The 55,741-nt window shown below is 65.0% G+C and carries 51 protein-coding genes, 2 pseudogenes and 1 riboswitch (2 of these 54 only partly in view); of the genes and pseudogenes, 18 read left to right on the top strand and 35 right to left on the bottom strand.

Translation table 11 applies throughout. The features are described 5' to 3' along the window. Positions 1-47: riboswitch (FMN riboswitch) on the bottom strand (it extends 108 nt beyond the left edge of the window). Between the two features lie 327 nt (positions 48-374). Further along, positions 375-881: pseudogene (locus KYT87_RS00275) on the bottom strand (SET domain-containing protein); the annotation flags it as partial. 116 nt (positions 882-997) lie between these two features. On the opposite strand from KYT87_RS00275, the gene KYT87_RS00280 reads away from it, so the two are divergent. Beyond that, on the top strand, positions 998-1,918 hold the full coding sequence (locus KYT87_RS00280; protein WP_104144636.1) for a bestrophin family protein: 921 nt from the start codon (positions 998-1,000) through the stop codon (positions 1,916-1,918). An 8-nt stretch (positions 1,919-1,926) separates the two neighbouring features. Here the strand turns inward: KYT87_RS00280 and KYT87_RS00285 are convergent, their stop codons facing one another. After that, the gene (locus tag KYT87_RS00285; RefSeq protein WP_046803995.1) at positions 1,927-2,397 is read right to left on the bottom strand and encodes an Lrp/AsnC family transcriptional regulator; all 471 of its coding nucleotides are present in this window, start codon (positions 2,395-2,397) and stop codon (positions 1,927-1,929) included. 93 nt (positions 2,398-2,490) lie between these two features. Between KYT87_RS00285 and ilvB the strand changes: the two genes are divergently transcribed. Beyond that, positions 2,491-4,317, top strand: coding sequence for a biosynthetic-type acetolactate synthase large subunit (gene ilvB / locus KYT87_RS00290; RefSeq protein ID WP_219992566.1), 1,827 nt, complete (start codon positions 2,491-2,493; stop codon positions 4,315-4,317). A 4-nt stretch (positions 4,318-4,321) separates the two neighbouring features. Here ilvB and KYT87_RS00295 read toward each other — a convergent pair whose 3' ends face one another. From KYT87_RS00295 to KYT87_RS00315, 5 genes are all read right to left on the bottom strand, one after another. Next, entirely contained in the window at positions 4,322-5,101 is a 780-nt protein-coding gene (locus KYT87_RS00295) for an SDR family oxidoreductase (protein ID WP_219991492.1), read from the bottom strand. Between the two features lie 25 nt (positions 5,102-5,126). Next, a complete protein-coding gene (locus KYT87_RS00300) occupies positions 5,127-5,981 on the bottom strand; it encodes an ABC transporter permease (protein ID WP_120153330.1) in 855 nt (284 codons plus the stop codon). A gap of 13 nt (positions 5,982-5,994) precedes the next feature. After that, a complete protein-coding gene (locus tag KYT87_RS00305) occupies positions 5,995-6,765 on the bottom strand; it encodes an ABC transporter ATP-binding protein (RefSeq protein ID WP_219991493.1) in 771 nt (256 codons plus the stop codon). Beyond that, on the bottom strand, positions 6,765-7,823 hold the full coding sequence (locus tag KYT87_RS00310; RefSeq protein ID WP_046803990.1) for an ABC transporter substrate-binding protein: 1,059 nt from the start codon (positions 7,821-7,823) through the stop codon (positions 6,765-6,767). The genes KYT87_RS00305 and KYT87_RS00310 overlap by 1 nt, the downstream gene beginning before the upstream one ends. Before the next feature lie 194 nt (positions 7,824-8,017). Continuing rightward, positions 8,018-10,666 (bottom strand): DNA topoisomerase III, encoded by a 2,649-nt coding sequence (locus KYT87_RS00315; protein ID WP_046803989.1) that lies wholly within the window; start codon positions 10,664-10,666, stop codon positions 8,018-8,020. Positions 10,667-10,728: 62 nt separating this feature from the next. On the opposite strand from KYT87_RS00315, the gene KYT87_RS00320 reads away from it, so the two are divergent. After that, positions 10,729-13,356 (top strand): GDYXXLXY domain-containing protein, encoded by a 2,628-nt coding sequence (locus tag KYT87_RS00320; RefSeq protein ID WP_219991494.1) that lies wholly within the window; start codon positions 10,729-10,731, stop codon positions 13,354-13,356. Positions 13,357-13,363: 7 nt separating this feature from the next. Here the strand turns inward: KYT87_RS00320 and gluQRS are convergent, their stop codons facing one another. The 4 genes from gluQRS to KYT87_RS00340 form a co-directional block, all read right to left on the bottom strand. Continuing rightward, positions 13,364-14,257 carry a tRNA glutamyl-Q(34) synthetase GluQRS gene (gluQRS, locus tag KYT87_RS00325; protein ID WP_046803987.1) on the bottom strand — a complete coding sequence of 298 codons (894 nt, stop codon included), beginning with the start codon at positions 14,255-14,257 and terminating at the stop codon, positions 13,364-13,366. A gap of 41 nt (positions 14,258-14,298) precedes the next feature. Then, positions 14,299-14,757, bottom strand: coding sequence for a DUF494 family protein (locus KYT87_RS00330; RefSeq protein WP_006216709.1), 459 nt, complete (start codon positions 14,755-14,757; stop codon positions 14,299-14,301). A 262-nt stretch (positions 14,758-15,019) separates the two neighbouring features. Continuing rightward, on the bottom strand, positions 15,020-17,044 hold the full coding sequence (locus tag KYT87_RS00335) for a TRAP transporter permease (protein WP_219991495.1): 2,025 nt from the start codon (positions 17,042-17,044) through the stop codon (positions 15,020-15,022). A gap of 121 nt (positions 17,045-17,165) precedes the next feature. After that, on the bottom strand, positions 17,166-18,128 hold the full coding sequence (locus KYT87_RS00340) for a TAXI family TRAP transporter solute-binding subunit (protein WP_046803985.1): 963 nt from the start codon (positions 18,126-18,128) through the stop codon (positions 17,166-17,168). A gap of 288 nt (positions 18,129-18,416) precedes the next feature. Here KYT87_RS00340 and KYT87_RS00345 point away from each other — a divergent pair, with 288 nt between their 5' ends. Continuing rightward, positions 18,417-19,556, top strand: a complete 1,140-nt coding sequence (locus KYT87_RS00345; protein WP_104144645.1) for a DSD1 family PLP-dependent enzyme — start codon at positions 18,417-18,419, stop codon at positions 19,554-19,556. Positions 19,557-19,568: 12 nt separating this feature from the next. Here the strand turns inward: KYT87_RS00345 and KYT87_RS00350 are convergent, their stop codons facing one another. From KYT87_RS00350 to KYT87_RS00380, 7 genes are all read right to left on the bottom strand, one after another. Continuing rightward, positions 19,569-20,306, bottom strand: coding sequence for an amino acid ABC transporter ATP-binding protein (locus tag KYT87_RS00350; RefSeq protein WP_046803983.1), 738 nt, complete (start codon positions 20,304-20,306; stop codon positions 19,569-19,571). Further along, entirely contained in the window at positions 20,287-20,943 is a 657-nt protein-coding gene (locus KYT87_RS00355; RefSeq protein ID WP_046803982.1) for an amino acid ABC transporter permease, read from the bottom strand. The genes KYT87_RS00350 and KYT87_RS00355 overlap by 20 nt, the downstream gene beginning before the upstream one ends. After that, positions 20,940-21,608, bottom strand: a complete 669-nt coding sequence (locus KYT87_RS00360) for an amino acid ABC transporter permease (protein ID WP_046803981.1) — start codon at positions 21,606-21,608, stop codon at positions 20,940-20,942. Before KYT87_RS00360 ends, KYT87_RS00355 begins: the two co-directional genes overlap by 4 nt. Positions 21,609-21,626: 18 nt before the next feature. After that, entirely contained in the window at positions 21,627-22,409 is a 783-nt protein-coding gene (locus KYT87_RS00365) for a transporter substrate-binding domain-containing protein (protein ID WP_219991496.1), read from the bottom strand. Between the two features lie 222 nt (positions 22,410-22,631). Continuing rightward, positions 22,632-23,534, bottom strand: a complete 903-nt coding sequence (locus KYT87_RS00370; RefSeq protein WP_219991497.1) for a LysR family transcriptional regulator — start codon at positions 23,532-23,534, stop codon at positions 22,632-22,634. A 21-nt stretch (positions 23,535-23,555) separates the two neighbouring features. Then, on the bottom strand, positions 23,556-24,329 hold the full coding sequence (locus tag KYT87_RS00375; RefSeq protein WP_219991498.1) for an SDR family oxidoreductase: 774 nt from the start codon (positions 24,327-24,329) through the stop codon (positions 23,556-23,558). A gap of 183 nt (positions 24,330-24,512) precedes the next feature. Next, positions 24,513-25,478, bottom strand: a complete 966-nt coding sequence (locus KYT87_RS00380; RefSeq protein WP_219991499.1) for a tripartite tricarboxylate transporter substrate binding protein — start codon at positions 25,476-25,478, stop codon at positions 24,513-24,515. Between the two features lie 215 nt (positions 25,479-25,693). On the opposite strand from KYT87_RS00380, the gene KYT87_RS00385 reads away from it, so the two are divergent. From KYT87_RS00385 to KYT87_RS00395, 3 genes are all read left to right on the top strand, one after another. Next, complete coding sequence (locus tag KYT87_RS00385) at positions 25,694-26,887, top strand: acetylornithine transaminase (RefSeq protein ID WP_104144650.1); 1,194 nt, start codon at positions 25,694-25,696, stop codon at positions 26,885-26,887. Between the two features lie 224 nt (positions 26,888-27,111). After that, positions 27,112-27,573 carry a mobile mystery protein A gene (locus KYT87_RS00390; protein WP_082134412.1) on the top strand — a complete coding sequence of 154 codons (462 nt, stop codon included), beginning with the start codon at positions 27,112-27,114 and terminating at the stop codon, positions 27,571-27,573. Next, the gene (locus KYT87_RS00395; protein ID WP_219991500.1) at positions 27,564-28,154 is read left to right on the top strand and encodes a mobile mystery protein B; all 591 of its coding nucleotides are present in this window, start codon (positions 27,564-27,566) and stop codon (positions 28,152-28,154) included. Before KYT87_RS00390 ends, KYT87_RS00395 begins: the two co-directional genes overlap by 10 nt. A 61-nt stretch (positions 28,155-28,215) precedes the next feature. Here KYT87_RS00395 and KYT87_RS00400 read toward each other — a convergent pair whose 3' ends face one another. Beyond that, positions 28,216-29,187 (bottom strand): AraC family transcriptional regulator, encoded by a 972-nt coding sequence (locus KYT87_RS00400; protein ID WP_219991501.1) that lies wholly within the window; start codon positions 29,185-29,187, stop codon positions 28,216-28,218. Between the two features lie 93 nt (positions 29,188-29,280). Between KYT87_RS00400 and KYT87_RS00405 the strand changes: the two genes are divergently transcribed. The 3 genes and pseudogenes from KYT87_RS00405 to KYT87_RS00410 all read left to right on the top strand — a co-directional run bounded on the left by KYT87_RS00405 (position 29,281) and on the right by KYT87_RS00410 (position 30,983). After that, complete coding sequence (locus KYT87_RS00405) at positions 29,281-30,111, top strand: oxidoreductase (protein WP_046803973.1); 831 nt, start codon at positions 29,281-29,283, stop codon at positions 30,109-30,111. Between the two features lie 50 nt (positions 30,112-30,161). Further along, positions 30,162-30,264, top strand: a pseudogene (locus KYT87_RS29985) (cupin); the annotation flags it as partial. A 101-nt stretch (positions 30,265-30,365) separates the two neighbouring features. Further along, positions 30,366-30,983: a class I SAM-dependent methyltransferase gene (locus KYT87_RS00410; protein WP_219991502.1), complete on the top strand. Its 618-nt coding sequence runs from the start codon at positions 30,366-30,368 to the stop codon at positions 30,981-30,983. A gap of 27 nt (positions 30,984-31,010) precedes the next feature. Here KYT87_RS00410 and KYT87_RS00415 read toward each other — a convergent pair whose 3' ends face one another. Beyond that, the gene (locus KYT87_RS00415; protein WP_219992567.1) at positions 31,011-31,955 is read right to left on the bottom strand and encodes a LysR family transcriptional regulator; all 945 of its coding nucleotides are present in this window, start codon (positions 31,953-31,955) and stop codon (positions 31,011-31,013) included. Between the two features lie 154 nt (positions 31,956-32,109). On the opposite strand from KYT87_RS00415, the gene KYT87_RS00420 reads away from it, so the two are divergent. From KYT87_RS00420 to KYT87_RS00435, 4 genes are all read left to right on the top strand, one after another. Beyond that, complete coding sequence (locus KYT87_RS00420; RefSeq protein WP_219991503.1) at positions 32,110-33,546, top strand: NAD-dependent succinate-semialdehyde dehydrogenase; 1,437 nt, start codon at positions 32,110-32,112, stop codon at positions 33,544-33,546. A gap of 13 nt (positions 33,547-33,559) precedes the next feature. After that, positions 33,560-33,910 carry a carboxymuconolactone decarboxylase family protein gene (locus KYT87_RS00425; protein ID WP_219991504.1) on the top strand — a complete coding sequence of 117 codons (351 nt, stop codon included), beginning with the start codon at positions 33,560-33,562 and terminating at the stop codon, positions 33,908-33,910. Further along, positions 33,907-34,896 (top strand): NAD(P)H-quinone oxidoreductase, encoded by a 990-nt coding sequence (locus KYT87_RS00430; RefSeq protein WP_219991505.1) that lies wholly within the window; start codon positions 33,907-33,909, stop codon positions 34,894-34,896. The genes KYT87_RS00425 and KYT87_RS00430 overlap by 4 nt, the downstream gene beginning before the upstream one ends. A gap of 155 nt (positions 34,897-35,051) precedes the next feature. Then, positions 35,052-35,582, top strand: coding sequence for a hypothetical protein (locus KYT87_RS00435; protein WP_219991506.1), 531 nt, complete (start codon positions 35,052-35,054; stop codon positions 35,580-35,582). Between the two features lie 9 nt (positions 35,583-35,591). Here the strand turns inward: KYT87_RS00435 and KYT87_RS00440 are convergent, their stop codons facing one another. From KYT87_RS00440 to KYT87_RS00465, 6 genes are all read right to left on the bottom strand, one after another. Continuing rightward, positions 35,592-36,248, bottom strand: coding sequence for a hypothetical protein (locus KYT87_RS00440; RefSeq protein ID WP_104144660.1), 657 nt, complete (start codon positions 36,246-36,248; stop codon positions 35,592-35,594). A 6-nt stretch (positions 36,249-36,254) separates the two neighbouring features. Next, positions 36,255-36,707 carry a hypothetical protein gene (locus KYT87_RS00445; RefSeq protein ID WP_219991507.1) on the bottom strand — a complete coding sequence of 151 codons (453 nt, stop codon included), beginning with the start codon at positions 36,705-36,707 and terminating at the stop codon, positions 36,255-36,257. Between the two features lie 49 nt (positions 36,708-36,756). Further along, positions 36,757-37,632 carry a leucine-rich repeat domain-containing protein gene (locus KYT87_RS00450; RefSeq protein ID WP_219991508.1) on the bottom strand — a complete coding sequence of 292 codons (876 nt, stop codon included), beginning with the start codon at positions 37,630-37,632 and terminating at the stop codon, positions 36,757-36,759. A 91-nt stretch (positions 37,633-37,723) separates the two neighbouring features. After that, a complete protein-coding gene (locus tag KYT87_RS00455) occupies positions 37,724-38,131 on the bottom strand; it encodes an ASCH domain-containing protein (protein ID WP_046804050.1) in 408 nt (135 codons plus the stop codon). A 205-nt stretch (positions 38,132-38,336) separates the two neighbouring features. Further along, positions 38,337-39,584, bottom strand: coding sequence for an MFS transporter (locus tag KYT87_RS00460; RefSeq protein ID WP_370638742.1), 1,248 nt, complete (start codon positions 39,582-39,584; stop codon positions 38,337-38,339). Then, positions 39,581-40,735 carry an alpha/beta hydrolase gene (locus KYT87_RS00465; protein ID WP_255593762.1) on the bottom strand — a complete coding sequence of 385 codons (1,155 nt, stop codon included), beginning with the start codon at positions 40,733-40,735 and terminating at the stop codon, positions 39,581-39,583. The genes KYT87_RS00460 and KYT87_RS00465 overlap by 4 nt, the downstream gene beginning before the upstream one ends. Before the next feature lie 134 nt (positions 40,736-40,869). Here KYT87_RS00465 and KYT87_RS00470 point away from each other — a divergent pair, with 134 nt between their 5' ends. Further along, positions 40,870-41,760, top strand: a complete 891-nt coding sequence (locus KYT87_RS00470) for a LysR family transcriptional regulator (RefSeq protein WP_046803964.1) — start codon at positions 40,870-40,872, stop codon at positions 41,758-41,760. Between the two features lie 49 nt (positions 41,761-41,809). Here the strand turns inward: KYT87_RS00470 and KYT87_RS00475 are convergent, their stop codons facing one another. Next, positions 41,810-42,430, bottom strand: a complete 621-nt coding sequence (locus tag KYT87_RS00475; RefSeq protein WP_219991509.1) for a LysE family translocator — start codon at positions 42,428-42,430, stop codon at positions 41,810-41,812. 133 nt (positions 42,431-42,563) lie between these two features. On the opposite strand from KYT87_RS00475, the gene KYT87_RS00480 reads away from it, so the two are divergent. Together KYT87_RS00480 and KYT87_RS00485 are read left to right on the top strand one after the other, a co-directional pair. Continuing rightward, complete coding sequence (locus tag KYT87_RS00480; protein ID WP_046803962.1) at positions 42,564-43,031, top strand: Lrp/AsnC family transcriptional regulator; 468 nt, start codon at positions 42,564-42,566, stop codon at positions 43,029-43,031. A gap of 75 nt (positions 43,032-43,106) precedes the next feature. Beyond that, on the top strand, positions 43,107-43,745 hold the full coding sequence (locus KYT87_RS00485) for an ATP-binding cassette domain-containing protein (RefSeq protein ID WP_046803961.1): 639 nt from the start codon (positions 43,107-43,109) through the stop codon (positions 43,743-43,745). Positions 43,746-43,811: 66 nt separating this feature from the next. Here the strand turns inward: KYT87_RS00485 and KYT87_RS00490 are convergent, their stop codons facing one another. The 8 genes from KYT87_RS00490 to KYT87_RS00525 form a co-directional block, all read right to left on the bottom strand. Beyond that, positions 43,812-44,363, bottom strand: a complete 552-nt coding sequence (locus KYT87_RS00490; RefSeq protein ID WP_304505145.1) for a type 1 glutamine amidotransferase domain-containing protein — start codon at positions 44,361-44,363, stop codon at positions 43,812-43,814. Between the two features lie 147 nt (positions 44,364-44,510). After that, positions 44,511-44,885 carry a glutathione S-transferase N-terminal domain-containing protein gene (locus tag KYT87_RS00495; protein WP_046803959.1) on the bottom strand — a complete coding sequence of 125 codons (375 nt, stop codon included), beginning with the start codon at positions 44,883-44,885 and terminating at the stop codon, positions 44,511-44,513. A gap of 62 nt (positions 44,886-44,947) precedes the next feature. Then, the gene (locus KYT87_RS00500) at positions 44,948-46,138 is read right to left on the bottom strand and encodes an MFS transporter (protein ID WP_219992571.1); all 1,191 of its coding nucleotides are present in this window, start codon (positions 46,136-46,138) and stop codon (positions 44,948-44,950) included. Positions 46,139-46,405: 267 nt separating this feature from the next. Further along, positions 46,406-48,433 carry an acetyl/propionyl/methylcrotonyl-CoA carboxylase subunit alpha gene (locus tag KYT87_RS00505; RefSeq protein WP_219991510.1) on the bottom strand — a complete coding sequence of 676 codons (2,028 nt, stop codon included), beginning with the start codon at positions 48,431-48,433 and terminating at the stop codon, positions 46,406-46,408. Positions 48,434-48,504: 71 nt separating this feature from the next. Continuing rightward, on the bottom strand, positions 48,505-50,112 hold the full coding sequence (locus KYT87_RS00510; protein ID WP_219991511.1) for a carboxyl transferase domain-containing protein: 1,608 nt from the start codon (positions 50,110-50,112) through the stop codon (positions 48,505-48,507). Between the two features lie 255 nt (positions 50,113-50,367). Then, on the bottom strand, positions 50,368-51,549 hold the full coding sequence (locus KYT87_RS00515; protein WP_046803956.1) for an acetyl-CoA C-acetyltransferase: 1,182 nt from the start codon (positions 51,547-51,549) through the stop codon (positions 50,368-50,370). A gap of 2 nt (positions 51,550-51,551) precedes the next feature. Beyond that, positions 51,552-53,471, bottom strand: a complete 1,920-nt coding sequence (gene aceK / locus KYT87_RS00520) for a bifunctional isocitrate dehydrogenase kinase/phosphatase (RefSeq protein WP_219991512.1) — start codon at positions 53,469-53,471, stop codon at positions 51,552-51,554. Between the two features lie 22 nt (positions 53,472-53,493). Continuing rightward, positions 53,494-54,672, bottom strand: a complete 1,179-nt coding sequence (locus KYT87_RS00525; protein WP_046803954.1) for an isovaleryl-CoA dehydrogenase — start codon at positions 54,670-54,672, stop codon at positions 53,494-53,496. 247 nt (positions 54,673-54,919) lie between these two features. On the opposite strand from KYT87_RS00525, the gene KYT87_RS00530 reads away from it, so the two are divergent. Further along, positions 54,920-55,741, top strand: the 5' portion of a protein-coding gene (locus KYT87_RS00530; RefSeq protein WP_219991513.1) for a M20 aminoacylase family protein. Its footprint extends 357 nt past the window's final position; 822 of the gene's 1,179 nt are visible here — the first part of the coding sequence; its start codon is at positions 54,920-54,922; the stop codon falls past the right edge of the window.

Genomic DNA, 55,741 nt, shown 5'->3' on the forward strand with positions numbered 1-55,741 from the left:
CATGGCATACCGCCGGTGGGGAATTGCACCCCGCCCTGAAGACGTACTGCATGTCGTGTTAACGACATCGGCGATTGTACGCCTGTCCGCGCGGGGAGTGGGACAGGCCGGGCGGGGAGCGTGTACGCCGAGTTTCAGGGGACGGATTTGTCGGCCGGGGCCGCCTGGGTCGGGGCCGTTTTGGTTGCTGCCCGCTTCGTTGCTGCCTTCTTCAGTGCAGTCTTCTTCTGTGCTGCCTTTCTCGGTGCAGCCTTCTTCGTCGCTGCGTTCTTCGTTGCAGCCTCCTTCGGTGCTGCCTTCTTCGGTGCTGCCTTCTTCGCTGCGGCCTTCGTCCGCGGCTCCGCCACCTTCTCCACCTTCTCCACCACCGCTTCCGCCGCTTCCTTCGATGCCTTCTTATCCGTCTTCTTCTTCGGCAGCGCCAGCATCGTGCCTCGGCACGGCGGGGTGCCGCACAGGCAGCGGTAGCCTTCTTTCAGCGCCTTGGTGATGCGGCCGTCCAGCACCAGCCCGTAGTCGTACGACAGCTCGGTGCCGCGCGGGATGTCCTGCAAGGCCACGATGTAGACGCGCTTGCCGTGCTTGCCTTCCTGCGCTTCGCAATTGGGCTGACAGGAATGGTTGATCCAGCGCGCGTCATTGCCTTGGTCGCCACCGTCGATCACGCGGCCGGAACTGAGCGCGAAGAAGAACGTGTGGAACGGATCGTCCGGGTTGGTCGGATGGCGCCGGTCGGCTTCCTTGGCGCTGATGCGCGCGCCGCCGTACTCGATGATGCGTGTGCCCGCGGGGATCTTGCGGGCGGCGAAGACGCCATTGCCATGCAACTTCGAGCGGCGAACGACGTGCCAGGGCTTGATCGGGGTGGCTTCGGTGGTCATGGAGGCGTGGGGCGAGACGGTGGGGGAATGAGACGAAACAGAATTATATCGACGCGCTTGTGACACGGATGACAGGCGTATAGTGAGCGCCGCCTTGTCTTTACTTGATATTCATCATGATCGTCCGTCCGCGGCCTTCCGCGTTGGGTTTGTTCTTTGTGTTGCGCGGTTCCATCATCCCGCGCATTCTCAGCAGGATCCTCGTCATCACGCTGTTGTCCTGCGTGGTGGTGTGGATGTACCACCGCCAGTGGTTCTCGCCCGCGCACCTGACGGCGGTGCCGTTTTCGCTGTTCGGGCTGGCGCTGTCGGTGTTCATGGGGTTTCGCAACAACGTCTGCTATGACCGTTGGTGGGAAGCCCGCAAGCAATGGGGCGACCTGATCGTGCAGGCGCGCAGCCTGGCGCGCGAAAGCGCTGTGCTGCTGGCCGCCAGCACCGCCAACCCGATCCAGGAACGGCTGGTGCGGCGCTGCATCGGTTTCGGTTATGGCCTGGCGGCGCGGCTGCGCGGGCAGGACATGGTCGATGCGGTGCGCCCCTGGGTGCAGCAAGACGAACTGGACACGCTGGCCGGTTGCCGCAACGTGCCCGACGCCCTGCTCATGGCCATCAACCGGGATCTGGCCGGCTGCCTGCGGCGCGGCGAACTCAGCGACATTCTTTACCAGGGCCTGACCCAACGCGTAGCCCAGTGCGCCGCCATCCAGGCCGCCTGCGAACGCATCAAGTTCACGCCCTGTCCGTTCGCGTATTCCTTGCTGCTGCATCGCACGGCATGGCTGTTCTGCCTGCTGCTGCCGTTTGGCCTGGTGGGCACGCTGGAATATCTGACGCCCGTGGCGGTCATCATCATTGCCTACACCTTCTTTGGGCTGGACGCGTTGGGCGACGAGCTTGAGGACCCCTTCGGCCTGGAAGAAAACGACCTGCCCCTGTCGGCGCTGGCCCGCGTCATCGAGATCGATTTGCTGGAAGGCCTGGGCGTGCGCCCGCTACCGGAACCGGCCGTGCCGCAGGACTACATCCTGCGCTGAGCGCCGCTTCAGGCCACCGGGCCGGTCAGCGGCAGCATGGTTTCCTTCAGCCGACGCAGCACAAAGCAAGACTTGCTGTGGCGGATGCCGGGGATGCGGTACAGCTGCTCGCGCAGCAGCCGTTCGTAGTCGCGCGTGTCGCGCACGGCGATGCGGATGTAGTAGTCGTAATCGCCCGACACCAGAAACGCTTCCAGCACTTCGGGGATGGCCGCCAGCGCGCGGCCGAACTCGTACAAGGTTTCTTCGCTGTGGCTTTCCAGCGTCACATGCACGATGACCGTGTCCATGAAGCCCAGGCTGGCCGGGTCGATGTCCACGGTGTAGCCCCGGATGACGCCGGCGCCCTCCATCCGCTTGATGCGATTCCAGCAAGGGGTAGACGACAGCCCCACCGCCGCGCCGATCTCATTCAAGCTGGCGCGCGCGTTCTCTTGCAGCACCTTCAAAATGGCGAGGTCAAACTTGTCCAGGTTCATTTTCTTTGATTCCTCCAAATCAAAGATGAATTTACTCCGGCTCACCCGTATTCGTGGAAAAGAAGATAAAAATTCTGCGCGCCTACGAATAAGATAGATAGCATGAACGATCGCCTGCACTCCACCGCCGCCGCCGCGCTAGCCGCCACCGAAGCCCCTCCTGCCAACGGGGCCAAGATTCTGCTCGATACGCTGATTGCGAACGGCGTCGATACCGTGTTCGGCTACCCGGGGGGCGCGGTCCTGCCGCTGTACGACGCCTTGTACGCCGAGCCGCGCCTGCGCCACGTGCTGGTGCGCCATGAGCAGGCCGCCGTGCACGCCGCCGAGGGCTATGCCCGCAGCACCGGCCGCACGGGCGTGGTGTTCGTGACCTCCGGCCCCGGCATGGCCAACACCACCTCCGGCCTGCTGGACGCGATGTGCGATTCGATTCCGGTGCTGTGCATCAGCGGCCAGGTCGCTACCGCCGCGATCGGCACCGACGCCTTTCAGGAATGCGATGCCATTGGCATTTCGCGTTCCGTCACCAAATGGAATACCCAGATCCGCGCCGTGGACGACGTGGCCAACGTGGTGGGGCGCGCCTTTGAACTGACCCGGCAGGGCCGACCCGGCCCGGTGCTGGTGGACTTTCCGAAAGACGTCCAGCTGGCCGTGCCGCGCGACGCGGATGACGATGTGCCGGGCCTGCCGTCGCAGCAAAAGCTGGCCGCGCTGCGAGCGCGCCGGCAGTCGGGCAAGCTGGCGGCCAAGTTGCCGCAGTCGGCCGTGCGCCGCGCCGCCGCGTTGATCGCACAGGCCAAGCGTCCCATCTTCTACGGCGGTGGCGGCCTGGTGAATGCCGGCCCTGAGGCCTGCCAGGCCTTCACGGATCTGGTGCGCCACACCGGCGCGCCGTGCACGTTGACGCTGATGGGCCTGGGCGCCTTCCCCGCATCCGACCCGCGGTTTGTCGGCATGCTGGGCATGCACGGCACCGTTGAAGCCAACCTGGCCATGCACAACGCCGATCTGGTCGTGTGCATCGGCGCCCGGTTCGACGACCGCATCACCGGCAAGCTGTCCGAGTTTTGCCCGCACGCCCGCAAGATCCATATCGACATCGACCCCGCCTCCATCAACAAGGTGGTGCGCGTGGACGTGGCGTTGGTGGGCGACTGCCTGCCGCTGGTGCGCGCGCTGCGCGCCGAACTGGGCGACGCACCGCTGGAGCCCGCGCGCCTGGCGCCGTGGTTCAAGCGCATCGAGGCCTGGCGCGCGCAGGACTGCCTGGGCTTCACGCCTGCCGCCGACGCCATCTTGCCGCAGCACCTGATGTCCAGCCTGAACGCCGCGCTGGCCGATCGCGACGCCATCGTGTCCACCGACGTGGGCCAGCACCAGATGTGGGCCGCGCAATACCTGCGTTTCGACAAGCCGAACCGCTGGTTGACGTCGGGCGGCGCCGGCACGATGGGCTATGGCGTGCCCGCCGCCATCGGTGCGCAGGTGGCGCATCCCGACAAGACCGTGGTGTGCGTCAGCGGCGATGCATCGGTGCTGATGAACATCCAGGAACTGTCCACCGCCATGCAACACCAGACGCCCGTGAAGGTCGTGCTGTGCAACAACGGCTACATGGGCATGGTGCGCCAATGGCAGGAACTGATCCACGGCGGCCGCTACAGCCACAGCTATAACGCGTCGCTGCCTGACTTTGTGGCGCTGGCGCGCGCGTTCGGCTGGGGCGCGGCGCGCGTGGATGATCCGGCCAAGCTGGACGCCGCGCTGGCCGAATGCCTGGCGCATGACGGGCCGTACTTTCTTGACGTGGCGGTGACCGCGCAAGAGAACTGCTTTCCGATGATGCCGGCGGGCCACGGCCACCAGAAGATGATGCTGGCCGAAGGCGTCTGGTACCAAGACGAGACGACCTGATCGCCTAGAACTGGATCGACAGGCCGCCGTCCACCACCAGCACGTGCCCGTTCACGTAGGACGCGGCCGGTGACGCCAGGAACACCGCCGCGCCGGCGATTTCTTCCGGCTCGCCCCACCGGCCCGTCGGATTGCGCGCGGCGATGCGCGGGCCGAAGCTCGGGTCCGCCACCATGGCCGCGTTGGTTTCCGTGGCGAACGTGCCCGGCGCGATGGCGTTGCTGGTGATGTGCTGGCCGCCAAATTCTGCCGCCAGCGCGCGCACCATGCCGGTCAAACCCTGCTTGGCGGCGGGATAGACCGCGTCGCCCGCCCTCGCCAATTCCCCCACCACCGACGTGATCGCGATCAGGCGCCCGCCGCCCTGGCGCACCATGCGTTCGGCCGCGAACTTGGCCAGCAGCATGCCGGCCACCAGATCGGTATCGATCAATTCTCGGATTTCGGCCGGCGTTGTGTCGCGCAGCGTCTTGCGGTTGCGTGCGCCCACGTTGTTGACCAGCACGTCCAGCCGGCCATGCTCGTCGTCCATGCGTTGAAAGGCGCGCGCCATGTCGGCGTCGTTGCTGACGTCGAACGGCAAGGCATGCGCGTCCAGGCCCGCATCGGCCAGCTCGGCCACGGCGGCGTCCACCGACGCGCTGTTGCGGCCGTTGATCAACACGCGCGCGCCGCAGCCGGCCAACGCGCGCGCAATGCAAAAGCCCAGTCCGCGCGCGGACCCGGTTATCAGCGCCACCTGGCCCGTCAGGTCGAAGTTACGCAAATAGGGAAGAGTGCTCATCAATGCTGTCCCGAATGTTCTATGGTCATTCCCTGAATTCCGGCGCCCAATGCAGCAGCCGCCGTTCCAGCCAGGTCACACAATAAACCAGCGCGATACCAACGATGGACAGCAGCGTTACGGCCGCGAACATGTCGGTGGCGTTCAAGGTGGCCAGCGCGGTGATCATCAGGTAGCCCATGCCCGTGGTCGACCCGACGAATTCGGCCAGCACCACGCCAATCAACGCAAAGCTGATGGCGTTGGGCAAGGCGGCGAATGTCCAGGCCGCGGCGGTGGGTATGCGCACCCGCCACAGGATCTGGCGCGGCGAGCCGCCCAGCGTGCGGCAGAAGTCCACCAGTTCACGCTCGACGCTGCGCCCGCCCTTGTAGGTGTTGAAGAACACCAGGAAGAACACCACGAACCACGATGTCACCACCTTGGAAGCCAGCCCCAGGCCGAAGAACATGGTGATGAGGGGCACGAAGGCGATGCGCGGCATCGAGTTAAACGCCACGATGAACGGGTTGAAGACGTCGGCCAGGAAGCGGCTGCGGCTCAGCGTCATGCCGACGATAAAGCCGCTGCCCACCCCCACCACCAGCCCCACCATCGTGGCTTGCAAGGTCAGCCAAAGATGCGGCCACACCGAGCGCGGGCCGGGTTGCAGCCATTCCCACAAACGCACCGCCACGCGGGACGGCTGGCTGATGAAGAAGGGGTCGAACAAGGTGTTCTGCGTGAACCACGGAATGCGCGTCAGCGTTTCCCATGACCCAAGAATGACGGCAAGAATCAGCACCTGCCACAACGTGATGCGGACTCGGCGCTTGATGCCGGCGCGGCGGTCCAGCCGTAGCTGGTCTTGCAAGGAATTTGAGGTTTCAGTCGGAATCATGGGGCAGGAAGAATCAGGCGGCGGCGCGGAACTGCTGGCCCAGCACGCTCCAGAGGCTTTGCACATGGGCGACGAACTGCGGCGTTTCACGCAGCGTGAACACGTCGCGCGGATGCGGGATGCGGATGCGTTCATCGAGCAGCACGCGGCTGGGCGGGCCGGACAGCACCACCACGCGGTCCGACAGCAGGATGGCTTCGTCCAGGTCGTGCGTGACCATCACGATGGTCTGGCCCAGCTTGCGCCAGATCTCCATCAGCTCGCGATGCAGGTGCGTCTTGGTGTGTGTGTCCAGCGCGCCAAAGGGCTCGTCCAGCAGCAGGATGCGCGGCTCGACAGCCAGGCTCATCAACAGCGCCACGCGCCGCCGCATGCCGCCCGACAGCTGGTGCGGAAAGGCGTCGGCGAAGTCGCTCAGGTGGCCAAGCTCAAGCAGTTCGGCCACGCGCTGCGCGATCTTGTCGGCGGCCACGCCGTGAAACTTCAGCCCCAGCGCCACGTTCTTCTTGACGCTGAACCACGGCAGCAAGGTGTCTTTCTGAAAGATGTAGCCCAGTGCTGGCGGCACCTGCCCGTCCACTTGCCGGCCATCCACGTGGATGCTGCCGGTGGTGGGCCGCAAAAAGCCGGCGATCATGTTCAGCAGCGTGCTCTTGCCGCAGCCCGAGGGGCCGACGATGGAGACGAATTCACCCGCTTCGATGGTCAGGCTGACGTCGCCCACCGCATGCGTCGTGCCCTGGCGTGACTGGTACGCCTTGCCGACCTTGTCCAGCGTAATCATCAAAGGCCCCGCGCTTTGCGCACGAAGCTCATGTTCACGCATTTGGCATAGGGCACGGTCTTGATTTCGTCATTGGAAAACTGGCGGCCGTCGCCCATGATGGCCGTCATGCGGTTGTATGCGTCTTCGGTGATGATGTTGTCTTTCAAGAACACCGTGTCTTTGTAGACGCCCAGTGTTTTCTCGATGGCGGCGCGCGGGAACGCGCTGAGGTAGTCGTCGTAGATGACGTCGGCGATGCCCGAGGCCGGGGTGGCGGTGATGAAGTCCTGCGCCTTGACCATTGCGCTGACGAAGGCCTGCACCACTTCCGGGCGCTTCTGGATGGTGTCTTGCAGCGTCAACGCGGCAATGCCGGGCACGTCGCCGCCCATGAATTCGTTCCACGAGGCTTCGGTGGTGGCGTCGAAAATCGGCACGCCCCAGCCTTCCTGGCGAGCCTGTTCCATCATCGACATGGTGGCCATGCTGGCGGATACCGAGCCGGTCTTGAGTGCGCCCAGCATCGTGGCCAGATCGCCCAGGGGCCGGATGTCGACCTTGTCGGCCACGCCGGCTTTCTGCATCAGGTACAGCGCCATCAGCCAGGTGCTGGACTGTGGTTGCGTGGCGCCGACGCGCTTGCCGGCCAGGTCTTTCAACGACTTGATCTTGCCGCTTTCGAAGTCTTCGCGGCGCACGATGATGTTGGCGTACGTTAGCTTGCGGTCAAAGCCGAACACCAGCGTGGCGGCCTTGCCGGCAATGGTCAGCGCGGGGGCGGCCGTGGCGGCGGTGGCGCCGAACACGATCTGGCCCGCCGCCAGCAGCTGGTTGGTGCGCGGGCCGCTTTGCGAATTCAGGTATTCAACGTCCAGGCCGCCTTCGTTGAAGTAGCCCTTCTTGAGCGCCACGTAGCCGGCCGCGAAAAAGGGATCGATGCTGCCTTGTCCGTAGACGACGCGGCCCAGCTTAGGCTGGGCAAACGCAACGCGCCCGTCAAGCAAGGCGACACCGGCCAGGGCGCCGGCGGCGGTCAGGATGCGGCGGCGCGTGGTGAAGCGGGGGCTGTGGGTCATGTCGTCCTCGAATTGATTTTTGGTTGGCGCTTTAGGTGGCGCTGTTTGGCGTAAACAATACCCCAGCGTGTGCGGCCCAACAATGGAAAACGCCCGGGTTGTCCGGGCGTGGGTCGGCAAATGGCAGCCGGGTAAGGGATCAGGCGTGATCAGGGGCGAGTGGCTCCGCCCTTTTCGTTGCGCCTGGATTCCCGTTACGAAGCGGTTTTCTTCGGCGCGGCCTTTTTGACTGCCTTCTTGGCGGCGGTCTTGGTGGCCGTCTTGGTGGCTGTCTTAGTTGCGGTTTTCTTCACCGCCGCTTTCTTGGCCGGCGCTTTTTTCGCTGCCGTCTTCGCTGCGGTCTTCGTCGCCGTCTTCGAGGCGGTCTTGGACGGGGCGCGACCCGGTTTTTCAGGACGCGGCTCGAACTCGAAGCCGATCTTGCCGTCGGGCTGACGCACCAGGAATGCCTTGAACTTGCGGTTCGTGCGGCTGGACACAAAGCCGTCCAAGAGGTCGGTGCGGCCCGTGGTCAGCAGCTTGCCCATCTGTTCGGCCGAGATCTCCTGTTGCAGGATGACCTTGCCCGAGCGGAAGTCGCAGGTCTTCTCAGGCCCGACCGACTTTTCGCAAACGTAGCTCATGCCGTGCTCGAACACGCGCGACTGGCACTTGGGGCAGGGGCCGACCGGCGTGTGGCCGGAGAAGTCCACCGCTTCGGTGTCGTCTTCGTCGTTCTGGCCGAAGTCGAACTCCAGCTTGTACTCGTCGCTGATACGCAGAATGGCGGCAAACGGACGGCCCATCTTGCTGATGAAGCCTTGCAGCGGACCGATCTCGCGCTTGGCCAGCAGCTCTTCGACTTCCGGCAGTTCGAACGTGCGGCCGCCCGGATGCTTGCCGATCGAGAAATCGCAGGCGGTGCAGGCAAAGCGGCGATAGTTTTCCTTGACCACCGCGCCGCACTTGGGGCACGGCGTTTGCAAGGTGGCGTAGTCGCCGGGCACCGTGTCGCGCTCGTATTCCTTGGCGCGCTTGACGATCACCTGGGTCATCTGCGCGATTTCGCGCATGAAGGCCTCGCGGCCCAGGCCGCCCTGCTCGATCTGCTTGAGCTTGTGTTCCCACTCGCCCGTCAGTTCGGGCGAGGTCAGTTCGGTCACGTCCAGGCCGGACAGCAGCGTCATCAGCTGGCGCGCCTTGGCGGTGGGCACCAGGTCGCGGCCTTCGCGGCGCAGGTACACCTCGTTGAGCAGGCCTTCGATGATGGCGGCGCGCGTGGCCGGCGTACCCAGCCCGCGTTCGGACATGGCTTCGCGCAGTTCTTCGTCGTCCACCAGCTTGCCGGCGCCTTCCATGGCGGACAACAAGGTGCCTTCGTTAAAGCGGGCGGGCGGTTTGGTCGACAAGCCCACGGCTTCGACGTCTTCCGTGCGCACCGTTTCGCCATCGGCAACCGGCACCAGGTTGGCGTCTTCGCCTTGGGCTTCCTTGCCGTACACGGCCAGCCAGCCCGGGGTGACCAGCACCTTGCCGTCGGTGCGGAAGCGATGCCCCTGCACTTCGGTCAGGCGCGTGGTGACGCGGTATTCGGCCGCCGGGAAGAACACGGCCAGGAAGCGCTTGAGCACCAGGTCGTACAGCTTGGCCTCGGCTTCGCTCAGGTCGTGCGGGATTTGCAGCGTGGGGATGATGGCAAAGTGATCCGACACCTTCTTGTTGTCGAAGATGCGGCGGTTGGGCTTCACCCACTGCTGGCTGACGACGGTGCCCGCGTGGCGCGACAGGCCGCCCACGGCGTTCGAGCCGCCCGTGGCCAGCGCGCGCATCGTTTCCTGCACCGTGGTGATGTAGTCCTCGGGCAGGTAGCGGGAGTCGGTACGCGGATAGGTCAGCGCCTTGTGGCGTTCGTACAGGGTCTGGGCCAGCGACAGCGTGGTCTTGGCCGAAAAGCCGAACCGGCCGTTGGCCTCGCGCTGCAACGACGTCAGGTCGTACAGGGCCGGCGACATCTGGGTCGACGGCTTGGATTCTTCGGTGACGTTGCCCGGCTGGTCGCGGCAGGCTGCCACCACGCTTTGCGCGGCGGCGGCGGACCACAGGCGCGATTCACGCTTTTCCGGGTCGCGGTCGTCTTTCTTGAATTGGGGGTCGATCCAGCGGCCTTCGTACAAGCCGGCGGCGGCGATGAAGGTGGCGCGCACTTCCCAGTAGTCGCGGGGCACGAAGCGGCGGATGCGCTCTTCGCGCTCGGCCACGATGGCCAGCGTGGGCGTTTGCACCCGGCCTACCGGCGTCTTGAAGAAGCCGCCGTCCTTGCTGTTGAAGGCGGTCATGGCGCGCGTGCCGTTGATGCCGACCAGCCAGTCGGCTTCAGCGCGCGAGCGGGCGGCCGCTTCCAGCGGCTTGAGCTGCACGTCGTCGCGCAGGTTGGCGAAGGCTTCGCGGATGGCGGCCTGCGTCATCGATTGCAGCCAGAGGCGCTGAATCGGCTTTTTCACACCCGCATACTGAATGATGTAGCGGAAGATCAGTTCGCCCTCGCGTCCCGCGTCACAGGCGTTGATGATCGAATCCACGTCCTTGCGCTTGGCCAGGCGGACCAGCAGCTTCAGGCGTTCCGCCGACTTCTTGTCGGTGGGGCCGAGTTCGAATTCCGGCGGAATCACGGGCAGGTGCGCGAAGCTCCACTTTCCCTTGACCGGATCATTGGGCGCGACCAAGCTCAGCAAATGGCCGATGCTGGATGCGAGTACGTAACGTTCGCTTTCAAAATAGTCGCCCTCGCGCGCAAAGCCTCCCAAGGCGCGTGATATATCAAGGGCCACCGAGGGCTTCTCGGCAATAATCAGCGTTTTATTCATGTGTATCCAGTGGCGGTAGTCCCGCCTTAGTAGCGCGGATAATAAGATCGGAGATTCGCCAGATGCAAGTCGGCACTGAAAGGCAAGCGGGATCCGAACTGCACGCTTGGCGTCAATTCTTGGCGCGAAGCACCTTGTGGCTAGGCGTTTTGCTGCTGGGCAGCGCTGCGATTTGCTGGGTTGCCGCCAACTGGCAAGACATGACAAAAGTGCAACGCTTTGCCGGCACGCAGGGTTTGCTGGCGATCTCGGCGTTGGCGGCGGCCTGGGCCGGTTTGCGCCTTCGGGCCTCGCCTGGCGTGCGGCGCAGCGTCCCCGGCGCGCTTCTAGCATTGGCCGGCATCTTGCTGGGCGCCTTGCTCGCGTTATTGGGTCAAACTTACCAGACTGGCGCCGATACCTGGGAATTGTTCGCCTGGTGGGCGGTTCTGCTGCTGCCCTGGGCGCTGGCTTCGGCCAGCCAGGCGGTGTGGCTGTTGTGGGCGCTGGTGCTGAATGTGGCGGCCGCATTGTGGCTGGGCGAACGCGTCTTCACCTGGTATGCCCTCTATGACGGCTCGGGCCTGCCCAACCTCATCATGGCCGCGCTAAACCTGACGCTGCTGTTGGGCTGGGAACTGGCGGCGCGCCGCTGGCGGGCCAGCACGCTGATCGGGCCGCGCGTTTTGGCCTTCATCGCCATCAGCGCCCTGGTGCTGTCCCTGATGTTCGGGGACTTCATCCTGCGCGGGGTGGGCTCGCTTAACGGCATCGCCTGGCTGGCCGCGACGCTGGGGCTGGGCTTTTACTATCAGCGCGGCCGGCGCGACCTGGTCATTCTGGCCATGCTGGCGGCGGGCGTCATCTGCGTGTCCCTGCGGGTGGTGGGCGAATGGCTGTTGCGGCTGGAGCCCGGCGTATGGGCTGCGCTGCCTCTGGCCGCCCTGCTCATGGCCGAGGCCGTGCTGGCCGCGCGCTGGTTGCGCAAGCTGGCCGCCGAACCCGACGCCGCCTTGGTCACCGCCGATGCCGAACCGGCCGCCGCGTCGGCGGGCAACGCGGTCGAATCCGGCGATGCCGGCACCCCCGTCGTGCAACTGGCCCCTGCCGCCATGCCGCATGCCGAACCGCCCTGGTACGTGCAATGCCTGCTGGGCCTGAGCGCCTGGCTGGCCACTTTGCTGCTGCTGGTGTTCGTGGCGTTCTCGGGCATCGTGACGTCGGAAGAAGGCGCGCTGGTGGCCGGGCTGGTTTTGTGCGGCGCGGGCGTGGCGGTGCTGCGCAGCGACGCCGGACCATTCTGGCGCCAATGCGGCACCGCGATGGCCTTCACGGGCCAGATCCTCATCATCTACGGGCTGTCCAGTTCCACGTCGTTCACCAGCGCCTGCTTATTTGTATTGCTGCTGGCGGCGGTGGTCTACGCGCTGGGGCCGGATGTGATCCTGCGTTTTCTGTCGGGCCTGTTGATCGCGGCGGCGGGCGCCGCCCTGATCTGGCGCGGCCTGTCCCCGGAGTTGATGCGCGACGACCTGCTGGACGCCTGGCTGTACTTCGACGCGGGCCGCGCCGGCTTCGTCTGGCTGCCGATTGCCGTGATCGGCGCCTGGGCCACGGCCGTCATCCTGACCTGGAGCCATCGTGTGGGCGGCAAGCGCGGCCACGCGATGGAGCCGCTGGCGTGGGCCTTCCTGCTGTCCGTGCAAGGCATGGTCTGGCTGGCGGGCGGCATCTCGGCCCTGCATCTGCCGGCCATGTGGAAGCTGAATCCCCAGGGCGCGTTGCTGGTGGTGGCCGGTGCGCTGCTGCCGGCCGCCGCCGCGCTGGCGGTGCTATGGCCGCGCCGTTACGTGCTGACGAGCGGCGTCACCTGGGGCGTGCCCATCGCCTTGCTGGCCCTGGCGCTTTTCTGGCTGCCCAGCCCGGGCGTGGGCTTTGCGCTGGCCTGGCTGTTGCTGGGCTTTGGGCTGAACCAGCTGCGGCTGGTGATCTTCGGCGTGCTCAGCCTGCTGGCTTATCTGGGCGTCTATTACTACCAGCTGGATGTGCCCTTGCTGCAAAAGGCGCTGTGGCTGGGCGGAGGCGCCTTGCTGCTGTTCGTGCTGCGAGGCCTGGTCTGGCTGGTGCCCCGACTGATGCGTACGCAGGCGCCCGACCGGCGCGCGCCGCTGCCGCCGGTGTCCGGCCCGCTGCGCTGGCGCACGCTGGCCATTCTGGGCGGTCTGGCGCTGGTGCTGGTGGTGGCCAATGGCGGCATCTGGCAGCGCGAAAAGCTGCTGGCTACCGGCAAGGTGGTGATTCTGGAACTGGCGCCGGTCGATCCCCGTTCGTTGATGCAGGGCGACTACATGGCGCTGAATTTCGCCGCCAGCCGCGACATCACCCGCTTGCGGCTGGGGGGCGATCGCCTGGCGGACGAGGATTCGCTGATGGGGTTCGAACCCGACGGCTATGTGATGCTGCAAGCCGATTCGCGCGGCGTGGCCACGCCGTTGCGCATCCAGCCGGACGCGCAGCCGCATGCACCGACCGAGGTGCCGTTGCGATACCGCGTCCGCGATCGCGGCGTGCGTATCGTCACCAACGCCTGGTTCTTCCAGGAGGGCGAGGCCAAGCGCTTTGAAGTGGCACGGTATGGCGAACTGCGCGTGGCGGAAAACGGCGAAGCCTTGCTGGTGCGGATGCTGGGCGAAGACCTGCAACCGCTGTAGCGGCAAACTAATTTGTAGTGGATGACAGCGGAAAGCGCCGCGCCCAGTGCGCGGTGGCCGCCGACAGGAAGCCTTCCCGGTCGGTTGCCGCGATGGGCGCAAAACCCAAACCGCGCCACGCTTCTTGCAGCGCGGCCAGCGGTGCGCCGGTGTCGATGGGGGGCGCGCCGTTCTGCTTGGACAGCTTCAAGCCGCTGCCCGCATCCAGAATCAGCGGCACGTGCAGATAGCGCAGCGGCGGCAAGCCCAGCAGGCGGCCCAGCACGCGCTGGCGCGCCGTGGAACTGAGCAGATCCGCGCCGCGCACCACGTCGGTCACGCCCTGCTCCGCGTCGTCCACCACCACCGCCAATTGATACGCCCACAAGCCGTCGGCGCGCCGCAAGGCAAAGTCGCCTACGGCGGCAGCCACGTCCTGCTCTTGCGGACCCAGCCAGCGGTCTTCGAAATGTTCAACGCCGTCGGGCACCCGCAAGCGCCAAGCACGCGCCTGGCGCCCAGGCGGCAGGCCGTGGCGGCAGGTGCCCGGGTAGGGGCGTTCGCCGTCGGCGCCAGGCACGGTCTGGCCCCGCAATGCGGAATCGGCGATTTCACGGCGCGTGCAGCCGCAGCCGTAGATCAGGCCACGGGCGTCAAGCGAGTCAAACGCGGATTGATAGGCGGCGTTGCGCTGGGACTGCCACAGGACGTCGCCGTCCCAGTGCAAGCCCAATGCGCGCAGTTGCGCCATGATCGTGTCGGCGGCCCCCGCCACGGTACGCGGCGTGTCCACGTCTTCGATGCGCAGCAGCCAGCGCCCGCCGTGGGCGCGCGCATCCAGCCAACTGGCCAGCGCGGCCACCAGCGAGCCCGCGTGCAGCGGGCCGCTAGGGCTGGGGGCGAATCGGCCTACGTACGGCATCGCAACCGGTCACAGCAACCGCAAAAAGCCTGCGCGCCGCGTCAATGCAACAACCGCACGCCCTCTTCGTCCAGCAGCTCTTCCAGGACCAGGTTGTCGATCTCGGCTTCCTGGCTCCAGAGAACCATGAGGGCGATGATCTTGATCTTGGATAGCGGCACGGGCGTTTCGGGCGAAGCCAGGCCTCGGTCGATGACGATCTCACGCAGGGGCGCCGGCAGCACGCCGGCCGATTCCAGGAAGGCGATGAAGCCGATGGATTCGGAGCCGAGCTGGCTGTATTCGTTGTCGGTGTAGATCCGGGTTCCGGTGTTGGGCGCCTGAGCGAGGTCGACACATCGTTCGGTGGTCTCGGCAAGGCCATACAGCCAACCGAGCGCGTCGTCGATGTCTTCGTGCTCGAAACCGGCGGCGGCTAGCCGCTTTGCGAGCACATCGGCCGCAGGACAGGCTTGCGGCGTGTAGTAATTCTCGAACAGATAAACCAGGATATCGAACATATGGCGCAGTGTTGTGCCTGTTTGCACAGTCGGCCCGCATATCGGCAGACCAGCAAACATGAATTTTACTTTACGCTGATTTATTTAGCCGGGCAACCGGCGAAAAGGCGGAATGTTGTATGGCGTCACCCTGTCGTGGACGGCCCCCATTCTGCCCGTATTTGCTGCCAAAATGCGCGATTGTGCAAAAGAAAACAGGGGCGGACACTCAGGTCCGCCCCTGTTTTTTCTGCCTGGCCGGGTCGCCCCGGCAAGGCGGCGCTCAGGCTGCCTTGGCCGCGTTCTCCAGCTTCAGTCCGGCAAGCTGGCGGATGAAGACCGGAATGCAGAGGGCCAGCCCGATCACGCCGCTGGTCACGCCCGGAACGATCGTCAGCAACGCGCCCAGCGTGCACAGCCACCGTTCCCAACTTTTCATGCCGACCAGCATGTAGCGCGAGAACGCCGCCGACAGCAGCACCAGGCCCACCATGCAGCCGATCAGCGTCACGAAGAAGTCGTACCAGGTAAAGCCCTGCACCGATATCAGCAGCGACGGCGAAAACACGAACACGAACGGCACGATCAGCTTGGTGATGCCCAGCCTGAATGCCGTGTTGCCGGTCTTGAACGGGTCACTGCCCGCCATGCCCGCCGCCGCGTAGGCCGCCAGCGCCACCGGTGGCGTGATGTCCGCCAGGATGCCGAAATAGAACACGAAGAAGTGCGCCGCAATCGGCTGCACGCCCAGTTGCACCAGGGTGGGGGCGGCCACCGCCACCATGATCAGGTAGTTGGCCGTGGTGGGAATGCCGCAGCCCATCAGGATGCAGACGATGCCCGTCATGATCAACGCCGCCACCAAGGTCAGCGACTGCGTGTTCGCGATGGCTTCCGGAATCACCACCGAGGCCACGCCGGCGATGGACTGCGCCGCCGAGATCACGATGTACGACACCTTGAAGCCCACGCCGGTCAGCGTCACCACACCGATCACGATACCTACCGTGCCGGCGGCGGCGCCCACGGCCAGCGCGTACTTGGCGCCGGTCTCGAAGGCTTCGTACAGGTCACGCCAACGCAAGCGCTGATACGGATTCAGCAGCCCCACCAGGATGCAGCCGGTGATGCCCGCGAACGCCGCCAGGTATGGCGTGCGGCCGCTGGCCAGCACGCCGATCAGCAAAAACAGCGGAATCAAGGTCGGCCAGCGCATCTTGACCGATTGCTTCAGCTTGGGCATTTCCTCGGCCGTCAGGCCGCGCAGCCCTTCGCGCTTGGCCTCGAAGTGCACCTGCATGAACAGGCCGAAGAAGTACAGGAAGGCCGGGAAAATGCCGGCGATGGCAATCTGCTGGTACGGGATGCCCAAAAATTCGATCATCAGGAACGCGGCCGCGCCCATGATGGGCGGCGTGATCTGCCCACCCGTGCTGCTGGCGGCTTCGACCCCGGCCGCGAAGTGGCGCGGATAGCCCACGCGGATCATCGCGGGAATGGTCAGCGACCCCACCGTGACCGCGTTGGCCACCGATGATCCGGACAACATGCCGAACATGGCCGAGCCAAACACCGACACCTTGGCCGGGCCGCCCGCATAGCGGCCGGCAATGGTCGAGGCCACGTCCAGGAACAACTGGCCCAGCCCGATGCGGGTGGCCAGCACGCCGAACAGCACGAAGTGAAACACGTAGGTCGCCACCACCCCGACCGCCACGCCGTACACGCCCTGGCTCGTCAGGTACATGTGGTTGACGATCTGGGACCAGGTGTTGCCCGCGTGTTGCAGCAGCCCGGGGAAATACGGTCCGAACATGGCGTAGGCCATGAACACCAGGGCGATGATCGGCAGCGGCCAGCCCATGGCGCGGCGCGTGGCTTCCAGCAGGCCGATCAGCAGGATGGACCCCATGAACACGTCGATGGGCAGCGGATTGCCCACGCGGAACGCCAGGTCTTCGAAGATGTACGGGATGTACATGACCGACAGCGCCAGCGCCACGGCGATGATCCAGTCATACAGCGGGATGCCGCCGGGGGCGTACCAGGTGGACTTCGGCTCGCGCTGATAGTGCGACTTCGAAAAGCCGAACACCAGGAAAATCAGGCTGAGCACAAACGCCAGGTGCACGCCGCGATGCGTGGCCTCGCGCAGCAGGCCAAAGCCCGCGGTGTAGTAATGAAAGATCGAGAGCGTGACCAGCAGGCCCGAGACGATCCAGGTGGCGGTCTTGTCCAGTGGCCGGAAGCGGATTTCGGAATCGTACTTTTCCGCCAGTTGCTGGGTCTTTTCGTGGTCTATTTCCATCGACGTATTTCTCAGGTGAATCCGCAAACAGGGCCGCACGAGGCGGCCCTGCGCAATGCCGGCGCAACACCGGGGGGTACCCGGCGCGCCGGCGTATCGCCGTCGCGAGTACGGCTTGGGCTTACTTCAACAAGCCGATTTCCTTGTAGAACTTCTCGGCGCCCGGGTGGAACGGGATGCCGGCGCCCTTGATGGCGTTTTCGCGCGTGATCAGCTTGCCCTTGGCGTGGCCGTTGTCCAGCGTCTTGCGCGTGGCGTCGCTGTACAGCGCCTTGGTGACGTCATACACGACCTGTTCCGGCAGCTTGGCCGACGTGACCATTTGCGCATTGACCGAAATGGTCTTGACCTCGCCCACGTTCTGATACGTGTTGGCAGCGATGGTGTCGGGCGTGAAGAACTCCTGCTTGGCGCGCAGCGCGTCGATTTCCGGGCCGACCAGCGGCACGATTTCGATGCCCGCGCCGCTGGAGGCCAGTTCGGCGATGGCGCCGGCCGGCGCACCGCCCACGAAGAAGAACGCGTCCAGCCCGCCGTCCTTGAGCTTGTCGCCCGCCTGGTTCGGCTTCAAGTATTCGGCCTTGATGTCCTTGTCGGTCATGCCGTAGGCGCCCAGGATCAGGCGCACGTCAACCAGCGTGCCCGAGCCCGGTTCGTCCATCGACACGCGCTTGCCCTTCAGGTCAGCCACGCTCTTGATGCCCGCGCCCTTGCGCGTCACCAGGTGGATGCTCTCGGGATACAGCGTGGCGATCAGGCGCAGGTCTTGCGCCTTGGGCTTGCCTTCGAACGTGCCCGTGCCGCTATAGGCCCAGTACGCCACGTCCGACTGCGTGAAGCCGGCTTCGAACGAGCCGCCCAGAATGCCGTTGATGTTGGCCACCGACCCGTTGGACGCCACGGCCGTGGCAACCAGCTTGCCTGGCTGCGACACGGCGTTGGCGATGATGCCGCCGATGGGGTAGTACGTGCCGGCCGTGCCGCCCGTGCCGATGCGGAAGAACTGCTGGGCCTGTGCGGAACCCACGGTGCCGACGGCGGCAACCGCGACGGTCAGGGCGGTGATCCAGTGTTTGAGTTTCATGCGAGCTTCTCCGGTGTTGTCAGGTAGGGTTCTTGTGACGGAAATCGTCTTGTCATTCCTGTGGCGGGCGGTTCAATAAAAGCGCCGTCCGGGCACAAAAATGGGCCTCCCCTTGGGGGCCGTTTTCATGTTGAAATTCTGGCATGCGGGGCATCCGTAGCCAATGGTTACGGAGCTATCGTTTACCTGGGGGTGAATAAGCCTTGGGGTTATGGAAGGTCGTGCTTTAGTTATGGTGTCGCCGCTGGCGGTTACATCCCACGCGCTGTAGATCACGGAGTTACCTCGATGTCCCAGGAAGTCATACGCGGCATAGCGCTGCCCCCGCCCGCGCAACCGGGCGACCCGTTGGCCCGCGTCGACACGCCCAGCCTGGTGCTGGACCTTGGCCCCTTCGAGGCCAACCTGCGCGCCATGCAGGCCTGGGCGGACCGCCACGAAGTCGCCCTGCGCCCGCACGCCAAGGCGCACAAATGCCCCGAGATCGCGCGGCGCCAGCTGGCACTGGGCGCGCGCGGCATCTGCTGCCAGAAGGTCAGCGAAGCGCTGCCTTTCGTGGCGGCCGGCATCCACGACATCCACATCAGTAACGAAGTCGTCGGGCCGGCCAAGCTGGCCCTGCTGGGCCAGCTGGCGCGCGTGGCCAAGCTGAGCGTCTGCGTGGATAACGCGAAAAACCTGGCGGACATTTCCCAAGCCATGGTGCAAGCCGGCGCCCAGATCGATGTGCTGGTCGAAGTGGACGTCGGACAAGGGCGTTGCGGCGTCTCGGACGACGCCCTGGTGCTGGCGCTGGCGCAACAGGCGCGCGATCTGCCGGGTGTGGACTTCGTGGGCCTTCAGGCCTATCACGGCTCGGTGCAGCACGCCCGTACGCGCGAAGAACGCGCGCGGATCTGCCGCCAGGCCGCGCGCATCGCCGCGTCTTATGCCCAACTGCTGCGCGAAAGCGGCATCGCGTGCGACATCATCACCGGCGGCGGCACGGGCAGCGCGGAATTCGATGCGGCAAGCGGCGTCTACACCGAACTGCAAGCGGGCTCGTACGCGTTCATGGATGGCGATTACGGCGCCAACGAATGGGACGGCCCGCTTACGTTCCAGAACAGCCTGTTCGTGCTGTCCACCGTCATGAGCGTGCCCGCGCCCGAGCGCGTCATCCTGGATGCGGGTCTGAAATCGACCACCGCCGAATGCGGCCCGCCCGCCGTCTTCGACGCGCCCGGCCTGACCTACGCCGCCATCAATGATGAACATGGCGTGGTGCGTGTCGCGCCCGGCGCCACCGCGCCGGCGCTGGGCGACGTGCTGCGCCTGGTGCCCTCGCACGTGGACCCTACCTTCAATCTGCATGACGGCCTGGTCGTGGTGCGTGATGGCGTGGTGCAGGACATCTGGGAAATCGCCGCGCGCGGCTTTTCGCGCTGATCGCGCTTCCCGTCACATCGCCAGGTTCGTCATCCCCAGGAATTGCCGCAGTTCGGGGGTGGCGGGCGATGCGAACAACTCCTCGGGCGGCCCGATCTCATGCACGCGGCCCTGGTGCATGAAGACGACGCGGTCGCAGACCTCGCGCGCAAAGCGCATCTCGTGCGTGACCATCAGCAGCGTCATGCCGTCGGCCGCCAGTTCGCGCACCACCGCCAGCACTTCATTGACCAGCTCCGGGTCCAGCGCCGATGTGATTTCGTCGCACAGCAGCGCCAGCGGCTGCATCGCCAACGCGCGCGCAATCGCCACGCGCTGTTGCTGACCGCCGGACAGTTCCTCGGGCCACGCATCGAACTTGTGCGCCAGCCCCACGCGCGTCAGCATGGCGCGCGCCATGTCGGCCGCGTCCGCTTCCGGCATGCGCTTGGCCACCATGGGCGACAGCATCACGTTGCGCCCCACCGTCAGGTGCGGAAACAGGTTGAACTGCTGGAAGATCATGCCCACTTTGAGCCGCAGCGCGCGCAACCGCAGCTCGTCGTCGCCCAACTGTGCGTCGGCCACCATGATCGCGCCGCCGTCAATCTGCTCCAACCCGTTCACGCAGCGCAGCAGCGTGCTCTTGCCCGAGCCGCTCTTGCCGATGATGGCGATGACCTCGCCGGGTTCAACGCGCAGCGTCACCCCCTTCAGGACTTCGTTGTCGCCGAATTTCTTGCGGACGTCTTCAAGGGCGATGAGGGGCATGCAACTTCCTTTCCAGCCGGAGGCTAAGGCGCGACAGGGGCCAGCACAGCGCGAAGTAGATCAGCGCGGCGCAGGCGTAGACGGTGAAGGGACTGAACGTGGCGTTGGTGATCACCGTGCTGGCCTTGGACAGCTCGGTGAACCCGATGATGGAGGTCAGCGCCGTGCTCTTGACGATCTGCACGGCGAAGCCGACGGTGGGCGCAATGGCGATGCGCAGCGCCTGCGGCAGCACCACGTAGCGCATCTGCTGCACGTAGCCCAGCGCCAGGCTGGCGGACGCTTCCCATTGGCCTTTTGGAATGGCTTCCACGCAGCCACGCCAGATCTCGGCCAGGAACGCGCCCGACCACAGCGTCAGCGCGGCGCCCGCTGCCAGCCAGGGCGGCACTTCCAGCCCCAGGAGCGACAGCCCGAAGAACGCCAGGAACAGCTGCATCAACAGCGGCGTGCCCTGGAACAGTTCGATATACGCCCAGCTGGCGCGGCGCATCAGCGCCACGCGCGACGTGCGCATCATCAGCGCCAGCATGCCCATCAGCGCGCCGCCCACGAACGCCACCAGCGACAGCACCACCGTCCAGCGCGCGGCCAGCAGCAGGTTGCGGACGATGTCCCACATTGAAAATTCAATCATCGCGCCGCCTTGCGAAACAGTCGCCAGCCCGCCAGGCGCAGCAACTGGCGCAGGACAATGGCCAGCACCAGGTAGATGCCGGTGGTGACCAGGTACACCTCGAACGCGCGGAAATTGCGCGACTGGATGAAGTTCGCGGCAAAGGTCAGGTCTTCGGCCGCAATCTGCGAGCACACCGCCGAGCCCAGCATCACAATTACGATCTGCGACGACAGCGCCGGCCAGATGCGTTTCAAGGCGGGCTTCAGCACCACGTGCCGGAACACCTGAAAGCGCGTCATCGCCAGGCTGGCGCCCGCCTCGTACTGCCCTTTGGGCGTGGCGTCGATGCCCGCGCGGATGATCTCGGCGCTGTAGGCGCCCAGGTTCAGCGCCATCGCCAGGCACGCCGCCTGCATCTCGCCCAGCTGCACGCCCAGCGATGGCAGGCCGAAGAACACGAAGAACAGCTGGATCAGGAACGGCGTGTTGCGTATCACCTCGACATAGGCGGCAACGGGCGCGCGCAGCCCGCGCGGCCCCTGCGTGCGGACCCAGGCGCAGGCGATGCCCAGCGCCACGCCCGCCACCGCGCCGAAAGCGATCAGTTCCACCGTCACGCCGATGCCTTTCAATAGCACCGGCGTGTAGTCGAATACCGACGCGAAGTCGTATTGGTAAGCCATGGTGGCCGCCGTCGGAACTTACAGGTCCTTGGGCAGCTCGGCCCCCAGCCACTTCTGCGATATCGCCGACAACGAGCCGTCACGCTTGGCGGCGGCCAGAATGTCGTTGACCTTGGCGCGCAGCTTGGGCTCGTCCTTGTTCATGCCGATGTAGCACGGCGAATTCTTGATCAGGAATTTCGTCTCGGGCTTTTTGGCCGGGTTGCGCGCCAGGATGGCGGCGGCCACCACGTTGCCCGTGGCAATCATCGGCACCTGGCCCGACAGGAAGGCGGTGATGGTGCCGTTGTTGTCTTCATAGCGCTTCAGGGTGGCCGAGGCCGGGGCGATCTTCGACAGCTCGATGTCTTCCACCGCGCCACGCGTGACGCCGATGGTCTTGCCGGCCAGGTCCGCCGCCGACGACACCTTCAAATCCGCCGGGCCGAACACGCCATTGAAGAACGGCGCGTAGGCGTCGGAAAAGTCGATGGCTTTCTCGCGTTCCGCATTCTTGCCCAGGCTGGAGATCACCAGGTCCACCTTGCGGGTCTGCAAGTAAGGCACCCGGTTGGCGCTGGTGACGGGCACCAGTTCCAGCTTCACGCCCAATTGCTTGGCGATCAGCGCGGCCGTATCGATGTCATAGCCCAGCGGCTTCATGTCGGCGCCCACCGAGCCGAACGGCGGGAAGTCCTGCGGCACGGCGATCTTGATGGTGCCGGCTTTGACGATGTCATCCAACGTGTCGGCGTGCGTCAGCGGCGCGGCCAGCAGGCTGGCGGCGGTGCAAAGGGACAACAACAGGGTTCTACGGTTCATGAGGAACTCTCCAGGGCGCGCGTCGCCCGGGACGGGTCGACGCGTTGCACACCGATTCGGTATACAAAGCTGGAAAAGCAAGTTCCGTGCCATTGCGCATGGCGCGCGGTGGCGCTGCGGATGCGTTGCTCGGTCGCCGCGCGCCGCCCCGTTTTGGTGCGGCGGGTGCGCCGGCGGCGAGCGCGTTTCGCACCGCTTTGGCTCGCGCGGCATGGGCGGGTTTCAGGCCTCCAGATGGGGCCGCATCAGCGATTCAAACCAATCCTGGAACACGGTCAGGCGCCGCGTGCGCTGGCGTCGATGCGGGTAGATCAGCGACACCGGCATCGGCGCTGCGCGAAACGCCGGCATCACTTCCACCAGCTCGCCGGCATCCAGCAGATGCTGCACGTCAAAGCGCGGTATCTGGATCAGGCCCATCCCCGCCAGACAGCAGGCGATGTAGTTTTCGGCGTTGTCCACGATCACGCGGCTGCGCGGTTGCGCGATGTGCCCGTCGTCGGCATGAAATTCCCAAGGCAGCTCGCGGCGCGTCTTCGGGGAGGCATAGCCTACCGTCCAGTGCCCTTCCGACAGGTCGGCGGGTCTGCGCGGCTCGCCGTGTTCGCGCAGGTAGCCGGGGCTGGCGCAATTGATCAGGGCGATTCGACCCAGCGGCCGCACCACCAGGCTGCTATCGGCCAGCGCGCCGATCCGTACGGCGCAATCCACGCCTTCCTGCACCAGGTCGATGGCGCGGTCGGTCGAGGTCAACGCCAACACCAGGCGGGGATGGCGGCGCAGCAGGCTGGGCAGCGCGGGCGCGATCAGGCGGCGCGCCACCCGGCTGGGCACGTCGATGCTTAATCTGCCCGAGGCCTGCAACTGGCTGGCATGGAACAACTGGTCGATGTCTTCCACGTCCGCCAGCAGCGGCTGCACGCGCGCCAGCAATTGTTCGCCGTCGGCCGTCAGCCGCACCTGCCGCGTCGTGCGGTGCAGCAGGCGTACGCCAAGTTGGGCCTCCAGTTGCTGGATGGCCGCGGACACCGACGCGCGAGGTGCGTTCAGCGCGTTGGCGGCCTTGATGAAGCTGCCCATCTCGGCGACTTGGGCGAATACGCGGTACTGGTCGAATCGGTCCATGCCCGACAGATTAGCGGCTACTTACTTGGTGGTGTAGCCGCCGTTGATCAAAATAGTCTGGCCCGTGATCCACCAGCCGTCGCTGACCAGATGGCGAATGAAGGGCACGACGTCTTCAATGTCGGTCAAGCCCGTCTTGCTGAACGGCGACAGCGCGGCCGCGGTCTTGTGATATGCCACCGCGTCCTCGCCTTCGGCCGGGTAGAAGAACGGCGTGTCCATGGGGCCGGGGCCCACCGCCGTGACCGAGATCCCGCGCGCGCCGAACTCCTTGGACGCGGCGCGGGTGTAATGCTCGACCGGCGCCTTGGTGCCGGCGTACGCGGCATAGAACGGCGTAAACGCACCCAGCAGCGACGTCACCAGCGTGCAGACCTTGCCGTTGTCGTTGACGTGCCGGCCCGCTTCGCGCAGGAAGAAAAAGGCCGTCTTGGAATTGACCGCCGTCATCTCGTCGTACTCGGCCTCGCTGATTTCGGTGAACGGTTTTTTCAGCACCTTGCCGACGGTGTTGATCGCAATATCCGGTTTGCCCACGGCGGCTACCGCATCGGCAAACAGCTTCTCGACAGCGCCCGCGGTTGTTAGGTCGGCTTGCAAGGCCACGGCTTTGGCGCCGGCCGCTTCGACGGCGGCTACCGTTGCGTCCGCCGCTGCCTTGGACGCCGCGCTGTTGTAGTGGATCGCGATGGCGTCCGCGCCGTGCGCGGCCAGATCGCGCGCAATCAAGCCGCCCAGGTTCTTTGCGCCGCCGGCAATCAGCACGACTTTGCCCTTGATGGAATGGTCTGCCATGGAAAACCCCTTCATGAATCGATGGAGTTTCGAGCTTAGGCAAGCGCAACCCACCGATAAACCGGCTGCGGCAAGATGCACTATCCAGAAAAACCACCCAAAGCGGCGGCATTGGGCAAGGTGGCGTCCATAAAAAAGCCGTCCCGTGCAAAACAGGGACGGCTTTGGCGGAAGGAGGAACGCTTAGTCCACCTGCGCGCCGGACTGCTTGACCGCGCGGCCCCACTTGTCCACTTCGCTGGCAATGAACTTGCCCGTGGCCTCGGGGCTGAGCGGCATCGGTTCGGCGCCCCGGTCACGCAGGAACTTCTGCATCTCCGGCGTATTCAGCGCCACGCCGATCTGACGGCTCAGGTAAGTGGTGACGTCGGCCGGCGTATCGCGCGGGGCCAGCACGGCGGCCCAGCCGATGGCCTCGAAACCCGGATAACCCGATTCGGCCACCGTCGGCACGTCCGGCAGTTGCGGCAGGCGCTTGGCGGTGGTCACGGCCAGCGCCACGGCTTTTTTGCTCTGCACGTGCGGCAGGCCCGCGGTCACGGAATCCACCATCAGCGGCACCTGGTGCCCCAGGAAATCCGCCTGCGCCGGGCCACTGCCCTTGTACGGAATGTGGCGGATATCGATGTTGGCCGCCGCCTTGAACATCTCGGCCGACAGATGCTGCGTGCCGCCGATGCCGGCGCTGGCGTAAGCCAGTTCACCCGGATTGGCGCGCGCCTGCGCCACCAGCTGCTTCAGGGACGTGATGCCCGAGGCCGGCGTGGCCAGGAACATCAGCGGCACCGAGAACACGCCCGACACCGGCGCGAAATCCTTGGTCAGGCTGTAGTTGATGGTCTTGTACAGCGTCTGGTTGACGGCGGCGGCGCTACCCGCGATGACCAGCGTGTAGCCATCGGCCGGGGCGCGCATGGCTTGTTCCATGCCGATATTGCTGCCCGCGCCGGCGCGGTTTTCCACCACGATGGGCTGCTTGACGGCGGCGCCCAGCTTTTCAGCCAGCGCGCGGGCAAAGATGTCGGTGGCCTGCCCGGGCGGGAACGGCACGATCAGGCGGATGGCGCGTTCGGGATATTCGGCGTGCACCGGCGCGCCGGCCGCCGCCAGCGCCAAGCCGGCGGCAAGACTGGAAAGAATACGTTTCATGATTGGTCAGTAAAAAGCGACAAGGGCTGCGCGCGAGGGGCGCGCCACTTCTCATAAAATAGAGCGCCCGAACGGCGGCCCTTGTGAGGCGGCCCGGGGCGATTCGGCGGGGGGTGCGTCACGATAGCATCCCTCTGTCGGTGCTACATTTGCCTTTTCGCGCTTTGCCCGCGAAGTTTTTCCTTCACCGCTGTCCTTACCCCGCAGGAACCGCCATGGAATTCAGCCAGTTCAACGTCAACACCCTCATGGACATCACTTCCCGCCCGGACCTCGTGTTCGTCAGCGGCAAGGGCTCCTGGCTGGAGGATCATGCGGGCAAGCGATACCTGGACTTCGTGCAGGGCTGGGCGGTGAACACGCTGGGCCATTCGGCTCCGGAAATGCAGCGCGCGCTGGTCGAACAGTCGCAAAAGCTGATGAACCCGTCGCCGGCGTTCTACAACATTCCCTCGATCGAGCTGGCCCAACGCCTGACCGGCGCGTCCTGCTTTGACCGCGTCTTCTTCGCCAACAGCGGCGGCGAAGCCAACGAAGGCGCCATCAAGCTGGCGCGCAAGTGGGGCCAGGTCAAGAAGAACGGCGCCTACAAGATCATCACGATGAACCACGGCTTCCACGGCCGCACGCTGGCCACGATGTCCGCATCGGGCAAGCCGGGCTGGGACAAGATGTTCGCCCCGCAAGTCGAAGGCTTCCCCAAGGCAGAATTGAACGACCTGGAATCCGTGAAGAAGCTGATCGACGACAAGACCGTCGCCATCATGCTGGAGCCGGTGCAAGGCGAAGGCGGCGTCATCCCCGCCACCAAGGAGTTCATGCAAGGCCTGCGCAAGCTGGCCGACGAGAACCAGCTGCTGCTGATCGTGGACGAAGTCCAGACCGGCATGGGCCGCACCGGCAAGATGTTCGCCTACCAGCATTCCGACGTCACGCCGGACATCATGACGTTGGCCAAGGGCATCGGCGGCGGCGTGCCGCTGGCCGCGCTGCTGGCCCGCCAGGACGCCTGCGTGTTCTCGCACGGCGACCAGGGCGGCACGTATAACGGCAACCCGCTGACCACCGCCGTGGGCGTGGCCGTGTTCGACGCCCTGGCCGCCCCGGGCTTCATGGACGCCGTCAACGCGCGCGCCAAGCAACTGTCCGAAGGCCTGCTGGCCCTGTCGGCCAAGTACGGCATGAAGGGCGAACGCGGCCAAGGCCTGCTGCGTGCCCTGATCATGGACCGCGACGACGGCCCCGCCATCGTCGAAGCCGCCCGCAACCAGAACCCGCAAGGCCTGCTGCTGAACGCCCCGCGCCCCAACCTGCTGCGCTTCATGCCCGCGCTGAACGTCACGGCCGAAGAAATCGACCTGATGCTGACGCAACTGGACGCGCTGATCGCGCAGGTGCGCAAGGCTTGATTGATTCAGGCTGGCAAGAGTGAGCAAGGGCTGCGGATTCGCGGCCCTTTTTCTTGCGCGGACAGGCGTTAGGGGGCGCGGGGGACGGGGACCGCACCCTTCATCATTAGCCTATAGTGCAGCAACCGCGCAAAGTCTGTTGCACTATAGGCTAATAGAATCTGCCGTTTTGCTGCGCTATAGGCTAATATTTTCCTAACTTATGACCGCGTACAGGCTAGAAAATGTCCCCCGAACTCAACCAACTTCGCTTGGAACAACTGCAGGCCGCGCTCTCTGCTTACGCAAACCTGCTTGGGCGAAAACCGCCTGCTAGCGGTTGGTTGAAGCTGATCCGGGAGTCACTTGGCTTGACTCAGCGGCAGCAAGCCGAACGCTTGGGAATTTCGGCACCCACGCTTCATAAATCAGAACAAGCGGAAGCGGACGAACGCATCTCGCTCAGGCAACTGCGCAAGCTGGCGGACGGACTTGATTGCGAACTTGTTTATGCCTTGGTGCCTCGCAAGCCGCTCACGGATAGGGTTCAAGAGCGCGCCCGCGCTGTCGCGCTGGAAGAGGTCGGAGGCGTTGCGCACACCATGGGCCTCGAAGACCAGCGCCCAACAGAGGACCGACTCCGTAAACAAGTAGAGCGCAGAATCGATGAACTGCTACGGGGCCGATGGTCCGAGCTATGGCGCTAGATCTTGACTATCAAGACGGCCAGACACCACTGGACCCCGATGAACGGGCGGGCCTCATCCCCGAGCACCTGAGCACCAAGGGCGACTTGAATGATTGGGAGCAGGAAAACCTGTTGCGTGCGGTGCGCTGGTTGAAAAGGGTTCGCTCGCCAGATGTTCTAAGCGAAGGATTCTGCCGAACGCTCCATTCCAAAATGTTTGACCAGACGTGGAGCTGGGCAGGGACCTTCCGGCGGTCAGACAAGAATATCGGTTGTGACTGGACGCAGGTCAGCACACGTCTATCGCAACTGCTTGCCAACACCCGTTGGGGAATCGAGCGTGGCGCCTATCCACCCGACGAAATCGCTGCCCGCTTTCACCGCGACCTGGTCTGGATTCACCCATTCCCAAACGGCAACGGGCGGCATTCCCGAATGATGGCTGACGCTCTTCTACGTAGCCTGGGGCAAGCGCAGTTTTCCTGGGGGGGCGCGGGAAATCTTGTGAACGCCTCCAACGCTCGGACTCGCTATCTCAACGCGCTACGCGCCGCGGACCAGGGCGAATATCACTTGCTGCTTGCGTTTGTTCGCAGCTAAAAGCGCCTTGCCCAGCGGGCCTGTCTATCGCGGCACCCCGGACAAGCGGTAGCCCCCGACCTCAGTGCGACGACACATAGGTGGCGTCGGCAAACGACGGAGGAATCGCGAAGCTTTCGCGCATGCGTCTCGCCTCGGCCGCCGGCGTCAAGCCGAAAAGCCGCTTGAACTCTCGGCTGAATTGCGATGTGCTTGTGTAGCCTACGGCGTGGCCCGCCGCTTCAGCGGTCAAGTCCTGGCGCACCATTAACAGCCTTGCCTGATGAAGCCGCGTCGATTTCACGTACTGCATCGGGGACACTTGCGTGACCGCCTTGAAATGGCTGTGGAAGCTGGGAACGCTCATGCCCGCCTTCTGCGCAAGCTGCGTCACATCAAGCGGTTCGGCGTACGCGGCATGAATATGCCGTAGCGACATCCCTATCCTGCCAAACTGCCCTCGCATCGCCAGTGCCTCGCGCATCGCCCCGCCTTGTGGCCCGGTCAACACGCGGAAGTACAGTTCGCGCAGCAGGCCCGGTCCCAGCACGGCGGCTTCGATTGGCTGGTGCATGGCTTGAAGAAAGCGCAGAACGCAGGTGTGCATCCTGTCGTCCATCCGAGTCGACATCATGCTCTTGGGCACCTCCGCCCCATCGCCCGCGCTTGCGTTGCCGATCTGCGCGGCCAGCTCGGCAGCCACCGTGAAATCAAGGTGCAGATAAAGCGCCAGCAATGGGCGTTCCGGTGTTGCATCGGTTTCCATGCTGAAAGGAACCGGCACCGAGACGGCAAGATAGTGATCCTCGTCGTACTGATACATCTGCCCGCCAAAGTACCCGCGCTTGCGCCCCTGGCACACGATCACAATGCCGGGGTCATACAAAACGGGGGTGCGTGAAAGCGCTCGGTCGGAACGCAGGATGCGCACGCTGGGCAGCGCGGTCAGGTTATAGCCTTCGGCGGGCGCCAAGGCGCGCAGTAGCGCGACCGTGCGCTTGGGCGTATCGGAATGCGTGGCCGAACATTGAGTCGAGGCGGCGTTTAGGCTCATAGCTTTATGCAAGAAATTCAGCGAATTCGGGCTGATAAGTCGTCTATGGCAAGAATAGTATGCAGTCTCCTCTTTGCATTTTGGAGACGCAACATGGCGTTGAACAAGATATTCCTGATCACCGGAGTCAGCAGCGGATTCGGCCGCGCGCTGGCGCAAGAAGCGCTGGCCGCCGGGCACACGGTGGTGGGCACGGTAAGAAGCGCAGACGCGAAGCGCGATTTCGAATCGCTGTCCGATGCGGCCTATGGGCGCGTGCTGGACGTCACCCAGTTCGACCGCATTGACGACGTCGTATCGGAAATCGAAACCAGCGTGGGACCTATCGACGTCCTGGTCAACAACGCCGGGTATGGGCACGAGGGCGTACTGGAAGAGTCGCCGCTATCGGAGATGCGCAGGCAGTTCGACGTGAACGTGTTCGGCGCCGTCGCCATGATGAAGGCAGTGCTGCCCTACCTGCGCGCGCGACGACGCGGTCATATCCTGAACATCACGTCGATGGGCGGACACATAACGATGCCGGGAATCGCCTACTACTGCGGCAGCAAATTCGCGCTGGAAGGCATTTCGGAAAGCCTGGGCAAAGAGGTCAAGCCCTTGGGCATTGCCGTCACCGCGGTCGCGCCCGGCTCTTTCCGAACCGACTGGGCCGGCCGCTCAATGACAAGAACCCCACGTTCCATCCCGGACTACGATGTCATCTTCGACCCGATCCGGCAGGCGCGTGAAGAGAAAAGCGGCAAGCAACTTGGCGACCCGGTCAAGGCTGCCCGCGCGATGCTTGCCGCGATCGAGGCCGACCATCCTCCGGCGCATCTATTGCTGGGCAGCGATGCGCTGATGCTGGTGCGAGCCAAGCTTGCTGCGTTGGATGACGAGTTTCGAGCGTGGGAGGCGACTACGGTGTCGACGGATGCCTGATACGCTGTAATCAAGACATGCCTTCATAGGAACAACCAGGAGAACCGCCGATGAGCCGACCGGAATTCATCAAGCACTGGACCGAACTTGCAGCGCCGGACGCGCATTCCTACCAGGGCGACACCGAACCCATGGGGCTGGACGCGCCGCCATGGAATAAAAGGGGCGTAACGAAGCGTGCCTTGCGATTGCAGCGGTCTTCTCCGAATAGTGCATCCGATTGCGCCTCCTGAATGCTATTTCGACCAAAGAAGATGCCCTCACCCGCCGATAACGTTATCGCCATCTATCAAGACCACGCAGCAGCGTTTGAAGCGCTGCGCGGGACGCGGCTTGTCGAACTCAGCTGGTTGACGAAGTTTTTGTCTTTGATGCCCGTCCAGAATGCGCAAGTGCTCGACATCGGTTGCGGCAACGGTGTCCCAATCGCGCGTCATTTGATCGAAAACGGGTGCTTGGTGACGGGCATCGATACGTCGTTGCCCTTGTTATCGCGGGCGCAATCCACTTTCCCTGACCATCAATGGATCGCCGCTGATATGCGGCGGTTGCCGTTCACCCAGAGCTTTCACGGCTTGATCGCCTGGCATAGCTTCTTTCATCTGAGCCCCGAGGACCAGCGTCCCATGTTCAGCACTTTTCGTCGTCTGGCGGCGCCCGGGGCGGTGTTGATGTTCACCAGCGGGACGTCGCTGGGAGAAGCCATTGGCCAGTTCGAAACCAAGCCGCTTTATCACGGCAGTTTGGACCCCAATGAGTACCGGCAACTGCTCAACGCCAATGGGTTTTCCGTGAAGCAGCATATGGAAAAGGATCCGGCTTGCGGTGGCGCGACGGTATGGCTGGCGCAACGGGACGCTGCCGAGTCCTGAGCCATAACCCTCCCGCGGCGCCATTCGCTACCCCGCCTCTTGCGCCACAATCCCCAGTTCCGCCGCATACCCCGCCAGCTGCGCGCCCACGTGCAGCTTCAACGCGTCCACGAACAACTTGATCTTTGCATCCACGAATTGTCGTGATGGGTACAGCGCATACACGTTGCGCTGGTTCGTGTAATAGCCGGGCAGCACCCGCACCAGCGTGCCTCGGCGCAGATCCTCGATTGCCGAGAAGCCGGCAAGCAGGCCGATGCCCGCCCCATCGCGCAGGGCCGTCGCCATGGCGTCCATATCGTTCACGCCGAAATGCGCGCCGGGCGGGCAGTGGGTGAACGTGCCGTCCGCGCTTTCCAGATGCCATTCGTCCGGGGCGTAGTCCACGGTGCTGAGCAGCACGCAGTCATGCCGGGCAAGGTCTTCGGGGGTTTGCACGGGCGGATGCTGCTTCAGGTAGGCGGGCGATGCGGCCAGGATGCAGTGGCTGACGCCGATTTTCTGGCTGACGTAGGTGGAGTCGGGCAAGGCGCGCGCGATCACGATCCCGACGTCAAGCTGATCTTCCAACAGGTTGGGCATGCGCTGCGAAAGCAGCAGGTCAACGGAAACATCGGGGTATTCCTGTCTGTAAGCCATCGCCGCGCGGGTGACCAGAGTGCGACCCAGGCCAGGCACCGCGTGAACGCGCAAGACGCCACGTGGCGAGATCGTTGCATGGCCTGCTTCGGCTTCCGCCCGTTCGACATCGCCCAGGATCGCCACACAGCGGTCATAGAACCGATGCCCCACGTCGGTCACCACCAGGCGGCGGGTGGATCGCTGGATCAGCCGGGCGTTCAGCCCTTCTTCCAGCGTCGTGACCGCGCGTGAAATGTTGCCGACCGTGGTGGAAAGGTGGTTGGCGACGGCAGTGAAGCTGCCCATTTCGACCACCTTCGCAAACACCGACATGTTGTAAAGCTTGTCCATCATGGGTCCATTGTGTGGGGGCGACTTTTCCTCTGGCAGAGAAAGTCATTCCTTCGCCGGGGGCTAAATCCGCGCCCGTCTCGCGCCTAGACTTCGTTCCATGGTCAGGTCCTGGCCCGGCAGGAAACGAACAATCTTATCGGAGTTTGCAGCCATGAACGGCAACTATGATCCGCTCTACCTCTTCATCAACGGCGAATGGATAGGCGCTGGCGACCGCGACACCGCCGCCGTCATCAACCCGGCCACGCGCCAGGAACTGGGCCGCGTGCCGCTTGCGACGCCCGCCGACCTGGAGCGCGCGCTTGAGGTGACGCAGCAGGCGTTCAACGCATGGCGCACCGCGTTTCCCAACGAGCGTGCCCGGGTGCTCAAGCGCGGTGCGGAATTGATGCGCGAGCGGGCCGAGCACATTGCCACGCTGATGACGCTTGAAGAAGGCAAGCCGCTGGTTGAAAGCCGCGATGAAGTGTTGCGCGCGGCCGATTACTTCGACTGGTTTGCCGAAGAAGCCAAACGCATAGACGGCCGCGTCGTGCCCGCCAACCGCCCCGGCGTGCAGCAGCTGGTCAAGCGGCAAGCAATCGGGCCGGTGGCCGCTTTCACGCCCTGGAACTTTCCGGCCATCACGCCGGCACGCAAGCTGGCCGCCGCGCTTGCCGCCGGGTGCAGCGTCATCATCAAGCCGGGCGAAGAAAGCCCCGCCACCGCGCTGGCACTGGCACGTGCCCTGGACGATGCGGGCCTGCCCAAGGGCGTGCTGCAAGTGGTCTTTGGCGTGCCCGACGACGTCTCGCGGCAGTTGATCGCGTCTCCGGTGATCCGCAAGGTGACGTTCACCGGGTCGGTGCCGATCGGCAGGTTGTTGTCGGCACGCGCCGCCGAAGGGGTGAAGCCCATCACGCTGGAGCTGGGCGGGCACGGGCCGGTTCTGGTGTTCAACGATGCCGACGTCGCACGCGCCGCGGTCGAAGGCGCCGCCAACCGGTTTCGTGGGACGGGCCAGGTCTGCATTTCGTCGACACGCTTTCTGGTGCAGCGCGGCGTCTATGACGAATTCCGCGAACATTTCGTCAAGGCCACGCGCGCCCTGAAAGTGGGCAACGGGCTTGATCCGGCCACCCAGGTCGGCCCGCTGGCGAACCCGCGCCAACTTGAGAAGATGCAGGCCTTGATCGCGGATGCGGTGGCGTGCGGGGCCACGGTGCTGACTGGCGGCAACGCCATCGAAGGGGAAGGCTATTTCTTCGAACCGACAGTGCTGGCCGATGTACCGATGCAAGCCAGGATCATGCACGAAGAGCCCTTTGGCCCCATCGCGGTGCTGATGGCCTTTGATGAGCTTGCGGACGGTTTGCAGGAAGCCAACCGCCTGCCCTACGGCTTGTCCGCCTATGCATTCACCCGCGATGCGCGCACGGCGATCGACGTGGCCGATGGGCTGGAAGCCGGCATGATCGGCATCAACCAATATCGCATCGTCGCGACCGAGCTGCCGTTCGGGGGCATGAAGGAAAGCGGACACGGTTCGGAAGGCGGCGTTGAAGGTATCGAGTACTACCTCACGCACAAGTTCATCAGTCAGGCTTGAACAGGGAAAGCACATGTCCAACATCGATTTCAGCCAGCCGCGTGAGGTCGCGCGCGCCTTTACGCCCACGCTGTCGGCCTTCGTCGACAACACGCTTTACCCCGACGTCTGGGGCGACCCCGCGCTGGGGCTCCGAGACCGCAGCCTGGTCACCGTGGCCGCGCTGATTGCCGCTGGCCACAGGGACGAACTGCCTGCCCATTTGCGTCGCGCCGTCGGCAACGGTGTGACGCGTGAAGAACTGGCGGCGGCGATCACGCACCTGGCGTTCTACGTCGGCTTTCCCGCAGCAATTACCGCATCGGCGATTGCACAACACACACTTGCCGCAACACCCGAAAGCGGCGCGAAGGACAAGCAATGAAAGCGATTATTTTTGAACAGTTTGGCGAGGCCGACGTGCTTGAAGTGGCCGATGTTCCCCCGCCCGAAATGCGCCCGGACGACCTTATCGTCCGCGTGCATGCCGCTGGCGTGAATCGCGCCGACCTGACGCACCGCCGGGGTGGCTACGGCCGCCCGAATTTTGGCGATTCCACCATCATGGGCCTGGAGATCGCCGGCGTAGTGCTGCAAGCAGGAAGCGCCGTGCGTGGATTCAAGGTGGGCGACCGCGTGATGGGTGTGGTGGGCGGCGGCGCCTACGCGGAAGTTGCGCGCTTGGACTGGCGCATGGCCTTGCCCGTTCCCGACGCGCTGGATTACGTCCATGCCGCCGCGATCCCCGAAGTGTTCGTCACCGCGCACGAAGCCATGCTGCACCTTGGGCGCTTGCGTGCCGGAGATTCCGTGCTGATCCACGCGGCGGCCGGCGGCGTGGGTTCCGCGGCGGTGCAGCTTGCCAGAGCGACGGGCGCCACCGTGTACGCCACGGCCGAGGCCAGCAAGCTGGCACAGGTGCAGCAACTGGGCGCCGATTGCGTCATCGACTATCGCACGCAGGACTACGCGCGGGTCGTGGCCGAACACACGTCCAAGCGGGGCGTGGACGTAGTCATCGACTTCATCGGCGCGCCCAACTTCGCACGCAACATCGCGTCGCTGGCCAACGGCGGGCGGCTGGTTCAGGTCGGTATCCTGGGCGGCGGCGGCCAGGTCAACATCGCGCTTGAAGACATCCTCTATCGCCATCTGCAAATTATCGGCACCGTCATGAAATCGCGTCCACAAGCCGAAAAACACGCAATGGTGCAGCGCTTTCGCGAGCATTGGCTGGACCGCTTTTCCAGCGGCGCCGGGCTGGTTCCCGTCGTCGACAGCACCTATACGCTTGAACGCGCATCGGACGCGCACCGCCGAATGGAATCGTCCCAGAACGTGGGGAAGATCATTTTGACGATGGGGGTGTAGGGGAACCAGGGTGGCGCGCGCGGGTGCCTGGGGCGCCAATCGGTTGTATCCTTTTGCCCGTCGTCATCATTCACGAGAGAGCGCGCGTGCATTGTCAAACTTGTGGGGCGGCGCATCGCGGTCGTGGCCGGCTTTGCGACGAGTGCAGCAAAACCTTGTCCGGCTTGTCCGACGCCAAGCAGGCGCCGCCGCCGCTGGGTGGCTTCGATGTGGAAAAGGAGCCGGCCGCTCCGGCATATAAAGAACCGCTCTCCAAGGAGGGCGGCTGGGATCGGCCGCAGCTCGTGCGCATGGACGTCATACCCCTCGCGCTGGCGGGCCGTTCGCTACAGCGGGGATGGCTTACCGCGTTGGGCGCGGTGGGGCTGGCCGTCACCATTGGCGAAGTGGCTTTCAAGTGGGGCGTGTGGTGGTTCTGGTTTGTTGTGCCCAGCGCGATTGCGTTTCTGATCGGCCATGGTTTGATGAAGAAGCGGTTTGTACGGCTTGCCGGCTTGTTCAACTTCGAAGCCGATAAGTCGGGGCGGGTCTACCTCACCACGATGGGTGGGAGCTGCCCCGTCTGCAATGCGGAAATCAAGCTGAAAGATATCGGGCCGCAGAAGCGCAGCAAGACGGTCATTCAGTGTGCGGACAACAGGACGCATCAATGGGCGTTCGACCCCAAGCAGCTGGAGTCGCTGTAGCCGGGTGGTTCATTCATCCACCGAACGCATATCGCAGGTCGTCTCGGCGGACGCGCAGAGGCCCCGAAACCACGCGCGCCCTCGCGCACGATCCTTCGGGGCAAGGCGTTCGAATTTCTCGTTGTTGCGCATCTCGTAATCAAGCAGCAGCCAGTCGCCTTCGCATGCCACGATGCCTTGCAGCGTGGCGCGCTCGGTCAGCCAGTCGTGGCCCAGGTCCAGCAGCCGTTCGGTGGCGATGTCCGGGCGCGCGTAACCCCGTGCCGACTGGATGCCGACTTGCGCATCCGCCGCTTCGATCCAGCCCTCGCCGCGATACACGGGCCGGGGCTGGCTGACGTCGCCACCCGTCATGTCGTCGCTGGCATTCTTGATCTTGAGCCAGCCGTCGCGCGCCTCGGTGACATCGAACGTGACGCTGTAGTAATCGATATCCGGATCGGGGCCATCGCCCAGCGTAGTGGGCAGGCTGCCCAGCACGTCGGACGTGGCGGACGCCTCGGCGCGCACCAGAATTTCGGGCTTCTGGTTGGTGGTCCACCCTGAAAAGGCGCATGCCGTCGGGCCTGGCGGCGTCCAGGCGGCGACGCTGGACGGGGCTTGCGCGCCCACAAGGGGCGGCAGCGTCAGCGCGGCAAGCAGCACAAGCGTACGTTGAACGGTCATTGGGAATTACCGCTGAAGGCAGCTGCTGATGTCCGACGCGAGCCGGGCCATTTCCTTGTCCACGCCCAGGTCCGTGCAATAAGCGCCCGCGCCACGCAAAGACAGCTTCAAGGTAGACGTCTGCTTTGAGACCTCGGCCCGCAGACGGAAGCCGCCGGTGTTGGGCGTGCTGTAATTTTTTGACTCCAGCACGCCGGATTGCGTGTCGCGGATGGCGTAGCCGCTGTCGAACAGCGAACCATGGTCTTTGCTGGAGACGCTTGCCTGATCGATGCAGGCGAACACCCCATCAACGGATGCGTTTTGCGGCACCGCCATCGACGCGCTTTTGCTGGGACCGAACGCGTCGCACATGCCGGAGGACATAGAACAAGCGCCCAGCAATGCGGCAATACCCAACGTCAATGCCAGGCGGCCCGATCGCTGCCAGCTTGCCCACGCCTTGCGATTGCATTGCATATCCTTGATCTCCTGAAACGCCATGAAGTGCCATGAAGGGGCACCGTGGTTACCGTGTCGCAGCGATATTCGCGCGCCGCAACGAGGCGCGCAACGTGTGTTCCAGCTGGCCCAGACCCACATTGCCGCAGCCAACCAAAGTCAATTCCTGCAAACGTCGCAACGTTGCCAGCACGCTGATATCCGCAATGCGCGCGCAGTACTGGATGTTTAGAAATTCCAACTCGGCAAGGGCTGCGATCGGGCCGATCGTATCCAGCAAGGGTAGGTTCTTCAGACGCAGCGAACGCAGGCCGGGCAGCTGTTCAATGCCGGAAAGCGTTGTCAGGGTCCGCCCGCCCAACAGGCCAAGCGCGACCAGCGGCAGCGGCGCCAGGCGATTGAACAGCGACGAATCGAACGGCACGTTCCACAGGTTCAGTTCTTTCAACGCCAGCTGCAACGCGCTATCCACCAACGCGCCGCGCCGATCGGGAATGGCCGATAGCGATATCAACGCGGGGAAGTCCTGTGGGTCCAAGCGCAGCGTTGCGCCGACGGTCAGGGATTCCAGGCGGGGCATCGGACCCGCCTGCCAGGTATAGGTGCCCGATTGGGGATGCATGGACAAGTGGCGCAGGCTGGCGGGCAGCATATCGGCGCGCAGCCCCTTTACGACGCTGGGCAGGATGACGCCCGGTCCAATCGACAAATGGACCAGCGAGGGCAGCCGGGCGATGAGCTCGGGCAGGACTTGCAGGGGATCTTCGTGCGGCGCCCACAGGTGCACGTCTGTGATCTGGGCCAGCGTGGCCTCGTCCGGTGGCGCATCGTAGAACACGAGGCGCGCATCGTCGCCGGGAAAGTGCGCGGACTGGCGGCTATGCATGAAGCGCCAAGTCTGATCCCGGCCGGGCAGGGGCGTCGAAAACGGGATGGGCGACATGCGGTTTTCCAAAGGAATTTGGATCGCCAGTTTACGACGCGGATCAAGACCGCGATCACCCATGTGTAGCGCGGCCCGGGCTCTTTGGGCCTTATGGGGCCGACCTGTCAAAAACGTGAACGACGCGGAAGCGCTCACACACCAGCATCATGTCCGGCGAATAACCGCCATTGCGTTCGAAGTAGGCGATGTGTTCGTCGCGCCAGACCGGGTACGGGCCTTCGCCTTCGGCGACGGCGAACGCTTCGTCGACCTGGTCAAAGCGCTGGATCAATACGCCGGTCGTCTCGATGACGCAGGCGGGGCGGCCCTGGCCGTCCAGCACGACATCGCGCCGGCCCGCTTGGGGTACGGGCTCTTCGTCGCCGAAGTGGTGCAGCGCGCCGCAAGTGGCGGTCTTGGTTCCGGCCAGCACAAGGGCCAGCAAGGCGTCGGCAAGTTCCGGCGAATCGCCGAATTGAAACGTCACGGCGTCTTCGAAGGGGGCGGGTGGTTTCATGGTTGGCATGGGTGCTGCACCTGATTCGGGTCGGGGATGGACGTTGTGCGCGGTCCACGGCCAGGCGCGAATTTTCAACGCGGGCCGAGTACGAAACTGGAACGTGATGATGGCATTCTAGTGACTTTGACGCGGGCGAGCCGTGCCCCGCCCGCATGCCCATTACCCGCCACCGCCCAGAGGCCGCCTAGCTACCGCCCAACCCCTACGCGCCTGCCGCCGCGCGCGCGTGCGACCGTGACGTCAGGGTGGCCAGCATCGCCGCCACCAGCAGCACCACGGCGCTGACTGCAAAGGTGCTTCGATACCCGCTGTGGTCGAACAGCAGCCCCCCTATCGTCGACCCCAGCGCGATGGACAGCTGGATCACCGCCACCATCAAGCCGCCCGCGGCTTCGGCGGACCGGGGCATGGCTTGTGCGACCCAACTCCACCAGCCGACGGGCGCGGCAGTGGCCAGCAGCCCCCACAAGCCCAACAGTATCGCGACCACGGTCAGCGAGGCGCCGAACGGGATCAGCGCCAGGGCGATGGCCGCCATCAACACGGGGATGACGATCAGGGGCGGATACAGGCCTTTTTTGAGGACCGTGCCAATCAGGCCGGTGCCCACGACGCCCGCCACGCCAATGGCCAGCAAGACCAGCGACAACGCCGACACGCCCACGTGCGTGACGGTTTCCAGGAAAGGCCGCAAGTAGGTGAACAGCGCGAATTGCCCCATGAAGAACGCACCGCAAGCGGCCATGGCCAGCGCAACGAAGGGGCGCTTGAGCAGCGTGAAGGCGTTGCCCGACGCCCGCGTAAGCGGCTCGGCTTGCATGGCGGGCAGGCTGACCCATTGCCACGCCAGCGCCAGTGCCACCACCGGCACCAGGCACAGGAAGGCGCCGCGCCACCCTATCGCCGCCGCCAGGTAGCTGCCCAGCGGCGGCGCCACGACGGTGGCCAGCGCATTGCCGCCATTGAAGACGGCCAAGGCGCGTGGCACCTGGCGCGGCGGTACCAGCCGCATGGCGGTCGCCGCCGACATCGACCAGAAACCGCCGATGACCACGCCGATCAGCGCGCGGCCCACCATGTACACCGGGTAATTCGGCGCCAACGCCACGGTGGCGCCAGAGACGGCCATCAGCGCAGTCAACCCCAGCAACAGCGTCTTGCGATTCATGCTGCCGGCCAGTCTGCCGATGGACAGGCTGGTCAGTACCGCGAACGCGCCCGAAATGGCAATGCCCTGCCCTGCCAGCCCTTCGCTGACCTGGAGGTCCGTGGCGATCAGGGTCAGCAGGCTGACCGGCATGAATTCCGAGGCGATCAGCGCAAAGACGCACAACGTCATCGCGAATACGCCGCCCCAATGGGCCGGCGCATCGGGGCTGACGTGCCCAGCGCCGGGTGCGTCGTGATCCGGCGTGCCGGCCGCCGTGGCCTGCTGCGTGGATGTGGTCATGACGCCTCCACGCGCCCCAGATGCTTGTCGAAGAATGCGTTCAACGTCGCCCACGGAATCAACGTGACGCGGTCGTAGAGGTCGACATGGCCGGCACCGGGAACGATGTGCAGGGTCTTGGGCTCGGCCGCCCGGCGATAGGCGTCTTCGCTGAACTCGCGCGAATGCGCCTGGTCGCCGGTGATCAACAGCAGCGGGCGGGGCGAAATCGTTTCAATGTCGTTGAACGGATAGAAGTTCATGAACTTGACGTTGCTGGTCAGCGTGGGGTGCGTCGTCAATGCGGGTGAGGAGCCGGCGGGCGTGAATTGCCCGCGCGGCGTGCGGTAGAAGTCGTAGAACTCGCGGTCCACAGGCGTCGATTCGGCAGTCAGCTGATGCACGCTGCCGCTGGTGTACTTTCGTTCGCCACCGGCGAATTCCACATCGCGTTGCTGCGCGGCGTCGGCAATGATGGCCTGGCGTTGCGCAGGCGTCAGCGTCCGGTTCAACGCGTGGCGGTTGGCGGCGCCCATGTCGTACATGCTGACCGTGGCAATGGCTTTGATGCGCGGGTCGATCTTGGCCGCGCTGATGACGAAGCTGCCGCTTCCGCAAACGCCGATGGCGCCGACATGGTCCCGATCGACCATGGGCTGCGCCCGCAGGAAGTCCACGGCCGCGCTGAAGTCTTCGGCGTAGATGTCCGGCGATACGGCGTTGCGCGGCTGGCCGGCGCTTGCGCCCCAGAACGACAGGTCCAAAGACAGCGCGACGAAGCCCTGCTCGGCCATCTTGGTGGCATACAGGTTTGCGCTTTGTTCCTTGACGGCGCCCATGGGGTGGCCGACCACAATCGCGGGCAATTTTTTGCGGCGGTCCAGATCCTTGGGGGTGAACAGGTTGCCAACCACCTCCATCTGGTATTGGTTCTTGAACGTCACCTTCTGGACCGTGACGCGGTCGCTGGTGTAGAAGTTATCGGCGCCTTCGGGCGTTGCGCCTGCCGGTTGCGCGGCAGCGGCCAATGCGGCGGTGCCCGTGGACGACAGCCCGCTTAGCGCTGCCATGCCGGTGCCGATGCCGGCGGCCTTTAACAAGGTGCGGCGGTTGGCATCGGGTTGATGGGCCGGGTCGACAGCGGCGGTTTCAAGGGGGCTGGACGCTTGCATGGCGGCTTCCTTCACGGGAGTTGACGGGAATTGACGGGATGGTCTCCATTTTGAAGATGAGCGATAAGCTAGACTAGGTAATGAATCCTTAATTGCCCTATTAGTCCAGCTAATAAATAAAACGAGCCGCGCGCATGGCGAAACGCAACCTGAACGATCTGCTGGCCTTTGTTACCGTGGCGCGGGAACGCAGCTTCACGCGCGCGGCGGGCACGCTGGGCGTGACGCAATCGGCGTTAAGCCAGGCGGTGCGCGGCCTGGAAGAACGGCTGCAAATCCGGCTGCTGACGCGCACCACGCGCAGCGTGTCGCCCACGCCGGCGGGCGAACGGCTGATGCAGGCCATCGGCCACCGCTTTGACGAGATCGAAGCGGAGCTGGATGCGCTGACCGAACTGCGCGACAAGCCCGCCGGCACGGTGCGCATCACCTGCGGCGATCACATCCTGCGGTCCGTGCTGTTGCCCCGGCTGGCGCCGGTACTGCGCGACTACCCCGAAATCAATGTCGAGTTCGACGTCAGCTATGGGCTGCGCGATATCGTCGCCGACCGCTTCGATGCAGGCGTGCGCCTGGGTAACACCATCGACAAAGACATGATCGCCGTGCCAATCGGGCCGGTGCTGCGCATGGCGGTGGTGGGCTCGCCCGACTACTTTTCCCGGCATCCCATACCGTTGACGCCCGACGACCTGACCGCGCATCAATGCATCAATCAGCGCATGCCGACCTCTGGCGGCTTGTATGTGTGGGACTTTGAACGCCGGGGCCGGCAGGTGAATGTGCGCGTGGATGGGCAGCTGATCTTCAACACCGCACCGCCGCAGGTGGACGCGGCGCTGGCGGGGCTGGGCTTGGCCTTGCTGCCCGAAGATGAACTGATGCCGCACATCGAAGCCGGCGCACTGGTGCGCGTGCTGGAAGACTGGTGCCCGACGTTCACCGGCTATCACCTTTACTATCCCAGCCGCCGCCAGCCCTCGCCGGCGTTTTCCATCGTGTTGAAGGCGCTGCGACGCGGGTGATGCGTGATCGGCGCTGCGTTATCGGACCCACGCGCTTGGCGCGCTCGGATCAGCGCACGTCCGTCGCCAGCTTGACGCTCAGGCCGATCAACGCCAACCCGGCCAGCCGCCTCGTCACAGTCCGGGCGCCCGGCAATGCCGAGCAGCGCCGCGCCACCCGGTGGCCGATCGACACCAAGGCGGTTTGGTAAAGCAGGCTAAGCACCGTCACGTGCAGCATCATCGCCAACAGCGTTGCAGGGCTGGCTTGCGGCTTCAGGAACAAGGGAAAGAACGCCACAAAGAACAGCATGACCTTGGGGTTGGTCAGACTGACCAGGAACGCGCGGCGAAAGGCGGCCCGCGCCGACACGCGCCTGGCAGGCGCCCCGCCATCCATCGCGGCCTGTTTGCGCAATAGCTGCACGCCCAGCCACAACAAGTACGCAACGCCGGACCATTGCAGCGCCCGGAAGATCAGCGGGTGCGCCTGCAGGATGGCGGCCAGGCCCGCCACGGCCGCCACCATGAACAGCAGGTCGCCCACCAGCGTGCCCATCACCGCGGCCATGCCCGCGCGCTTGCCGTTGCGCGCGGTGGCGTCAAGAATGGCGATCGTGCCCGCGCCGGGCACCGCCTGGAATATCAGGATGGCAACGATGAAACTGCCGTAGTGCTGGATATCGAGCATGCTGTTTTGGTTCAGCCGTCTGCGTTGAGGAACCCAAATTATCGAGTCCGCCCCGGGCTTCGATACAGTACATTCTTCTTCTGAAAAGCGATTTTCCTGTCGTTTTTTCTTGTGAAAACGGGGCTGCGCAAGAATGGATAAAAATGATCTGGATGACATCGCTTGGCGTCTGTTGCGCGCGCTGCAAGAGGATGCGCGCGCGCCGTTGAAGACCTTGGCCCAAGCGGCCGGTTTGTCGGTGGCGGCCACGGCGGAAAGACTTAAGCGCTTGCAGGACGCGGGCATCGCGCAGCGTTTTTCGGTTGAGGTGGACGCCGCAAAAGCGGGATACCCGGTAAAGGCCATCGTTGGCATCACGGCGACGCAGCCGGGCAAGAAGGCGCTTCTGGATCGCTTGCGCCAGGCGCCCGAAGTGCTGGAGTGCCATCACGTGGCAGGCGCGGATTCCTACATGATGACGGTGGTGGCCACTGGCCTGGCGGATCTGGAACGCTTTATCGGCACGATCAACGGCTATGGCGAAACCCGAACATCCATCGTTTTCTCCACGCCGATTGAGCGCCGGGGCGTGGTGCCGCCCGGCGTTGGCAAGCGAACCTAGCGCCCGGCCGCTGCCGCCTGCGCGCGCGGCACGGGCTTCTGGTCGAACGCCCGTTCCTCTGGCAAACTTCCCGCCATGCTACGCATCGACAACCTCAGCAAGCGCTACGGCGACTACCTTGTATTCCAAGGCCTGACTCATACGTTCGAGCCCGGCTGCATGGCGCTGTGCGAAGAAGACAGCACCGGAAAATCCAGCTTGCTGGGCATCATCGCGGGCGTGATCCCGCCTGACGGCGGAGACGTCTGGATAGACGGGCATTCCCTTGAGCAAGCACCGCGGCTCGCCCGGTCGCGCGTGGCTTATGTGCCGGACAACTGCCTGGAATTTCCCACGCAGACCGGGCGCGACTTCCTGCTGAAAGCGGCGGCGCAAAAAAACGTCGGCCTGGATGACAGCGTGCTGGATCTGGCATCGCGCCTGGGGTTGGAACCGCATCTGGACAAGCGCTTTGAGCAGATGTCCACGGGCACGCGCCGCAAGGTGTACCTGACGGCCGCCGCGCTGGGCGAGCCGGCCGTCGTGGTTGCCGACGGTGCCAGCAACGGGCTGGACGCGCAGGCGCGTGCCGTGCTGGCCGACGTGTTCAAGACCTGGGCGCGCGACCGCGTCGTGCTGTTTGCCAGCCACGACCCCGAACTGGTGCAAGCCTGCAACGCGCGCATGCTTAACGTGGCCGATCTGCGCCAGGCAGCGGGGCCAGCTAGCCGCTAGCCGCCAGCCGTTAGCCGATAGCCGATAGCCGATAGCCGTTAGCCCCCGCGCGCGCCTGGAAACACATCAGCGCCTGGACGCCTGCAAGACCTCGATGAACGCCTTGCTGAATGCGGGGATGTCGTCGGGTTTGCGGCTGGATACCAGCGTGCCGTCCACCACCACTTCCTGATCCACCCAGTTGGCGCCGGCGTTGCGCAGGTCGTCCTGTAGCGACGGCCAGCTGGTCATGGTGCGGCCGCGCACGACGTTCGCGGACACCAGCAGCCACGGCCCGTGGCAGATAACGGCAACGGGCTTGCCCGCGTCCAACATGGCGCGCACAAAGTCCTGCGCCTTGGGATGCATGCGGATTTCGTCCCCGTTCATTACGCCGCCGGGCAACAGCAGCCCGTCGAATACCGAGGGTTCCGCTTCGGCCTGCGTGAACGTCAGGTCCACGGGAAAGCGGTCGCCGGGTTTGTCGTGATGCATGCCTTGAATCGGCTCGCTGCGCGCCGATATCAGCACGGTGCGGGCGCCTTCCGCTTGCAGACGGTCGCGCGGACCGGTCAGTTCTACCTGTTCGAAACCATCCACGGCCAGAATCGCGATGGTCATGTCGTTAAGAGTTGCCATGATTGCTCCCTGTGCGGGGCCCCGTGCGAGCGACACGCGGCGGGCCGGGGCCGTGCCCGCCGAGTCGTTGGCGCAGCAAGTGCCATGCCGACAGCGCGCGCGGGCTAGGGAATATCGGGCACGGACTGCTCAGGCCACTCAGGCCACTCAGGCCACGTTGGCGAAACGCTGGTCCAGATACGCAATGATCTCGCTGGATTCATACATCCAGCGCGTGCCGGCGGCCTCGTCGATACGCAGGCAAGGCACCTTGATCTTGCCGCCGCCGGCCAGCAGCTGTTCACGCGCCTGGGGGTCGTTCTTGGCGTCGTGCAGCGTTACGGGCACGTTCAGGCGGTGCATGGCCCGACGCGTTTTCACGCAGAACGGGCAGGCCTTGAATTGGTAGAGCGACAGCGCGGCGGCTTCCGCGTTGACGCTGGCCTGGCCTTGGGCCGATCGCTGTTGCGGGCGCGGACGAGTCAGCGCGTCGCCAATGACGATCAGTTGACCCAGGCCGACACGCAGGGCTTTGACTAGCATGGAGAATGGACTCAAAACAAAGGAAAGAGGCGGTCAGTCTACTCTTTCGCCGCGCGCCGCCCTCAGGTCTGCGCCGACTCGTGGCCGTGCAGCGTCTTCAGCTTTCGCAATCCCGGAAACCACCGCATCCACAGCCCGGCGACCGCAATCGTGCCCATGCCGCCCAGCACCACGGCCGGCACCGCGCCGAACAGCTCGGCCGTCAAACCGGATTCAAATTCGCCCAACTGGTTCGACGCGCCGATAAACAAGGTGTTCACCGCGCTGACACGGCCCAGCATGTGGTCGGGCGTGTTCAGCTGCACCAGCGAGGACCGCACCACGACACTGACCGCGTCGGCCGCGCCCAGCACGACCAGGGCCGCCACGGACAACGGAATTGACGTGGACAAACCAAATACGGTCGTCGCCAACCCGAACACGATCAGCGAACCGAACAGCAGCCGCCCGACGTTGTCGCCCAGGCTTAAGCGCGCCAGCGTCAACGACATCAAGGCCGCGCCGCACGCGGGCGCCGCGCGCAAGGCGCCCAAGGCCCATGGCCCGGCATTAAGGATGTCTTTGGCGAACAGCGGCAGCAAGGCCGTGGCGCCGCCCAGCAGCACCGCGAATAGATCCAGCGACAAGGTGCCCAGCAGCAGCCGGCGTTGGAAGATGAAGGTGATGCCCGCGAACAGCGTGCGCCAGGTTGTGGGTTCCTTGCGCGGCGGCGCGCGTTCGATGACCAGGGTGGCAATGGACGCGAATGCCGTCAGGTACAACGCGGCTGCCACGCAATAGATCCAGCCGGCGCCCAGGCTGTAGCCGATGCCGCCCAGCGCGGGTCCGGCGATCTGGGCGATCTGCCCGCCCGATGATGACAGTGCCGTGGCGCGTGGCAGCCATGCGCGCGGCACCACGGCGGGGATGAGCGTGGACAAGGTGGGCGCTTCGAACGCGCGCGCCGAACTCATGATGATGATGGTGGCGTAGATCAGCGTCTTGCCGCCCACGCCATGCAGCGCGGCAATGGCCAGCACCAGCGTCGCCAGCGTTTCCATCGCCATGCACGCGGCGACGATCTTGCGGCGGTCGTAGCGGTCGGCCACGTGGCCCACCACCAGCGTCAGCGCGGCCATGGGCAGGAATTGGGCCAGGCCGATCAAGCCCAGGTCCATGGCGCTGCCGGACAGCGCGTAGATCTGCCAGCCGACCGCTACCGAGACGATCTGGAAGGCCAGTGACGCGCTGACGCGGGCGAACAGGAAGTGCAGGAAAGGTGGGCGGGTAAGCGGACTGGGAGAATCGGGGCGGGCATGAGAGCGTGCGCGGCAGGCGCGCGGGCGGCGCCGGAAGGCACATTCTAGTGACAGCCGGCTGACGCGAAACTAAAGCGACACAGCCGGCGGGGCAATGCGCTGCGGTCAAGACGGCAGAGCGCGCCGCGCAGGCCATGCCGCCGAGGGCGCCACCAGCCCGTGCCACCAGCCCGTGCCACCACTCCGCGCCACCCCTCCGCGACCGTGTGCGGCGATTCTCGCTTACGCCCCGATCGACACCAGCTCGGCGCCTTCGGTGACCTGATCGCCCACGCCGTAGAACACCTCTTCGACCTTCCCGTCGCCCGGCGCGGAAATGGTGTGCTCCATTTTCATGGCTTCCATCACCAGAAGCGGTTGGCCCTTTTCGACCGTGTCGCCCGCCTTGACCGAGATCGAGATGATCTTGCCCGGCATCGGCGCGGTCAGGCCGCCGGCATGCTCGCCCTGCGTGTCCTGCGCGTGCGCCAGCGGGTCGTACAGTTCCAGCACATGTGCGCCGTTGTCGCCAAAGACGTGGGCACGGTCGGCGTGCAGCACGACGGTGCCGGCGTTTTCATGGCCGGCCAGCGTAATGCGCAGGCCATAGGCCAGGTTGGGGTTCGCGCTGGCATGCGCGCGCCACAGGAACGGCTGCGGACCCGCGCCGGTGTCCAGCGTCCACGCGCCGCCTTGGCGCGCAACGGTGACGCGGCGCGTCTCGCCGTTGTCCACCCATTGCAGGTGGCGCTGATACTGGCCGCCCAAGCGCCAGCCGTCGCGTGCATCCCAAGGGTCGGCGCGGCCTTTGCCGGCAGACGTTGCGTTCGGCTGGGCCAGGCCCTGGCGCACCAGCACGGCGGCCGATGCCAGCGCCAGCGTGGCGGCGTCGGCGGGCTGCGGTTCGGGCAGCAGCGTGGCGCGCTGGCGTTCGATCAGGCCGGTGTCCAGGTCGGCCGCCGCGAACGCGGTGTCTTTCATCAGCCGCGACAGGAAGGCCACGTTGGTCTGCACGCCCACGGCCTGCGTTTGCGCCAATGCCTGCAACATGCGCTGGCGGGCCTGGTCGCGGTCGGCGCCATGCACGATCAGCTTGGCGATCATGGGGTCATAGAACGGCGTGATCGTGTCGCCCGTGCGCACGCCACCATCGACGCGGATGTCGGCGTTGGCGAACGCGGTGTGCGGCGGCAGGCCCAGGTAGGCCAGGGTGCCGATCGACGGCAGGAATCCCTTTTCAGGGTTCTCGGCGTAGATGCGGGCCTCGATGGCATGGCCGTTGATGCGCAGGTCTTCCTGGCGCGCCGGCAGCGGCTGGCCGGCGGCCACGCGCAGCTGCCATTCCACCAGGTCGTGGCCGGTGATCATTTCCGTGACCGGGTGTTCGACTTGCAGCCGCGTATTCATTTCCATGAAGTAAAAGCGGCCGTCGGGCTCGGCGATGAATTCCACCGTGCCCGCGCCCACATAGCCCACGGCGCGCGCGGCGGCCACGGCGGCTTCGCCCATGGCGCGGCGGCGCTCTTCGGTCATGCCGGGGGCGGGGGCTTCTTCGATGACTTTCTGGTGGCGACGCTGCACCGAGCAATCGCGTTCAAACAGGTAGACGCAATTGCCCTGCGTGTCCGCGAACACCTGGATTTCAATGTGGCGCGGCTTTTGCAGATAGCGTTCGATCAGCACGCGGTCATCGCCAAAGCTGGATGCCGCTTCGCGTTGGCACGAGGCCAGCGCGTCCAGGAATGCACCGGACGATTCCACGACGCGCATGCCCTTGCCGCCGCCGCCCGCGCTGGCCTTGATCAGCACGGGGTAGCCGATGCCGTCCGCCTGCGTCTTCAGGAATTGCGGGTCCTGGTTGTCGCCGTGATAGCCGGGCACCAGCGGCACGCCGGCTTTTTCCATCAGCGATTTGGCGGCCGACTTGCTGCCCATGGCGGCAATGGCGGATGCCGGCGGGCCCACGAACGCGATGCCGGCCTGTTGAGCGGCTTGCGCGAACGCTTCGTTTTCCGACAAGAAGCCATACCCCGGGTGGATGGCGCCCGCGCCGGTGTCGCGCGCGGCTTGCAGGATGGCGTCGGCGCGCAGATAGCTGGCGCGCGGTTCCGATCCGCCGATGTACACGGCTTGATCGCAAGCGGCCACGTGGCGCGCGTTGGCGTCCGCGTCCGAATAGACGGCGACGGTGCGGATGCCCATGCGGCGGGCAGTGGCGGCGACGCGGCAGGCGATCTCGCCGCGATTGGCAATCAGCAAAGTGTCGAACATGAATGTCATCCTGGCTGTAATTCTTCTTGAACTGCAAGCGCTGCGGTAAGGGGCGCGATGGGGCCGATGCCCTACATGCGGAAGACGCCGAACCGCGTGTCTTCGATGGGCGCGTTCAGCGCGGCCGACAGCGCCAGCCCCAGCACGCGGCGCGTGTCGGCGGGCGCGATGATGCCGTCGTCCCACAGCCGCGCGGTGGCGTAGTACGGATGGCCTTCGTGTTCGTACTGTTCGCGGATGGGCGCCTTGAACGCGGCTTCTTCGTCGGCCGACCACTGGCCGCCGCGCGCTTCGATGCCGTCGCGCTTGACGGTGGCCAGCACGCTGGCGGCCTGCTCGCCGCCCATGACGGAGATGCGGGCGTTGGGCCACATGAACAGCATGCGCGGTGAATAGGCGCGACCGCACATGCCGTAGTTGCCGGCGCCGAACGAGCCGCCGATCAGCACGGTGAACTTGGGCACGGCGGCGGTGGCCACCGCCGTCACCATCTTGGCGCCGTGGCGCGCGATGCCTTCGTTTTCGTATTTGCGGCCGACCATGAAGCCGGTGATGTTCTGCAGGAACACCAGCGGAATCTTGCGCTGCGCGCACAGTTCGATAAAGTGCGCGCCCTTTTGCGCCGACTCTGAAAACAGGATGCCGTTGTTGGCGACGATGCCCACGGGAATGCCCTGGATATGCGCAAAGCCGGTCACCAGCGTGGGGCCGAAGCGCGCCTTGAATTCATCGAACTCCGAGCCGTCCACGATGCGCGCGATGACTTCGCGCACGTCATAGGGCTTGCGCGTGTCGGCGGGAATGATGCCGTTCAGTTCGCTGGGGTCGTAGCGCGGTTCGCGCGGCGCGACGGTGGCCAGTTGCGCGGGCTTCTTGCGATTGAGCCGCGCGACGGCGTTGCGCGCCAGTTGCAGCGCGTGCATGTCGTTGGCGGCCAGGTGGTCCACCACGCCGGACAGGCGCGTGTGCACGTCGCCGCCGCCCAGGTCCTCGGCGCTGACTTCTTCGCCCGTGGCCGCTTTTACCAGCGGCGGGCCGCCCAGGAAGATGGTGCCCTGGTTCTTCACGATGATGGATTCATCGCTCATGGCGGGCACGTAGGCGCCGCCGGCGGTGCACGAGCCCATCACCACGGCGATCTGCGAAATGCCCTGTGCGGACATCTGCGCCTGGTTGTAGAAGATGCGGCCGAAGTGTTCGCGGTCGGGGAACACTTCGTCTTGCTGCGGCAGGTTGGCGCCGCCCGAATCCACCAGGTAGACGCAGGGCAGATGGTTTTGCGCCGCGATTTCCTGTGCACGCAGGTGCTTCTTGACGGTCATCGGGTAGTACGTGCCGCCTTTGACGGTGGCGTCGTTGCAGACGATGACGCATTCGGTGCCCGACACACGCCCGATGCCGGTGATGACGCCCGCGCCGGGCGCGTCGCCGTCGTACATGCCGTGCGCCGCCATGGGCGACAGTTCCAGGAACGGGGTACCCGGATCGATCAGGTTTTCGACGCGGTCGCGTGGCAGCAGCTTGCCGCGCGCCACGTGCTTGGCGCGCGCGGCTTCACTGCCGCCCAGCGCGGTCTGCGCCAGTTTCTGATTCAGATCGTCCAGCTGCGCCTGCATGGCGCGCGCGTTATCGGTGTAGTCCTGCGACCGCGGATTGATGCGGGATTCGATGATGGGCATGGGGTTCCACCCGTCCTGCGTGATTGGAATTTGAAGGCGCTCTGGTCGAGCGGTTTGTCTCTGCTTCCCGGTGGGCCGGGCATTCTTGTCGAATGGGTTTTCGTTGCGCCTTTCCCGGCATGACCCGCGACTCGTGGTCGCGTCCGGAAGACATACAAGAAAGGCGCGGCGAAAAACCAATCGGGAGACGGAGATGATTCCGTCTCCCTGGTCGTGATTCAGGCCGTGATTTAGGCCATGACTTAGGCCACGTATTTAGACCATTTCGATAGCCATCGCCACGGCTTCACCGCCGCCGATGCACAGCGTGGCAACGCCGCGCTTGCCGCCGGTCTTGCGCAATGCGCCGACCAGCGTGGCCATCAGGCGCGCGCCCGATGCCCCGATGGGGTGGCCCAGGGCGGTGGCGCCGCCATGCACGTTGACCTTGTCGTGCGGCAGCTTGAAGTCGTTCATGGCGGCCATGGTGACCACCGCGAAGGCTTCGTTGATTTCGTACAGGTCCACGTCCTCGGCCTTCCAGCCGGTCTTGGCGAACAGGTTTTTCAGCGCGCCGACCGGCGCGGTGGTGAACCAGCCCGGCTCTTGCGAATGCTGGCTGTGGCCGACGATGCGGGCCAGCGGCTTGACGCCGAGTTTTTCGGCGGTAGACGCGCGCATCAGCACCATCGCGGCGGCGCCGTCGGAAATCGACGACGAGTTGGCGGCGGTGATGGTGCCGTCTTTCTTGAAGGCGGGCTTGAGCGTGGGGATCTTTTCCGGCATGGCCTTGGTGGGGGCTTCGTCGGTGTCGATCACCGTGTCGCCCTTGCGGCCGGCAACGGTAACGGGCGCGATTTCCCACTTGAAGCTGCCGTCTTCGGTGGCGGCGCGGGCGCGGCGCAGCGATTCCAGCGAGAAAGCATCCTGCTGTTCACGCGTGAATTCGTACTTCGCGGCGCAGTCTTCGGCGAACACGCCCATGGCCTTGCCCTTGTCGTAGGCATCTTCCAGGCCGTCCAGCGCCATGTGGTCATACACGGTGTTGTGGCCGAAGCGGTAGCCCTGGCGTGCCTTGAGCAGCAAGTACGGCGCGTTGCTCATGCTTTCCTGGCCACCCGCCACCACCACCTGCGCGCTGCCGGCAGCCAGCAGGTCGTGGCCGAACATGGCTGCCTTCAGGCCTGAACCGCACACCTTGTGGATCGTGGTGCATGCCACGCCCAGCGGCAGGCCGGCACCCAGCGCCGCCTGGCGCGCGGGCGCCTGGCCCTGGCCGGCTTGCAGCACGTTGCCCATGATGACTTCGTCGACCTGGTCCGGCTTGATGCCGGCGCGTTCGATGGCGGCCTTGATGGCCACCGAACCCAGCTCATGCGCGGCCAGGCCGGACAGGCTGCCCAGCATGCCGCCCATGGGGGTGCGGGCGATGGAAACGATAACGATGGGATCTGACATGACTAACTCCTGTGGGGGTCGGGACAGCGTCTGGGTGTCGGCGCTGCGCGGTCGCCAGAAAGGCGTGCCGGACGCAGGCGTCTGTCCGTATCGTAAGGGAAAAATTCTTCAATACGGCCCTGCGCCACTTGGGCGCGGCAGGCTTGCCACCAGTCCGGTTCCAGCAGGTCGGCATGGTGACGCATGAAGGCGCCGCGCACGCGCGCGTCGCCCAGCAGGAAGCGGCCGAATTCTTCGGGAAATACGTCGTTCGGTCCGATGGCGTACCAGGGTTCGGACGCCATTTCCGCTTCTTCGTTGGGAGCCGGCGGAATGCGCCGGAAATTCATCTCGGTCATGCGCTGGATTTCGTCGTAGTCATAAAAGACGACGCGGCCCAGGCGCGTCACGCCGAAGTTCTTGTAAAGCATGTCGCCGGGGAAGATATTGGCGGCGGCCAACTGGCGGATGGCGTCGCCGTATTCACGCACGGCGGGGTCCAGCAAGGCGTCGGAGGCCTGGCGCAGATAGATATTGAGCGGCGTCATCCGCCGTTCGATGTAGACGTGGCGGATGACGACTGTGTCGGCCGTTTCTTCGATCAGGCTGGGCACCAGGCGGCGCAGTTCGTCCAGCAAGGCGGGCGCGAAGCGGCTGCGCGGCAACGCCACCTGCGAATACTCCCAGGTATCGGCCATGCGGCCCACACGGTCATGCAGCTTGACCATCTGGTACTTGCGCCGCACGGTGGCGTGGTCCATGCCGTCTTTGTCGATGCGGTCCTTGATGAGCTTGAACACATAGGGGTAGGACGGCAGCGTGAACACGCACATCACCATGCCCTTGATGCCGGGCGCAATGTCGAAGGCGTCGCGCGAATGGGCCAGGTGATGCAGGAAGTCGCGGTAGAACAGCGTCTTGCCCTGCTTTTGCAGGCCGATCATGGTGTAGAGCTCGGCCTTGGGCTTGCGCGGCAACAGGCTGGCCAGGAAGTTCACCACGGCGGCCGGCGTTTCCATGTCGACCAGGAAATAGGCGCGTGTGAAGCTGAACAGCGTGCTCAGGTCGTCGGCGCCCAGCAGCAGCGCGTCCAGCGTGACCTGGCCCGCCGGGTTGCGCGTCAGCGCCACGGCAAAGGGGTAGACGGTGGTCTGGTTGATCAGGCGGCCGACGATGTAGGCGCCCTTGTTGCGAAAGAACAGCGAGCCCAGCGCATGGATCTGGCAATCGCTGGCGATGCGCCGGCCCACGTGGCGCGGCAGCAGCGTGCGCAATTGCGCGACGGCGGCGCGCGCCAGCATGCGCGTATCGCGCGGCAGGTCTTCGAAAGGCAGCGCCAGGCCGAAGTCGGCCACCATGCGGATCAGGCTTTTTTCCAGGCCGTCGGTTGCCGGGTAATACACCCGGTACGACGGGGTGCTGCTGTCCAGGTAGTCGGTTGCAACGGCGGGCCGCACGAACAGGAAATCGTTGTGGAAATAGTCGCGGTGCAACAGGCGGCACGAGACTGAATTGAAGAAGGTCTCGGCGCATTCCGGCTGCTTGTGCTCGCCCAGCAGGCCCACGAATTCCTGCTTGATCTGTTGCCAGTAGGCGGTCTGGGCGCCGGTCAGGGCGGGTACGGCCACGCCGTTGCCGCTGGCGTTGCCGTTGTGGCCCGGGATGTCGTCCAGCGCGCCTTCCGGGCGGCCGCGCAGCACCGCTTCCAGCTGCGTGGCGCATTCGCGCACACGCATGTCGTAGTACTCGATGCGTTCGCGCGACAGGTGCTGGATGCCGTGCCAGTCGCCCGATTCGAACAGCGCCTTGGCCCGCTGCGCGCTGTAGCGAAACAGCGCGTAGTGGCGGTCAAACCCGGCCAGGATGATCCGCGCCACGTCCAGTGCCGAGGGCCCCGGGGCGGGGGCCTGCTCGATATGCTGGACATCGGACATGCGGATCATGGTGGGGCGCTCGGCCGGCGTGTCAGGCGGTTTCGTTGAACAGTTCGCGGCCGATCAGCATGCGGCGGATTTCGCTGGTGCCCGCGCCAATTTCATACAGCTTGGCGTCGCGCCACAGGCGCCCCACCGGGTATTCGTTGATGTAGCCGTTGCCGCCCAGGATCTGCACGCCTTCGCCCGCCATCCACGTGGCCTTCTCGGCCGTGTACAGGATCAATGCGGCGCAGTCCTTGCGCACCTGGCGCACGTGTTCGGCGCCCAGTTTGTCCAGGTTCTTGCCGACCTGGTAGCAGAAGGCGCGGCTGGCTTGCAGCGTGGTGTACAGGTCGGCGACCTTGCCCTGGATCAGCTGGAATTCGCCGATGGCCTGGCCAAACTGCTTGCGGTCATGGATGTAGGGCACCACCACGTCCATCACGGCCTGCATGATGCCCAGCGGGCCGCCGGACAAGACGGCGCGTTCGTAGTCCAGCCCGCTCATCAGCACCTTGACGCCGCCGTTGACCTGGCCCAGCACGTTTTCTTCGGGGATTTCGCAGTCCTGGAACACGAGTTCACCCGTGTGGCTGCCGCGCATGCCCAGCTTGTCCAGCTTTTGCGCCACCGAAAAGCCCTTGAAGCCTTTTTCGACCAGGAAGGCGGTGATGCCGCGCTGGTGGGCCTCGGGGTCGGTCTTGGCGTAGACCACCAGCGTGTCGGCGTCGGGGCCGTTGGTGATCCACATCTTGGTGCCGTTCAGCACGTAGCGGTCGCCCTTCTTGTCGGCGCGCAGTTTCATGCTGACCACGTCCGAGCCGGCGCCCGGTTCGCTCATGGCCAAGGCGCCCACGTGTTCGCCGGAGATCAGCTTGGGCAGGTACTTGGCCTTTTGTGCGGCCGTGCCGTTGCGGTTGATCTGGTTCACGCACAGGTTCGAGTGCGCGCCGTATGACAGGCCGACCGAGGCGCTGGCGCGCGAGATTTCTTCCATCACCACCATATGGGCCAGGTAGCCCATGTTGGCGCCGCCGTATTCTTCGTCGGCCGTCATGCCCAGCACGCCAAGCTCACCGAATTTGCGCCAGAGGTCCATCGGGAACTGGTCGCTGCGATCCACCTCGGCAGCGCGCGGAGCGATCTCGGCCTGCGCAAAATTGCGCACGGCGTCGCGCAGCATGTCCAGGTCTTCGCCCAGGTCGAAGTTCAGGCCGGGAAGGTTCATCGATGTCTCCGTGATAGTGGGTACTTACATTCTTATGGGCGCCTGTGGCCAGCGCCGTGCCGCCATCGTGTGGCTCATCATGCGCCGATCCGGTGTCGCCGCGCAATGATGCACCGCAAATATTACGTTTACGTAAACGTAAATTGGAGTCGGGTTATCCCTAGGAATTTGCCGCTTTCATGGGGAAGAACGCTGTTTACTATGCCTGCCTGTCCCCCGAATTTGCCTGACCGAAGCGGAGTCTGCCGTGCTTGAACTATCCAATCTGGACGAAATTGTGGCGCTGCGGCGCGATATCCATATGCACCCGGAGCTGTGCTACGAAGAGCACCGAACCGCCAAAGTGGTGGCGGACACGCTGCGCGGCTGGGGCATCGAGACGCATACGGGCATCGCCAAGACCGGTGTGGTGGGCGTGATCAAGCGTGGCACGTCGGACCGGGCCATCATGCTGCGCGCCGACATGGACGCCCTGCCCATGCAGGAAGAAAACCAGTTTGAACACCGCTCGCGCCATGACGGCAAGATGCACGGTTGCGGCCACGACGGCCACACCGCCATGCTGCTGGCGGCGGCGCGGCACTTGCAGACGGCCGGCGGCTTTGATGGCACCGTCTACCTGTGTTTCCAGCCTGCCGAGGAAGGCGGCGCCGGCGGCCGCGCCATGATCCAGGACGGCCTGTTTACACGCTTTCCCTGTGAAGCCGTATTTGGCATGCACAACTGGCCGGGCCTGCCGGCCGGGTCGTTCGGCGTATGCGCCGGCCCGATGATGGCGGCGGCCAATGGCTTCAAGATCACCGTCAAGGGCAAGGGTGGCCACGCCGCCGCGCCGCAGGATTGCAACGACCCGGTGCCCGCGCTGTTCGCCATCGGCCAGGCGCTGCAAACCATCCTGACCCGCAGCAAGCGTCCGCTGGACGCGGCGGTGCTGTCGATCACGCAGGTGCAGGCAGGCGGCAGCGTCATCAACGTCATTCCGAACACGGCGTGGCTGGGCGGCTCGGTGCGGGCGTATCGCACCGAGGTCGTCGACCTGATCGAACGCCGCATGAACGAAATAGCCGGC

This window comes from Achromobacter sp. ES-001 (assembly GCF_019448355.1).
GTDB lineage: Bacteria > Pseudomonadota > Gammaproteobacteria > Burkholderiales > Burkholderiaceae_B > Achromobacter > Achromobacter spanius_B.

What these genes read in the sequence shown, in the direction of transcription:
- KYT87_RS00350 (WP_046803983.1), bottom strand. Translation starts at nt 20,306, where the DNA reads ATGCCCCTCATCGCCCTTGAAGACGTCCGCAAGAAATTCGGCGACAAC.
- KYT87_RS00385 (WP_104144650.1), top strand. Translation starts at nt 25,694, where the DNA reads ATGGAATTCAGCCAGTTCAACGTCAACACCCTCATGGACATCACTTCC.
- KYT87_RS00310 (WP_046803990.1), bottom strand. Translation starts at nt 7,823, where the DNA reads ATGACCCACAGCCCCCGCTTCACCACGCGCCGCCGCATCCTGACCGCC.
- KYT87_RS00445 (WP_219991507.1), bottom strand. Translation starts at nt 36,707, where the DNA reads ATGCAATGCAATCGCAAGGCGTGGGCAAGCTGGCAGCGATCGGGCCGC.
- KYT87_RS00525 (WP_046803954.1), bottom strand. Translation starts at nt 54,672, where the DNA reads ATGAACCTTCCCGGCCTGAACTTCGACCTGGGCGAAGACCTGGACATG.
- KYT87_RS00515 (WP_046803956.1), bottom strand. Translation starts at nt 51,549, where the DNA reads ATGTCAGATCCCATCGTTATCGTTTCCATCGCCCGCACCCCCATGGGC.
- KYT87_RS00375 (WP_219991498.1), bottom strand. Translation starts at nt 24,329, where the DNA reads ATGGCAGACCATTCCATCAAGGGCAAAGTCGTGCTGATTGCCGGCGGC.
- KYT87_RS00360 (WP_046803981.1), bottom strand. Translation starts at nt 21,608, where the DNA reads ATGGCTTACCAATACGACTTCGCGTCGGTATTCGACTACACGCCGGTG.
- KYT87_RS00355 (WP_046803982.1), bottom strand. Translation starts at nt 20,943, where the DNA reads ATGATTGAATTTTCAATGTGGGACATCGTCCGCAACCTGCTGCTGGCC.
- aceK (WP_219991512.1), bottom strand. Translation starts at nt 53,471, where the DNA reads ATGATCCGCATGTCCGATGTCCAGCATATCGAGCAGGCCCCCGCCCCG.
- KYT87_RS00295 (WP_219991492.1), bottom strand. Translation starts at nt 5,101, where the DNA reads ATGAGCACTCTTCCCTATTTGCGTAACTTCGACCTGACGGGCCAGGTG.
- KYT87_RS00495 (WP_046803959.1), bottom strand. Translation starts at nt 44,885, where the DNA reads ATGCTAGTCAAAGCCCTGCGTGTCGGCCTGGGTCAACTGATCGTCATT.
- KYT87_RS00330 (WP_006216709.1), bottom strand. Translation starts at nt 14,757, where the DNA reads ATGTTCGATATCCTGGTTTATCTGTTCGAGAATTACTACACGCCGCAA.
- KYT87_RS00510 (WP_219991511.1), bottom strand. Translation starts at nt 50,112, where the DNA reads ATGCCCATCATCGAATCCCGCATCAATCCGCGGTCGCAGGACTACACC.
- KYT87_RS00285 (WP_046803995.1), bottom strand. Translation starts at nt 2,397, where the DNA reads ATGAACCTGGACAAGTTTGACCTCGCCATTTTGAAGGTGCTGCAAGAG.
- KYT87_RS00370 (WP_219991497.1), bottom strand. Translation starts at nt 23,534, where the DNA reads ATGGACCGATTCGACCAGTACCGCGTATTCGCCCAAGTCGCCGAGATG.
- KYT87_RS00490 (WP_304505145.1), bottom strand. Translation starts at nt 44,363, where the DNA reads ATGGCAACTCTTAACGACATGACCATCGCGATTCTGGCCGTGGATGGT.
- KYT87_RS00450 (WP_219991508.1), bottom strand. Translation starts at nt 37,632, where the DNA reads ATGTCGCCCATCCCGTTTTCGACGCCCCTGCCCGGCCGGGATCAGACT.
- KYT87_RS00395 (WP_219991500.1), top strand. Translation starts at nt 27,564, where the DNA reads ATGGCGCTAGATCTTGACTATCAAGACGGCCAGACACCACTGGACCCC.
- KYT87_RS00470 (WP_046803964.1), top strand. Translation starts at nt 40,870, where the DNA reads ATGGCGAAACGCAACCTGAACGATCTGCTGGCCTTTGTTACCGTGGCG.
- KYT87_RS00475 (WP_219991509.1), bottom strand. Translation starts at nt 42,430, where the DNA reads ATGCTCGATATCCAGCACTACGGCAGTTTCATCGTTGCCATCCTGATA.
- KYT87_RS00505 (WP_219991510.1), bottom strand. Translation starts at nt 48,433, where the DNA reads ATGTTCGACACTTTGCTGATTGCCAATCGCGGCGAGATCGCCTGCCGC.
- KYT87_RS00480 (WP_046803962.1), top strand. Translation starts at nt 42,564, where the DNA reads ATGGATAAAAATGATCTGGATGACATCGCTTGGCGTCTGTTGCGCGCG.
- KYT87_RS00300 (WP_120153330.1), bottom strand. Translation starts at nt 5,981, where the DNA reads ATGATTCCGACTGAAACCTCAAATTCCTTGCAAGACCAGCTACGGCTG.
- KYT87_RS00415 (WP_219992567.1), bottom strand. Translation starts at nt 31,955, where the DNA reads ATGGACAAGCTTTACAACATGTCGGTGTTTGCGAAGGTGGTCGAAATG.
- KYT87_RS00280 (WP_104144636.1), top strand. Translation starts at nt 998, where the DNA reads ATGATCGTCCGTCCGCGGCCTTCCGCGTTGGGTTTGTTCTTTGTGTTG.
- gluQRS (WP_046803987.1), bottom strand. Translation starts at nt 14,257, where the DNA reads ATGCCGTACGTAGGCCGATTCGCCCCCAGCCCTAGCGGCCCGCTGCAC.
- KYT87_RS00390 (WP_082134412.1), top strand. Translation starts at nt 27,112, where the DNA reads ATGTCCCCCGAACTCAACCAACTTCGCTTGGAACAACTGCAGGCCGCG.
- KYT87_RS00380 (WP_219991499.1), bottom strand. Translation starts at nt 25,478, where the DNA reads ATGAAACGTATTCTTTCCAGTCTTGCCGCCGGCTTGGCGCTGGCGGCG.
- KYT87_RS00460 (WP_370638742.1), bottom strand. Translation starts at nt 39,584, where the DNA reads ATGACCACATCCACGCAGCAGGCCACGGCGGCCGGCACGCCGGATCAC.
- KYT87_RS00365 (WP_219991496.1), bottom strand. Translation starts at nt 22,409, where the DNA reads ATGAACCGTAGAACCCTGTTGTTGTCCCTTTGCACCGCCGCCAGCCTG.
- KYT87_RS00485 (WP_046803961.1), top strand. Translation starts at nt 43,107, where the DNA reads ATGCTACGCATCGACAACCTCAGCAAGCGCTACGGCGACTACCTTGTA.
- KYT87_RS00345 (WP_104144645.1), top strand. Translation starts at nt 18,417, where the DNA reads ATGTCCCAGGAAGTCATACGCGGCATAGCGCTGCCCCCGCCCGCGCAA.
- KYT87_RS00320 (WP_219991494.1), top strand. Translation starts at nt 10,729, where the DNA reads ATGCAAGTCGGCACTGAAAGGCAAGCGGGATCCGAACTGCACGCTTGG.
- KYT87_RS00400 (WP_219991501.1), bottom strand. Translation starts at nt 29,187, where the DNA reads ATGAGCCTAAACGCCGCCTCGACTCAATGTTCGGCCACGCATTCCGAT.
- KYT87_RS00455 (WP_046804050.1), bottom strand. Translation starts at nt 38,131, where the DNA reads ATGAAACCACCCGCCCCCTTCGAAGACGCCGTGACGTTTCAATTCGGC.
- KYT87_RS00430 (WP_219991505.1), top strand. Translation starts at nt 33,907, where the DNA reads ATGAAAGCGATTATTTTTGAACAGTTTGGCGAGGCCGACGTGCTTGAA.
- KYT87_RS00440 (WP_104144660.1), bottom strand. Translation starts at nt 36,248, where the DNA reads ATGACCGTTCAACGTACGCTTGTGCTGCTTGCCGCGCTGACGCTGCCG.
- KYT87_RS00465 (WP_255593762.1), bottom strand. Translation starts at nt 40,735, where the DNA reads ATGCAAGCGTCCAGCCCCCTTGAAACCGCCGCTGTCGACCCGGCCCAT.
- KYT87_RS00410 (WP_219991502.1), top strand. Translation starts at nt 30,366, where the DNA reads ATGCCCTCACCCGCCGATAACGTTATCGCCATCTATCAAGACCACGCA.
- KYT87_RS00425 (WP_219991504.1), top strand. Translation starts at nt 33,560, where the DNA reads ATGTCCAACATCGATTTCAGCCAGCCGCGTGAGGTCGCGCGCGCCTTT.
- KYT87_RS00305 (WP_219991493.1), bottom strand. Translation starts at nt 6,765, where the DNA reads ATGATTACGCTGGACAAGGTCGGCAAGGCGTACCAGTCACGCCAGGGC.
- KYT87_RS00405 (WP_046803973.1), top strand. Translation starts at nt 29,281, where the DNA reads ATGGCGTTGAACAAGATATTCCTGATCACCGGAGTCAGCAGCGGATTC.
- KYT87_RS00315 (WP_046803989.1), bottom strand. Translation starts at nt 10,666, where the DNA reads ATGAATAAAACGCTGATTATTGCCGAGAAGCCCTCGGTGGCCCTTGAT.
- KYT87_RS00340 (WP_046803985.1), bottom strand. Translation starts at nt 18,128, where the DNA reads ATGAAACTCAAACACTGGATCACCGCCCTGACCGTCGCGGTTGCCGCC.
- KYT87_RS00335 (WP_219991495.1), bottom strand. Translation starts at nt 17,044, where the DNA reads ATGGAAATAGACCACGAAAAGACCCAGCAACTGGCGGAAAAGTACGAT.
- KYT87_RS00420 (WP_219991503.1), top strand. Translation starts at nt 32,110, where the DNA reads ATGAACGGCAACTATGATCCGCTCTACCTCTTCATCAACGGCGAATGG.